This window comes from Nocardia sp. GTS18 (genome assembly GCF_013839555.1).
Taxonomy (GTDB): domain Bacteria; phylum Actinomycetota; class Actinomycetes; order Mycobacteriales; family Mycobacteriaceae; genus Nocardia; species Nocardia rosealba.
This window is the reverse complement of the sequence record NZ_JACBIU010000012.1, coordinates 55,849-105,501: the sequence shown is the minus strand read 5'-3', so window position 1 is coordinate 105,501 and position 49,653 is coordinate 55,849. Positions and strand designations below refer to the sequence as shown.

Sequence of the window (49,653 nt, the reverse complement as noted above, 5' to 3'; positions counted from 1 at the left end):
CCACCCGCCCGACCAGCGCCCGACTCCGCGCCCGCGCGGTCGGGTCGAAGGCGATGCCGTCGAAGTCGAGGGCTGTCATCGGGTCCACTTCCTCACCGAGGTCTGGAACTTGTCCGTCAGGTCGGGCGTCGTGAGGACGGTGACGTCCGAGAAGCGTTGCAGCACTGTGCCGTCGGTGGACAGTGCGGTGGCGTCGATGCGGGCTTCGAGCCTGCCCGCGCGTGGGTTGTCGACCACCAGGACGAACGGTTCGGCGGTCGGGAGCGGGTGGTGGTAGTCGATGCGACCGACGCCCAGGGGCAGGCAGGCCGTGCCGAGCAGCCGGTGGCCGAGGACGGGCGGGCCCTGCAGGATCAGGTCGGCGGCGACCGGGTCGTGCAGGTGGCCCGCGTAGGCGCCGACGGCGACGGGATCGGTGGGCAGGTGACAGTCCAGGACGATCGCGCTGTCACTCTCGGCCCGGATCGCGCGCAGGCCCTGGAGCGCCGGACCGTGGAACTGGATGGCGTCCCGGTAGATCCGGTCTGCGGGGATGCCCGGTCCGGCGGGAATCGTTTGCCTGGCACCGCCGTCCGGGTTCGCGGCCAGCAGTAGGGTCGCCCGGAAGTGGGCGAGCTTGCCGTCGAAGACGGTGGCGCGCACCGCCGTACGGCCGTCGAGGTCGTCGAGCGGGACGAGCTCGATCTCCAGCGCGGTGACCGGATGATCGAAGACGAGTCCCTTGAGCACCTGGTAGTCACGGACGCCGACCACGGTGCGGCCCGGCCTGGTTCGCTCCGCGAGATGGATCATCACGCCGAGGCCGAAGGTGGCGGGCAGCACGAGGTGGTCACCGATGCGGTGTGCCTCGATCACGGGTTCGTCGACCAAGCCCGCGGTGTCGCGACGGGCCCGCACCGTGGCAGGCACGTGTTCGCCGGTCGACAAGGCGGTGGCGGCGCCGACCAGCAGGATCGGCTCGGGCCGGCGGTCCGCGGTGAACTGGGTGGTGAAGGCGGCCGCACCCGCGGCCGGGGCCAGCAGCGGGATGCCTCGCGCCCGGAAGTGCTCGCGCAGGTCGGCGGTAACCATGCCGCCGTCCCAGGCGCCCCAGTCGATCGCGGTGACGCGGTGCCCCGGGTGCCTGCGCCGCCAGCTCACCGCGAACCGGCACAGTGCCTCGTTGGCAGCGGCGTAATCCGCTTGGCCCGCATTGCCGAACAGACCGGCCACCGAGGTGAACAAAACCAGGTCCTTCGGCTCGCCCACCGCGGCGAGGACGGCGGCCAGACCACCGAGCTTCGGACGCAACACGCGAGCGATCGAGTCGACGGTCTTGTCGGGGATCATCGAATCCGCCAGGACCCCGGCGCCGTGGACGACACCGGTGATCCGGTCACGCCACGGCGCGACGGCCTCGGCGAGTGCCGTCGCGTCGGTGGCGTCGACGGCGAGGTAGTCGGCGCGGTCGCCGAGCGTCGCCAGGGTCGAGCGGATCTCGCGGACGGCGCGGAGGTCGCCGCACGCCCGCTCGATGTCCTTGGGCCGCACACCGGTTCCCGCCAGCGCGCGCACCGCGGCGGGCTTGAGGTCGGTGTCGGGGACACCGGTCGCCCACGCGGGCTCCTCACCGAGCGTGGTGCGGCCGAGCAACAGGAAGCGCGCCGCACTGTGCCGGGCGAGCGCGAGGACGCAGGTGGCCGTCACTCCCCTGGCTCCGCCGGTCACCAGCAGCAGATCGTCCTCGGTGAGCAGTGTCGGCCCGAATCCCGTTGCGGTGCTGACGGTCTCGGCGACGACGGCGGGCTTGTGTCTGCTCGGCACCGGTGTGCGGCGCAGGCCCGAGGCGTCGACCCCGACCTCGATGGTGTCGATCGCGGCGTCGCACAGCTCCTCGAGCACGATCTGCGCCACCCGCGCCGGAGTCGCCGCCGGTGCGATGTCGAGCGCGCGGCAGAACAGTGTGGGTTCTTCGGCGGCAAGGGTTTTCACGACGCCGCCGAGCCCACCGAGCAGGGCGTGGACCGGGTCGGCGTCCCCGCGCAGGCCCAGATGGCCGTCGAGCCGGGTGACCGTGACGAAGCCGGCGCGTCCGGTCGCGCCGCGCAGGGCGGGCACCACGCGGCCGGTGACCAGGATCGTGTCGGTCAGGATCCGCTCCGCCTGCGCCCACTCCGTGGCGACACCCGCGACGACCACGCACAGGTCGGCGGCGCCGGTGTCGGCGCCCGGCTCGACCCGCCGCACCGTCCAACTGAGCGCGCGCAGCGCTTCCTCGATCGCCTCCACGTCGGTTTCCGCGGACTCGTCCAGGCACACCACCAGCGCCCGGCCCGCGGGCCGATACAGCTCGACCGCGAGGTCGACCGGGGCGAGCTCGACGAGTTCGACGACATGCCGCGACGTTTCGGCCGCGGCCTCACCTTTTGGGTGGACATCACCCCCGGCCAGCTCGGCCACGATCTGATCCAGCGAGCGCAACGTGCCGAGTTGCTCGGGCCCGAGACTGGGCAGGGTCGGGAACCGTTCCTGTAATGCACCGATCACCTGCACCCGCTTGATCGAATCGACCCCGAGATCCGCCTCCAAATCCATTGCCGGATCGACCATCTCGACGGGGTATCCGGTTTTGTCGGCAACCACTTCCCGCAGCACCTGCCGCAGGGTCTCGGCTGTGGGTGCGAGATCCGCGTCCACCGAGGCGACCTCGTCGGCGTCCGAGGCGGCGGCCGGGGCGGCGGAACCGCTCGCAGCGCCCGCCGCGGTCGGGCCGTCGTCGGCGAGCAGATCGGCGATCTGGTCGAGGGTGCGCAAGGTGCCCAACTGCTCGGGGCCCAGACTCGGCAGCGACGGGAATCGTTCCTGCAGGGCGCCGATCACCTGGACCCGCTTGATCGAATCGACACCGAGATCCGCCTCCAGATCCATTGCCGGATCGACCATCTCGACCGGGTACCCGGTTTTGTCGGCGACCACTTCCCGCAGCGCCTGCCGCAGGGTCTCGGCGGAGTGTGTGGGATCCGCGTCGGACGAGGCGACCTCGTCGGTGGCCACAGCCGAACCACCGGTCGGCGCGGCCGGGTCACCCGTCGCGGCGGAAGTGTCGGTCGCCGTGGTCGGCGAGTCGGTGGCGAGCAGATCGGCGATCTGGTCGAGGGTGCGTAACGTTCCGAGCTGCTCGGGGCCGAGGCTCGGCAGCGACGGGAACCGCTCCTGGAGCGCGCCGATCACCTGCACACGCTTGATCGAATCGACACCGAGATCGGCTTCCAGATCCATTGCCGGATCGACCATCTCGACCGGATAGCCGGTCTTGTCCGCGACAACTTCCCGCAGTGCCGCGCGGATCGCTTCGCCATCGAGCGCCTCCGCCCCCGCACCCTGCTCAGGACCGACGGCGGGGTGCTGAGCGTCGGAACCCGCTGTGCGAGCGGCTGTCTGCGCGGTTGCCGATGGCGTCGCCGCGTGTTCCCCCGGGGCCACCGATGCTGTTCCGGCTGCCTGCGGTGCGGTGTTGCTCGCACCGGTGACGCCCTGACCGGCCCGCGGACCTGTCGGGTAGGCGGTGCCGCTTTCGGCGGGAGTCACCGCCCCGGGCACGGTGTCCGTGGTGGCGGTACCGCTGGACAGCGGGGCCGGCTCGGGCAGGTGGCCGTTCGCCGGGGCCTGAGTGGACGCAGCGGTCAAGGCCTGAGTAGGCGCGGGGGCGTTCACCGCGTGCGGGGTGGTCCGGTAACTGGTCACCGAGTGCGAGCCTGCGGCTCCCCCTTCAATCTCGGCCAGCTGGGCGAGCACTTCGCTTGCCCGCGAGTGGCTTTCGCTGATAGCGACGCCGTGATCCTTTACGGCTTCGATGGCGCGCAGCAGGCGGTCGTCGATGGCGCCGGTATTCAGCGCACCCGCCAGCCCGCGGGCCAGGTCGAGCTGGCCGTCGAGGTACTGCCGGTGCGTGTCCAGATGCTGGACGAGTGCGGTATCGAGCGGGTCGACGGGGATGGTCACGAGCTGTTCCTCCACGAGCGGGGGCACCGAGGGACGGCGCGAAAGTTCGGATACGGCAGGTGATTCGGAGATCGGGTACGACGGCGCGCCGGTCCGGGCGCCGACCACGGCGTGCGAATCCGCCACGACCGAAGCGGGAACAGTCGCCGGCAGATCGGACAGGGTCGGGCCGCGACGCGGGGACGCGGTGGGTGAATCAACGAGTGCGGACACCGGTTCAGGGTCGGCGTGGGAGTGTGCTGCCGTATCGGCCGCGAGCTGGACGCGGTAGTCGCCCGACAACGCTTCGGCGTAGGCCGCGCGGCGGGCGGCCGGAACGTATTCAGGGGCTGAAAGGGTCACCGTCATCCGGCCGGCCGCCGGGCTGGTCGGCTCGGTGGCGGGGGCGGCGTAGCGGTTGATGCCCGCCATCTCGACACCGAGGACGGCCAGCCGGACGGCCGCCCGCTTGAGTGCCACGTCTCCGTTGCCGATAGGTCCGGAATCGGTGGCGAAGGCGATCACGTACTCGCCGAGGGTGCGCCGGACCAGCGAGGTCAGCACCTGTTTCGGACCGCACTCGACGAAGATCGTGCAGCCGTCGGCGTGCATGGCCCGCAGCGCGTCGACGAACTCGACCGGCCGGCTCAGCTGCGCGGTCAGGGTCGCCCGGTTGGCGGCGACATCGGCACCGTAGGACGCGCCCGCGGTGTCGGCGTACACCCGCGCGTCGGGCTCGACGATGTCGACTTCCTCCACGGCGGCACCGAATTCGGTGACCGCGTGCGCCACATACGGGGTATGGAAGGCAGCCGCCACCGGCAGATCCCGGGTCGCCCAGCCCTTCTCGGCGCTGCGCGCGGTGAAGGCGGCGATGCCGTCGGGTCCACCACCGACCACGATCTGGTCGGGCGCGTTGTGATTGCAGATCCACACGTCGTCGAGATCGGCGATCACCTCGGCGACCTCGTCACGGGCCGCGTTGACGGCCACCATCGTGCCTGCCTCCGCGTCGTCGGCGACCGTCATCGCCGCGCCACGCGCCCTGGCCAGACCGAAGAAGTCCTCGGTACTCAGCGCGCCGGAGGCCCACAGCGCGGTCAGCTCACCGAAGCTGTGGCCGAGATAACCGTGAGCCCTGAGCCCGAATTCGGTGAGCACCCGGAACTGCCCGGCCGCGAGCGCGCCGATGGCGGGTTGCGCGAATTCGGTACGGCGCAGGGCGGATTCCTGCTCAGTCCGGGTCTGCTCGGTGAACGCGGGCGGCGGGAACACCACCGCGCCGAGCCGCTGCTCGGCACCGACGAACGCGGCGTTGGCCTCGTCGAACGCCGCCCCGACGGGCGGGTTGTTCAGCACGGTGTCCAGGCCCATGTCCACGTACTGGCTGCCCTGCCCCGCGAACAGCACGCCGACCTTCGGGTCCTGTACGGCGGCTGCGCGGAAGTACACGCCTTCGGGGTGGTCCCAGTGCGCGGCATCGGGATTGCGCACCATTTCATCGACCGCCAGCGTCCGAAGATCGGCGGCGGTGTCGTCGTCGACCGAGACGAAGCCGATCCTGGCGTGCCCGGCCGGAATGTCACCGCCGTCGGTGCCGGGGGTACTGCGCACGACGTCGATCAGCGCGGCGACATCGGGGGCGTGCCACAGGTGCGCGCGCGGCACCCGGTGCAAGACCTGCCCGCGCGTCTGGTCGGCTTCCTCGAGGACGATGTGGAAGTTGGTGCCGCCGAAGCCCATCGCCGAGGCGGCCGCCCGGCGCACCGGGCGCTGCGGGTCGCGCACCCAGGGCCGGGTCATGGTGTTGACGTAGAAGGGCGTCCGGGTGGCGTCGATCTCGCTGTTGGGCGCGTCGACATTGATCGTCGAGGGCAGCACCTTCTGGTGCAGGGCCAGCGCCAGCTTCATCACCCCGGCCGTGCCCGCGGCGCCCTTGGTGTGCCCGATCTGGGATTTCACGCTGCCGAGCGCCGCGAAACCGGTCTCCGAACTCGCCTCGGCGAGCAGCCCTTTCAAGGCGGTCAGCTCGGTCTTGTCGCCGACGGCGGTGCCGGTCGCGTGCGCCTCGATCAGCTCGACATCGGCGGGTGAGCATTCCGCGTCGGCGTAGGCGCGGTCCAGCGCGACCCGCTGCCCCTCCGCGCGCGGCGCGTAGATGCTCTTGGAGCGACCGTCGCTGGAGGAGCCGAGACCGCGGATCACCGCGTAGATCCGGTTGCCGTCGCGGCGCGCGTCGGCGAGGCGGCGCAGGGCGAGCATCGTGATGCCCTCGCCGAGCAGGGTGCCGTCGGCCTCGGCGGAGAACGGGCTGATCCGGCCGGTCGGCGAGAGCGCGCCGACCTTGCTGAAGCACAGGTAGATGAAGATCGAGTTCTCGGTGTCGACGCCGCCGGTGATCATCATGTCGGCACGACCGTCCTGCAGTTCGGCGATCGCGGTCCGGATAGCGGCCAGCGAGGCCGCGCAGGCCGCGTCGACGGTGCAGTTCATGCCACCGAGCCCGAGCCGGTTGGCCACCCGGCCCGCCACCACATTGGCGAGCAGGCCGGGGAAGGAGTTCTCCTCCCAGGGCGCGAACGCGGCGACGAACCGGCGTGAGATCTCGCCGACGTCGCTCTCGGACAGTCCCATCGACCGCCCCGCCTCCGCAAGCACGGGCGTCGACAGGCGCGCGGCGAGCGGGTGCATCAGCGGCACCGGGCCGGTGGTGCCGAGCACCACGCCGGTGCGCGCGGGGTCGTACCACTGCGAACCGGTCGCGCCGGCATCGGCCAGCAGGTCACGGGCCACCCCGAGGCTCAGGGTCTGCATGGTGCTGGTGACCTCGAGCTGGTTCGGCGGCAGCCCGAACTCGAGCGGATCGAACGCGACATCGGGCAGGAAAGCGCCACGTCGCGAATAGGTCTTGTCCGGCGCCGAACGGTCGGCGTCGTAGTAGTCGTCCAAGCTCCAGCGCGACGCGGGCACCTCGGAGGTGCAGTCGACGCCGTCGATGATGTTCTGCCAGTACTCGCGGTGGGTGTGTGCCTTGGGCAGCAGACCCGACATCCCGACAATGGCGATCGGGTCGCGTGCCAGGCGTCGTTCGACGGTCACGAAAGGGTTCCTCTCAGGCGGCGACGGTGGTGGCGGTGGCCGAGGCGATCAGTTCGGCCGCGGCGGCGGCGAACAGGCGGTGGCCCACCGGACTCGGGTGCAGACCGTCGGCGGTCCACACCTCGGGCCGGGCCCATTCGGGCCTGGCGGCGATATCGAGAAGCAGGGTGCCGGTGTCGTCGGTGACCCGGGCGAGGGCATCGTTGGCGGCGGTGAAACGCTCGCGCAGCAGGGCGCGGAAACCGTCCGGCACGGGCAGGCGGGCGGGGATGTCGGGGTAACTCGCGGTGAACACGGTGGCATCTTCGGCCCGCAAGGTGGTGAAGATGGTGTGCAGGTTGTCGGCGAAACGAGCCTCGTCGTATGCGCTGACCAGGTCGTTCACGCCGACAACCACGCCGTAGAGGCCGGCCCGCGCCGCCGAGGTCGCCGGTGCGAGCTGGCTCGCGACGACATCGCCGGTGGTGGCGCCGTGCGTGCCGAAGTTGCGAATCGTGGTTGGCCGCAATCCGAGCTGACCGCCGAGGCGCGAGACCCAGCCGCGGTAGCCGCCCGCCGCGGCGGGGTCGCCACGGCCCTCCACGAAGCTGTCTCCGAGCGCCGTCAGGCCGGCCGCGATCACGCCGACACCCCGGTATTCACCACGTGCCGGTCGGCGACCGGGAAGTCCACTTCCTCGTAGAGTGCGGTGAGCTCGGCCTCACCGAAGAACTTGTCCGGCGGGTACAGCCCGGCGATCAGCCCGAAGAACTTCTTGGAGTAGTGCTCGCTGCGGCTGGCCGCGCGGAACACCGAGTCGTAGTAGGGGGTGAGGGTGAGCTCGGAGATCGACTGGGTGAGCTCGTAGGTGCTGGCGCTCTGGGCGTCGCGCTCACGCTGGTACTTTGGCAGTGTCTCCTCGAACGAGCGTGCGCCCGAGAGGCTTTCGTGCACCAGGTCGGCCAGCAGCTGGCCGTACTTGAAGGCGTCGGTGATGCCCCAGCCGGTGAACGGGTCCTTGTGGTATCCGGCGTCGCCGACCAGCGCCCAGCCGGGACCGAAGGACTGGCGACGGTAGTTGTCGGGGTAGAGCATCGGCCGGAACGGCTCGACGCGCTTGCCGGTCTCGCGCAACCGCGCGCCGATCTCCGGGTCGATCTGCTCGACGATCTCCTGCACCCCGGCATCGGGATCGGTACGGAAGTCACGGAAGCGGTCGCGCTTACGCATGACCGCCACCAGGGCCAGGCCGTCGTTGGTCGGCCAGGATGCGAACTGCTGCTCACCGAACCCGGTGCGATGGTGCATGCCCCAGTCCACGCCCTCGTAGTACGAGTAGTAGACGAAGCAGGCCGCGGGCGAACCCTCGTAGGTGGCCGCACCGACCTCTTTGGCGACGAGGGAGTTCGAACCATCCGCGCCGACGACCAGTTTCGCGCGGAACTCCTGCTCGGGACCCTCGCCGACGCGGCCGCGGATACCGGCGACCCGGTCACCATCGCGCACCAGACCGGTGACGGTGAAGCCCTCGATCACCTCGGCGCCGGACTCCCCCGCCGCGTCGACCAGGATCTTGTCGAGCACGGTGCGGCGCGGGCAGTACACGGCGTCGATGCCGTCGGCCGACGGATCGGCCATGCCCGGGATCTCGATGTCGGTGTAGGTGAAGTTCAGGTGCCGGATCGGCGGGCAGCCGGTGGCCACCACGGCGTCGAGCAGACCCCAGGACTTCAGAAAGCCGAGACCGGCCTGGTGGATGTAGTGCGTGGACGGGGTGTCGCTGGGAAAACTCGCGCGATCCACGGCGAGCACGCGGTGGCCCTGACGGGCCAGCAGCATGGCCAGGGGCGAACCCGCGACCCGGGTTCCGACGACGATGACGTCATACATGATGTGATCACTTTCGGTGGTCGAATTCCGATTTCGAGTCTGTCGCCGGTGGAATACGGAAACCACTGGGGGCACCGCAATTCATCGGCCGATCGGTCCCGGCTATCGTCGGCGGGACAGGTGGGAGAATTTCGTGTCGCGTTACCCGCGTGACACGTAGAGCTGATCTATTTCGGCGGAACAGGTTTCGGCGATCGCGGCCCGGCGCAATTTCAACGACGAGGTGAGCAGGCCGGCGTCGACGGTGAAATCGCCGTCGATGATGCGGAATGCGCGAATGGATTCCGGCCGCGACACCAGGGAATTCGCCTGGTCCACGGCGGCCTGGATCGTCTCGGCGGGATCGTCGCCGGGATGCTCGGCGCGCCACTTCGCGTACCGCTCGGCGTCGAGGGTGATCAGCGCCGTCACGAACGGGCGACCGTCACCGACGACCATGCAGTTGCTCACCAGTGGATGCAGCCGCACCCGGTCCTCGAGCGGGGTCGGGGCCACGTTCTTGCCGCCGGAGGTCACCAGGATCTCCTTCTTGCGCCCGGTGATCCGCAGGTGCCCGTCGTCGAGTTCGCCGATGTCGCCGGTGTGCAGCCAGCCGTCGGCGTCGACGGGCCGCTGGTCGGCGGCCGCGCCCCAGTAGCCGGGCGAGACGTGCGGGCCGCGGACGAGGACTTCGCCGTCGGCGCCGATGCCGACTTCGGTGCCCGGGATGGGACGGCCAACGGTGCCGAGCCGGTTGGTGGACGGTGCGCTCACGGTGACCGCGGTGGCCGCCTCGGTGAGGCCGTAGCAGTTCAGGATCACCACACCGAACCCGGCGTAGAAGCCGACGGTGGTGTCGTCGAGGGAGGCGCCACCGGAGATCACATAGCGCAGCCGCCCGCCGAACGCGGCCGTGACGGCGTCGTCGGTGGCGGTGGGCGCGGCGCCCTCGGCCAGGAGCCTCAGACCACGCTCGACAGCCTCGGCCTCCTGCCCTTCGGTGAGCAGCGCGCGGACGTGTTTGCGAATCTTCTCCAGCGCGTACGGAATCAGGGCGAGGAAGGTCGGGCGCAGCGTCACCAGCGCCGGGACCAGGTCGGGCACGCCGGGCAGCAGATGGGTCCGGCTGCCGCCGTACAGGCAGGCGAACAGGATCGTCTGGCCGAAGACGTGGGAGAGCGGCAGCGCAAGCACCGTCGTGCCGTCGAAGATGCCCTCGGTCTGGCGCGCGGTGTTCGCGGCGGTGACATACATGTTGCGGTGGCTGATCATGCAGCCCTTGGCCAGGCCGGTAGTGCCGCTGGTGTAAACGATCATCGCGAGATCGGCGGCGCCCACCGCGGCGATCCGCGAGTCGAGGTCGGCGTGCTCGGCGGACTCGGCCCACGACCCGATCTCGGCGAACGACCACACCGCGCCGCCCGCGCCGGCGTCGGTCAGACGGGTTGCGTCGTCAGCGGTCTCGGCCGCGTGGAACCGGCTTCCGCTGTCGCTCAGGATGTGTGCGATCTGCGCCGGCGAAGAGGTCGGATACACCGGCACGATCACCGCGCCGACAGCCATGGCCGCGCAGTCGAGCAGCGCCCATTCCAGGCTCGTGCGGCCGAGCACGGCCACCCGGTCCCCCGCCACGACCCCCCGGTCGAGCAGGGCCGAGGCGAGCCCGCGGACCCGGGTGTCGAGCTCGCCGGTGGTCAGCTGGGTGCCGTCGGCGGCACACAGTGACGGGCGGGCCGGATCACGCCGCGCCGCGTCGGAAACAATCGCGTACAGACTGGACGAATCGGCCGGAACGAATCCGTTCGAGGTAGCAGACACTGTGTTCACGAATCGAATTCTTCACGGCGTCAACCATTTCCGTCGCTGCCGTACTCGCTGTTCCTACCGCACGAAAGTCATGTCCTATCGAGGGGTTCAGGCCGACAATGCGCGGACATCATCGAGTTGTGCCGATTCCACGCATTCCAGGAACAACGCGACCGCGGGATTCGGTTCGTCGGCCCGCCAGACGGCGTGCAAATCAAGGGTCGGTACCGGATCGAACAATTTCACCGCCACCGAACTACTGCCCGGCACACCCATTCCCATCGAAATCGCGCGCGGCAACGAGGCGAATCCGACGAGTGGTCGCACCGAGACCATGTGCGCGGTCGCGCCGGGGTCGTCGGCCGAATGCGTGACATTGAGCGAGATCCTGGTTTCGGCCGCCGACCGCAGGATGGTGTCGTACATCGCCGGACACTGTTCGCGGGCGAACAGCACGCAATCCTGACTCTGTAGTTCCGCGAACGGGACACCGGGCCGGTCGGCCCACCGATGTCGGCGGCCGACTACCGCGACGAGCGGAACCCGGTGCAGCAGGCGGCGATAGCGGAAATCGGCGGTACTGGGATGCCCGTAGACCAGGGCCACATCGAGGGAACCGTCGGCGAGGGCGGCCAGCTGGGGGCCGGTCCGCTTCTCCCACAGCGACACCACGATGTCGGGGTGCCGTTCGGTCATCCTGGTGAGTGCCTCCGGCAGCACATGCCTGCTGGCGGGCAGGTTGTAGCCGATGCTGAGGCTGCCCGCCCTGCCCTCGGCGGTGGCCTTGGCCGCCTGGGCGGCGCGGTCGAGCTGAGCGACGATCAGGCGGGCCTGGCTTTCGAACTCGCGCCCAGCGGGGGTCAGCCGGACCTCGTGGGAGTTCCGGGCGACGAGCTGGACGCCGAGGGATTTCTCCAGCTTCTGCAGCTGGGCACTGAGACTTGGTTGGGTCAGATGGAGGCGCTGCGCTGCGCGACCGAAATGCAACTCTTCGGCGATGGTGATAAACGAAACGAGATGTCGGAATTCCATGACGCCGGCTCCTTCCGAGTACCACCACGCTATCGAGGCCGGATAACCGGTGATGAATAGCGGTCGCCGCGCGCATTGCCGGTCGGTGAACCTGGCCGCGCCTCTTCCTATGGCACCGCGTTCGCGGCGTTCATCACCGCCTCGAGCGACGCTGCGACGGGCGAGGCGCCGAGGCCGAATGCCCATCCGGTCCTGCCCCCGGCTCGATATTCGACGTAGCTCACAGCGGTGCCGTCAGCCGCGGCGTGCTGGGTGAGGCCGAGGATCTCGATGGAGTCGGCGGTCTCGCCGAGAGCAGTGGCCAGGGCATCGACCGGGCTCGCCTCGTGGGTCGAGTGGTGCTCGGTGCCGTGTGCGCCCAGGACGATTTCGGTGGTTCCGTCGACGAACTCCCACTGTACCAACGTGATTCGACGCTCGACGGCGGTGTAGCTCTGCTCGAACAGGGCGCGGAGTTCTTCGGCGCTGATCTCCGCGCCGGTGTCGTCGGTGTATTCCTGCACCCGCTGCGCGAAGTCGATCTGCAGGCGGCGCGGCAGCTCGAGACCGTATTCGGTGTGCAACAGGTAGGCGATACCGCCCTTGCCCGACTGTGAGTTGACCCGGATCACGGCATCGTAGGAGCGGCCGAGGTCGGTGGGGTCGATCGGCAGATACGGCACCCGCCATTCCGCTTCGCGCTCGTGCACGCCGAGGGACGCTGCCCGCTCACAATGCTCGGCCATGCCTTTGCCGATCGCATCCTGATGGGTACCGGAAAACGCCGTGTGTACAAGATCGCCCACGTACGGGTGCCGTTCGTGGACGGGCAGACGTGTGCAGTACTCGACGGTGCGGCGGATCTCGTCGATATCGGAGAAGTCGATCATCGGGTCGACCCCTTGTGCGTGCAGGTTCAGCGCCAGGGTGGCGATATCGACATTCCCGGTGCGCTCACCATTGCCGAAGACGCAGCCCTCCACCCGTTGGGCACCGGCCAGGACGGCCAGCTCGGCGCAGGCGACACCGGTCCCCCGATCGTTGTGCGGGTGCACCGACAGGATCACCGCGTCCCGCCGGGCGAGATTGCGGTGCATGTATTCGATCTGGTCGGCGTAGACGTTCGGCGTGGCCACCTCCACGGTCGCGGGCAGATTCAGTGTGACCGGGCGGCGCGAGGTCGCCTCCCACAACTCGGTGACGGCGTCGCAGATCTCGAGGGCGAAATCCGGTTCGGTCAGGTTGAACACTTCCGGCGAGAACTGGAACCGGACATTCGGCAGCTCGCCTGCCAGTTCCAGGACATCGCGGGCGCCGGTGACGATCAATTCGCGCAGCTGCTTCCTGTCCTTGCCGAGAACCATTTCGCGCCAGGCCGGCGCCGTGGCCGTGTACAGGTGGATGATCACGTCGTTGGTGATGCCGCGGACCGACTCGACGGTCCGTGCGATCAGGTCGCGACGAGCCGGAGTGAACACGACCAGTGCCACATCCGGCGGCGCGATGGGGTACTCGGCAAGCAGACGAACGAAGTCGAAGTCGGTTCGCGACGCGGACGGGTAGCCGACCTCGATCTCCTTGTAGCCCATGGTGACCAGGAGTTCGAAGAACCGGCGTTTGCGCGCTGGATCCATCGGTTCGGCCAGTGCCTGGTTGCCGTCGCGCAGGTCGACCGGGACCCAGAGTGGCGCGGTGGTGATCCGCGCGCTCGGCCAGTCGCGATGCCCGGCAGGCACTTTCACGCGACGGTGGACATCTCGATATCGATACGACGGCATCGCCGAGTGACGTTGCCGGTTCCATGCGGGCGCACCATCGGCGAGAGAACCCGAAGGTGTTGTCAGGGTGGGGAATTCAGTCATGACTTGCTCTACTTCCCGGCCATCCAGGGCCGAAGACGACGGAGACCGGCCACGACGGAGCCCCACGGCGGGGCGGCCGGTCGTCAGGCCCCGCCGTGGCGGCCGAGGAGGAGCGCGGTGTAGGTCATGATGGGTACACTTCTACCACAACTCCTCAGACAAGTAGAGAGGTCCTCGGGTGATACCGCAGGTAAGGCGCCAGCCACTGGCGGCACAAGCGGCCGAACTGCTGCTCGCACGGATCCGGGCGGGCGAGTGGCCCTTGGGGCATCGATTACCGGGCGAGACCTTGCTCGCCGCGCAATTGGGGGTCGGGCGGTCGACCGTGCGTGAGGCGATCCGGGAACTCGCGGGCAAAGGGGTGCTCGACAGCAGGCAGGGCGCCGGTGTGTTCGTCACCGCGCTCGACGTCACCGAGGACTGGGATGTGGTGCTGCGTGGCGCCACCATCGTCGCGGTGATCGAGGCCCGCATCGCCATCGAGGCGGAGGCCGCGGCCCTCGCCGCCCAACGACGGACACCCGCCGACCTGCGAGCAATCCGGCGAACCCTGGCGCAACGCCGCGTCGAAGGTCGGCCCGTCGCCGATCACGTCGATGCCGACATGGCCTTCCACCGTGCGGTCGTCGTCGCCGCGCACAACGATGTCCTCACACAGCTTTTCGACAGCCTTCTTCCGCGTCTACGTCTGGCCATGATCGACATGCTCGAGCTTCGCCCGGTCCGCTCCGAGCAGGACGACCAGCACGCACACGAGCAACTCGCGCAGGCGATCGCGGATCGAACACCAACTGCCGCAGCGGAATTCAGCCGCACTCACCTTTCCGCCCTGAAGGAGGCCTTCACATGACCGCCAGCCCCGTGATCGAACTGGACGATGTGACCTTCCGCCGGGACGGCAAGAAGATCATCAACGGGATCTCGCTGACGGTGCGTGCCGGACAGCACTGGGCGCTTCTGGGGCCCAACGGGGCGGGCAAGAGCACACTGCTGGGATTCTGCGGTGCTGTCACATTTCCGACGACGGGGATCGTGCGGGTGCTCGGGGAGCAGTTCGGGCGGGTCGAGTTGGCTCGGCTGCGGCGCTCGATCGGGCATGTGAACCCGCGGCATCGGCTGCCGCACGCCCTCTCGGTGCGTGAGGTCGTGCTCACCGGCGTCACGGGCACGATCGACACACCGATGCGCTGGTCACCGAGTTCCGGCGACCTGACCCGAGCCGAGCGGATCATCGACACTCTCGGCCTGTCCGGCAAGGCCGACGACCTCTGGCCCACCCTTTCCCAGGGTGAGCGCGGCCGCACTCTCATCGCCCGGGCCCTGATCAGCGACCCCCGGGTCCTGCTCCTGGACGAACCGTCCACCGGCCTCGACCTGGCCGCCCGCGAACAACTGCTCACCACCCTGGACAGCCTCGATCGAACCCACCCCGAAGTCGCCTCGATCCTGGTCACCCATCACCTCGAGGAACTGCCGAGCACCACCACCCACGCCTTGCTCATCGCCGACGGCCACACCGTCGCCGCGGGCCCGGTGACCGAGGTCATCACCACCGCCCACGTCTCCACGGCCTTCGCCCACCCGATCGAAGTCCGCTACGACGGACGCTGGAGCGCCCGCGCCCGCTGACCGCCGCCGACGGTCTTTCCGTGATCGGATACCGCGCCGGCATCGGCAGGCCAATCGCAGTATTGCCCTTTGTGATTCCAGTTCAGGCCATTCGGACAGGTCTGCACGGTCGGCACGTTGTTCGAGCATTCGACGTACTTCGTGACGTCTCCGGGATAAGGGAAGAGTCCGTCGGGTTCGGGGCAGCTGAAGGCGGCGATCTCGAATCCGGTGTCCTCCGCGAGAGCAGGCGACGCGGCAACGAGTGTGAGGGCGGTACCGAGAACAAGTCCGGCTGTGGGCACAGCGAGAACACGGGCGAATCGCACGGTCGTCTCCTTCAGGTTCTTTTCGAGGCGATCAGGACGTCGTCGGCTACCTGTGGCTGTGCTATCGCATCCCGCTGCCGACAGGGTCAATGCGCATTCGAGACACGCGAGCAGGGCGAACCTAACCGAGTGACCGTGAAACCAGAACACGACACGCGACGCCGAGACGGGCCCGAGATCGGCCATGCGCGTTCGGTTTCTGCCAGGTCGTGCTGATCAACGCCCGTGGCCCGGCTCGCGGCTCGCGGACCCGAGCGAGCATAAGGACCCACCCGGCGGCCGGTCATAGACTGATCGCATAACTCTCGTCGAAGTGCGATCCCCACCTACACCACCCCTCGTATCGACAGGAGCAGCCCATGATGTCTGTCCGGAGAATCCTCGCCGCCCTCACAGTCGCCGCGGCGGCCGCCACCACCGGTACGGTCCTTTACGCGGCACCGGCCGCCGCTCAACCTTGTCCTGAGGGCAAGCTCTGCCTGTGGGTCGATCCTGACGCCGGAGGCCGAGCGCTGACCCTGGGTGCGGGGCAGAACATCGCCGGGCTGGAGCAGCCGTACTTCCAGAACGTCAACAGCCTGTTCAACAACACCGATCAGAACGTCTGCTTCTACACCGACCCAGACTTCACCGGGGACTCCGTAGGCGTAGCCGGACACCAATTCATCGGCGACACGGAGACCGAGCTCCCCATCGGCAGCAACATCTCGTCGGTGCGCTGGGAAACCTGCTAGGACACCGCGCTGTCGAGGATCGAGCGGGCGAGGGCGTCGGGGGCCTCGAGCATCGCGAGATGCCCGACTCCGCGAAGGTATTTCAGCTCGGCACCCGGCACCGCCTCGTAGTGGTGCGCCGACGCCGGGTCCCAGCGAGGATCGGAATCCCCGAAGATCACGAGGAGGGGCTTTCCGGCGTCGATGAGGCGCTGGGGTACGGGCCGCGCCGCGAGGTAGTCGACGTTGGCGGAAAGAATCGCACGGAAAGTTCGATACGACATCGCGCGCAAGTCGGCCACGGCCCCGTCGGGCACCGTGATCGTCGTCGCCGCAGTCGCTTCCAGTCCGCGACGGATCATCGAATCGGTGCGCACCGCCCATACGAACGGACCGAACGGCGGCGAGGTGAGTGCCCGGACGATCGCGGGCTCAGGGAGCAGCGCTGCCGGATTCGGCCCCGTGCTGACCAGGACCAGCTCGCCGACCAGATCGGGACGACTCTCGACGAGGGCAGTCGCGACATACCCGCCGCTGGAGTGACCGACCACCCTCAGATTTCGGACGCCGAGCTCGTCCAAGACCTTCGCCACCCGATCCGCTTGTTGCGCAACGGCGTACGTCGACGCCGCTTCGGACCGGCCACATCCCGGCAGGTCGATCGTGATCACCCGATATTTCGTGGCGAGCGACGGCACCACCGGTGCCCACATCGAACCGGTTGCGCCCGAGCCGTGAACGAGCAGCAGGGGCGGTGCGGCCGGGCTCCCGTCGACGACGACGTGCAACCCGCGGATTGTCGTGTCCTCGCGTGGCTTGGTGGGACTCGATTCGCTCATACCACCAGCTTTGCCGTCGACCTGTTACGCCGTATTGGACAAATGTCAGACCATTTCACTCCGGTTAGCCTGGGATGCATGAGCGCAGCGAGCCGATGGGACTGGAGTCGGGTCGATGTCGCTGTGCCGGGCCGAGTGCCGATGCCGGGAATCCAGATGGCGGGATTCCGGTACCACGGGGATGCCGCCGTGGAAATCACCATGATCCCGCATCCCTCGGTCACGCTCCTGCTCGACCTCAGCGAACACGGAGTCGGGTACGACGTTCTCGGACGCCGGGTCGTCGGGAACGTGATCATCGGCCTCCACGCAGGCCCGCTACGCATCACCAGCACAGGCGTCGGTGACGTCCTGCAGATCCGCATGTCCCCCGTCGTTGCCGCAGCGATTCTTCACGACACCGGCATCATCGGCGGCACTGTGACACCGCTGCCGGACCTGTGGGGCAGCGAAACTGCCATTTTTACCGAGCGGCTCCGTGCGACGCCGTCGTGGAACGAGCGGTTCGCCATCGTGGCCGCATTCCTGCGAAACCGGGTGCGTCGCGGTTTCGGTGTAGCACCCGAGATCACGTACGCCTGGGACCGGATCGTCCGCAGCCGAGGCCGGATCCGCATCGAGACCCTTGCCGCGGAGACCGGCTGGACCCGCCAGCGACTCTGGTCCCGCTTCCGGACCTGTATCGGGGTCTCGCCCAAGCACGCGTCCGACCTGGTCCGCTTCGACCATGCCGCCCACCTCCTGGTGGCAGGGCGCTCGCCCGCGGACGCCGCCGTCGAGGCAGGCTATGTCGACCAATCGCATTTTCATCGTCGCACCAAGGCGATCACCGACATGACCCCGACCGTCGTCGCGAAGGCTCCGTGGCTCGCGATCGACGAAGTGGCCTGGCCGACAACCTGATTCCTGTCCCGGCCAGGGCAGCCTGCGGTCTCCGTTCGGGCGCGACACGATCCCGTCCGCCGTGGGCGGTGTCGCGGAGTACCGGTATCGACGGCAGCTACCGCGCGCACATGACTCGCGAATCGCGCTGCTGCGTGGGTCTGGGTCAGCGCAGGGTCAAGGGCGTCTCCGATTCGATCCGGGTCAGTTTGTGTGGGTTGCGGACGAAATAGAGGCCGGTGATGCGGTCGTTGTCGACCCGGAACGCCATGACTCCATCGATCTCGCCGTCCAATCGGAAGACCAGGGCCGGGCTGCCGTTGAGCAGAGTGAGATCGATGACGATCGAGGCCTGGGTCCTGCCGATTCCGCCGAGGATGTAGCGGACCACGTTCTCCGCGCCTGTGACGGGCCGCAATGCCGCGCGCTTGACCCCACCACCGTCGCTGACGAGGACGACCTCGGGGGCGAGGACGTCCAGCATGGCTTGCGGGTCACCGGAGTTGAGGGCACTGCGGAACGACTCGAGTGCGGCCCGGGTTTCGGCGGCCGAGACCGTCATTCGGGGGCGGCGGGCATCGACGTGTCTGCGGGCGCGGTGCGCGATCTGGCGGACGGCGGTGGGCGTTTTGCCCACCGCGACGGCGATATCGTCGTAGCCGATCTCGAATACCTCGCGAAGCACGAAGACCGCGCGTTCGGTCGGTGACAGCGTTTCGAGGATGAGCATCGTCGCCATCGACAAACTCTCGGCGAGTTCGAGGTCGGCAGCCGCGTCCGGCGCGGTCAGCAGCGGCTCGGGCAGCCACGGACCCACATAGGATTCCTTGCGACGGCTGATCGTGCGCAGCCGATTGAGTGACTGCCGGGTCGTGATCCGCACCAGATAGGCCCGCTGGTCGCTCACCTGCCCCAGATCGACCTTGCTCCAGCGCAGCCACGTCTCCTGCAGAACGTCTTCGGCGTCGGCGGCCGATCCGAGCATCTCGTAGGCAACGGTGAACAGCAGATTGCGGTGCGCGACAAAGGCTGCGGTCGCCGGTTCCGGTGACCCGTCGTTCGGTGGAGTGTGCGCTGCGTTGTCCTCTTCCTCGGTCCCTCAGGGAATCAGGATGACCTGCCGACCATCTCTCCCCGGCGGTGTGGACACGAGACACCGCATAACCGCGCGCTGTGACACCGCAGTGAGGCAGGTCACGTCACGCCGCAGCGGTGTCACGCCACCGGTGCCGGCGGTGTCTGATGCGCGACGGGCTCGCCTCGACCCTCATCCGAAGGAGAACTCCATGAACCTCACACTCTGGATCACCACCGGGCTGCTCGCCGCACTCGCCTTGCTGGGCGGCATCACGAAAACATTCATGCCCAAGGACAAACTCGATGAACTCGGCAGAAAATCCGGCGGCGGATGGACCGAACACGCAGGCAGCGGTTTCGTCAGGACCCTCGGAGTCCTCGAGATCCTCGCAGCGGCCGGACTGATTCTGCCCGCCGTGCTCGATATCGCACCGGTGATGGTGCCCGTCACCGCCGCATGCTGGGTGCTGTTGATGATCGGGGCGATGATCACCCACGCCCGCTATGGGCAATACAAATACGTCGCCCTGAATTTCGTCTACCTCGCGGCGGCCGCGTTCGTGGCCTGGGGTCGCTTCGGCCCCGAATCCTTCACTGCCTGAGACACGCGCCGCCCGACCCGAGCAATAGTTCGGGTCGGCGTCGTGCAGTCGATCAGCCCGGCGCCATTCGGCTCAGATGTTCCCACTCCTGGTACAAACCGGCCCGGGTTCGGTCCAGTTCTCGGACCTGGTCGAAGGAGCGGCTGCCGACGATCAGGCGCCGGGGCGGGTCCGGCAGTGCTGCCAATTCCAGGATCACCGGGGCGGCGGTGCTCGGATCCGGACCTGATTCCTCGCCCCACATCTCTTCGAGTTCGGTACGCAGGTCACCATAGTGCGGCAGAGGTTCGGTCAGAGTCATGCCTGTGGTGAACAAATCGGTTGCGTAACCACCCATTTCGACGATGGTGACCTTGATACCGTGCCGGTCGACCTCCATGGCCAGCGCTTCGCTCAGCGAGTCCAATGCCACCTTGCCCGCACCGTAGAAGCCGACCGTTGCCATGCCACCGGCGCTACCCATCGACGTGACCTGCAAGATGCGGCCGCCACCCTGCGCGCGCAGATAAGGAAGAAACGCCTGGGACACCCAGACGGCGCCGAAGAAATTCACGTCGAGATGAGCTCTGATCTGCTCTTCTGTCGCTTCCTCGACCATGCCGTAAAGCATCCCGCCCGCGTTGTTGACCACCACGTCGAGCCTTCCGAAGGCATCGAACGCCTGGCGCGCGCCGTCGAATACCGCCGCACGGTCGGCGACGTCGAGTGGGAATCGCACCAGCGTTTGCGGATAGCTGGCAGCCAGATCGTCGAGCGGATCGATGTTGCGGGCGACGGCAATCACGCGATCCCCCGCACTCAGTGCTGCCTCAGCGAATGCGCGGCCAAGACCCCGAGATGCACCAGTGATGAACCAAACCTTGCCGGTGGTCATGTCGACCCCTTTCCTCACATGAGACGGACCGTCTCGGTTCGGTTATCTTGACTCGGGGCGCCTTCGTTGTCAACCGAACCGTCTCGTCTCGGTTGATTGATAAGCTGCCCCCATGACCGATGCTCAGGGAAGTTCGCGGCGCAGCGAGCGTTCGCGCCAAGCCATCCTCGCGGCCACCCGCGCATTGATCTCCGAGGTCGGCTACACGAAGGTCTCCATCGAAGCGATCGCGGCACGCGCCGGGGTGGGCAAGCAGACGATCTACCGGTGGTGGCCGTCCAAGGGAGCTGTCATCTTCGACTCGTTCCTGGATCTGAGCACAACAGGGGACGGGCCACAGATGGAGCTACCCGACACCGGGGACATCGAGGCCGACCTGAAGCTGGTCATGCGTGCCACCGCCGCGGAGTTCGCAGACCCGGATTTCGAGCGTCCGATTCGCGCCCTCGAGGTCGAGATCGTCAACGACCCCGAGCTCGCTGCCCAGTTCCGCGAGAAGCTCGCGCGTCCGGTGGACGAAGCGAAGAAGGCCCGCTTGCGCAGCGCACAGCGGGCCGGCCAACTCGACCCCGGCGCTGATCTCGACCTGGTCCTGGAGGTGCTCTACGCCCCGTTGTTCCAACGGTGGCTCCACAGGTCCGGGCCGCTCACCGCCGAATACGCCGATTCCCTTGTCGATGTCACGCTGCGCGCATTTCGGGCTCCAGCAGCGTGACCGCCGCCCGCTGCACCTGCCCGACGATCTAACGAGCAGGCAGCTGCACCGACACGCGCAACCCACCGCCCGGGCGCGGGGTGAGAGTGAGAGTGCCCGCGTGGGCTCGGGTGATGCTGTCGACGATGGCCAGTCCCAGGCCGACGCCGGAATCGTGGGTGCGAATGCGTTCGGACCCACGCTGGAACGGTTCGACGAGTGTGGAAACCGTTCGTGGAGTGAGGTTTTCGCCCGTGTTCTCGACGGTGAGGAGCACCGAATCAGGCTGGTGCCGAGTGGTTGTCCACGCGGTGCCGCCGGGCAGGTTGTGGACTATCGCGTTGTGAACGAGGTTCGTCGTCAGCTGCAGGAGCAGGGCGTGCGAGCCGACGGTGGGGGTCGGCTCGCCTGCGGTTTCGAGGGTGACGCCGTGCTTTTCGGCGAAGGGGATCAGCGTCTCGGTGGCTTCTTCGGCGAGCAGGGACAGGTCGACGGGCTCGGGTGTGAACGACCGCTGGTCGGCTCTACTGAGCACGAGCAGGGCTTCGGTGAGATCGATGGCCCGGCTGTTGACGGTGTGGAGGCGTTCGATCAGATCACCCGGGTCGTCGGGGGGATCGTCACGAGCCACCTCGAGCATGGTTCGGGTGATCGCCAAGGGGGTGCGTAGTTCGTGGGATGCGTTGGCGGCGAACCGCTGGTTCTCGGTGACGTGGGCTTCCAGCCGGGCGAGCATGGCGTCGAAAGTGTCGGCCAGTTCACGGAATTCGTCGGCGGTGCCGGCGAGCTGGATGCGGTGCGACAGGGAGCCGTTGGCGGCCAGGCGGGCAGCGGCGGTGATCCGGGTGAGTGGGGCGAGCATTCGTCCGGCCAGGAACCAGCCGCCGACGAGGCCGAAGACCATCAGGAAAAGCAAGACGGCGGCCATGAACGGCGCGAACGAGCGGAGCAGCAGCCCCCGGTTGATCCAGAAGTTGCCGGAGGTGTCGATCCATCCGGCAGGCAGGTAGTACAGATAGAAGACCAGGACGGCGACGAGTAACAAAGTGCCCGCGAGCATGACGAAACCCGCGTAACTGAGGGTGAGCTTGAGGCGGACACTCAGCCCGGGTGCCCTATCCACCGTCACCCCCCGTACTGATGCGGTAGCCGACGCCGGGAACGGTCGCGATGATCCATGGTTCGCCGAGACGTTTGCGCAGAGCCGAGACGGTGATGCGGACGGCATTGGTGAACGGGTCCGCGTTCTCGTCCCAGGCGCGCTCCAGGAGCTCCTCGGCGCTCACGACACCGCCGTCGGCCGCGACGAGCACCTCGAGCACCGCGAACTGTTTGCGCGTCAGCGCGACGTAGCGGCCGTCGCGATAGACCTCGCGACGGAACGGGTCGAGACGCAGGCCGGCGATTTCGCGGACGGGTGGCCGGCTGTGGGCGCGCCGGCGGTCGAGGGCGCGCAGGCGCAGGATCAGTTCGCGCAGATCGAACGGTTTGGTGAGGTAGTCGTCGGCGCCGAGCTCGAAACCGGTTGCCTTGTCGTCGAGGCGATCGGCGGCCGTGAGCATCAGGATCGGCAGCCCGCTGCCGGCGGCGACGATGTGTTCGGCGATCTCGTCGCCGGACGGGCCGGGGATGTCACGGTCGAGGACGGCGATGTCGTAGGTGTTGAGATCGAGCAGCATCAGTGCCGTGTCGCCGTCGCCCGCGATGTCGGCGGCGATGGCTTCCAGGCGCAGGCCGTCGCGGATGGCCTCGGCCAGATAGGGTTCGTCCTCGACGATCAGTACACGCATCGCTCTCGATTCTTCCAGCGGGAACATATCGTCGGCGTATCGAAAATCGCATACGTGCGTGCAACGCCGCATTGTCTTGACTGACTGCATGAATCAGAGAAATATGCGGGGAATTCTAGCGACTGCTGTCGCCGCTCTTGTCGCGGCAGGCGCTGTGGTGTTCTTTGTCCACCAATCGCCGGAGCGGTTCTCCGCCGTCGCGTTGTCGATCGATATTCCACGTGGCGACCCTGGTTCGCCCGGTGCCGGGGTCTTCGACGACCAGTCCCCCTCCGTGGCCAATCTCGATCCCGAATTGCTCGATGCGCTCCGTCGCGCCGCCGTCGACGCGGGTAGCGAGGGGGTGGAATTCGTGGTCACCAGCGGCTGGCGGTCCGCGGAACACCAGACACGGCTGCTGCACGAGGCGGTCGGCAAGTACGGGTCCGAGGCCGAGGCCGCCCGATGGGTGGCCACCGCGGAAACCTCCGCGCATGTGTCGGGTGACGCGATCGACATCGGACACAGTGCGGCGACGGCGTGGTTGTCCGCCCACGGCGCCGCCTACGGGCTGTGCCAGATCTACGACAACGAGCCCTGGCACTACGAACTGCGCCGCGACGCCGCGGAAAACGGGTGCCCGGCACGGTTTGCCGATCCCACCGAGGACCCGAGGATGCAGCGGTGACCCGCGCCGCCACGCTCGTGGCGTTTCGGTTCTGCGTGGTCTATTTCGTTCTGTTCTGCTTACTGAACACCTATATCCCCTTCGCGTTGCTCGGAATACTCGGGCGATGGGTGCGCCGTTATGTGAGCCCGTGGGATATGGCGTTGACCGACCCCGTCACCGGGTGGGTGGGCCGGACGTTCTTCGGCGTCGATGCGGTGCAGCACAAGGATTCCGGTGCCGGTGATCAGGCGGCGGTGTGGGTGCTGGTGCTGTGTCTTCTGGTCCTCGCGGTGGTTGTCGCCGCAGTGTGGACGGCATTCGATCGCCGCACGGCCTACCCCCGGCTCACCGCCTGGTTTTCCCTCTTCCTGAGGTTGTGCCTCGGTGCGCAGATGGTGGGGTTCGGGTTCGCGAAGCTGATCCCGACCCAGATGCCCGGGCCGTCGTTGGCGCAGCTGCTGCAGCCGTACGGCGATCTCAGTCCGGCCTCGGTGCTGTGGTTGCAGGTGGGCAGTTCCCCCGCATACGAGATGTCGCTCGGTGCTGTGGAAGTGGTGGCGGGTCTGCTGCTGTTCTTCTCCCGAACGATGGTGCTCGGTGCCCTGTTGTGCTTGCTCAGCACGGCTCAAATCCTGCTGCTGAACATGACGTTCGACATCCCGGAGAAGTTGCTCGCCGCGCATTTGCTGTTGATCAGCGTGGTGCTGCTCGCACCCTATCTGCGGCGGCTGTTCGATGTCTTCGTACTGCAGGGTGGTTGCGCGCCGCTGTCGCTACCGTCGCTCTTCGCCGAAGAACGGAAGAACCGCATCGCGAAGTGGGTGGTGGCGGGCCTGGGACTCTGGGTCGCGCTGGCCGGCGGGTACGACCGGTGGGTGGTGTGGCAGGAACAGCACGGGGCGGGTAGCCCCAAGTCCGAGCTGTACGGGATCTGGGACGTGCGGGAATTCACCGTCGACGGCCAGGTCGCGCTGCCGCTCACCACCGACGGAACCCGTTGGCAACGACTGATTTTCGAACGTCCCGGGTCGGCAACCATTCAGCGGATGGATGGTGAATTCGTTCCGGTGGAGGCCGAGCTCTCCCCCGGCGGCCAGCTCGAACTCGCCCGACCGACAGGACCACTCGCGACTGTATCCACCCAGAGACCCACCCCCGACCTGCTGATATTGCGCGGGGAACTGCACGATCGCCCGCTCGTCGTCACCTTGGAACGCCTGGACCTCGACAGCTTCACCTTGCGCAGTCGCGGGTTCCACTGGGTGCAGAACTATCCGTACTTCCGCTAGCTGATGTGTCCATTCAAAACCGGCCCCAGCCGACGTTGGCCCAACCCGACCGACTGAAGATGCGGTAGTTGTTCGCCCTGGCCCACTGCTCGGCTGCGTCGTGCAGGAATCGCGAACCGCAGTTGAGGTAGTCCTCGGCCATGTGCTTGTCGCCGAAGGCTTGCAGCGCTTGGGCCAGCTTCGCCTCGGAGCCCGTCCGGCCGAGCTTGATAGCCAGGATCAGCAGTTCCCTGCGCTGTTCGCGCCGCAATACCTGACGCACGACTGCCGGGTTGTAGATCCGTTCCGGAAACTGGCCGAGCCGGGTGTACACCCGAAACCCCCGCTCACTATCGCGCCAGCTGCCGTCGCGGTTGAGATACCAGACGCCTTCGCGCAGCAGGTTCTCTACCTGAGCCAGTGAGCTCATCTCGGCAGGAGTGAGTCCCTCGTTATTGCGCAGATTCGCGTCGGCGCCGTAGGCCCGCAGATTCTCGATCGCTTCCTGCTGGCCGGTGTAGTACGCCAGATGCAGCGCGCTGTTTCCCTGCGCTGCCACCGTATTGATGGACGCACCGGTTTCGACGATTTCGCGCAGCCGCGCGGTATCCCCCGACGCCGCCACCGACAGCAGCTGATCGACCACGCGCTGACGGCGCCGCTCTCGGCTGCTGCGGACGATCAGCCAGACCAGCCACACCACCAGCGCCGAGCCGAGGAGCCCGATCACCAGCACTACGGGGCTGCTCACGCCACACCAGGGTGCCAGCGAATCCCGGTTTCCCGGCCCCACCGCTCGACGCGCGCGTGCAGCGGCTGCAGGCGGCCGGTGTAGATGGTGTGCAGATGCTCGCGGGCGGCGGGGCGGGACAGGTCGACATCCCGCACGGTCGCGGCGATCAGCTGCAGCTCACCGAGGAAGAGGTCGCGCTCCGTGGGCAGCTTCGACTTCTCCGCCGACGCCAGACGTGGATCGTTCAGCAGGGTGTCGTACTTGCGGCGGATCAGTTGATCGGCTGTCTCGATCTCACCCGTCAGCCAGGCGCGGTATTCCGTCGGCGACGCACCGACGGCCAGGATTTCCCGGATGAGCGGGGTCCGCACGACCTCGCGGACCAGATCGTCGAGCTTCTCGTTCGCCCTGCGCCACGCGGTGAAATCACCGGCCTCGTAGGCGGCCCGTGCCTCGGCCGCCACCCCGTCCTGACGGTACCGGAACGGCTGCGCCTCGCCGGGAAGGTCACGTTCGAGCCAGACCACCAGATTGGTGAGCGTGCCCATTCTGTCCTCGAAATCGGCCAGCGGCGGCTCCAGATACGCCTCGGGGCCATCGCTCTCCTGCAAGGTCTGCAAGATCGTCTCGGCTTCGAGCAGCATGTGGTGCGCTTTCGCCTGGTCCTTCGCGCCGACGATCAGCCCTTCCACAGCGACCAACCGCTGTTCGAGATCCGGTCCCGCCTTCGCCGACTCGGCCTGATGCACCTCGGGACGCACCTGGCGCCACGCGGCGTGCGCCCGTGCGGTCCTCGACCGGATCTCTGTCCACGACGCGACCTGACGGACCGGGATGTCGATGACGGCGGTGGCCGCCCGGTCCAGCTGCGGCAGCCGCACCGACGCGTGAATGGTCCACCCGACCGCGAATTCCAGGGACAGTTCGACAGCGGTTCCCGGAGCTACATCCTCGGGCAGGTCGTGGATCTGCACCGAACCGATCGGTATGCGGCCCTCGTAGAGCCGTACCCGCAAAGCGGTTCCCGCTCGCGCGGTCTCCAGATGCTGGCTGACGCGGTGTGGGATCTTGGTGCCCGCCTTCACGATTCGCGCCAGCCGACCGTCCACCAGCTCCACTGAGAAGTCGTGTGCGAGCACATCTCCCGCCAGGTCGAGTGCCGGCGTCTCGTCGTGTGCTGTCACGGTGAGGTGTCCAGTGTCGACTTGTTGCCCGGCGGCAAGCACTCGCACGGTGAAGGAGCTTTCGCCCTCGGCGACCAGCGGAACGTCGATGAACAGGAAAGCACCGTCACCGTTGACCCGCTGTTCGAGCGGTGCGCCGTCGGCGGTCTCCACCAGCACGAGCACCGGTTGACCCAGCTCGTCGGGACACCGCACCCGGCCGGCGATATCCACCGAATCGCCTTGCGGCACCAGCGGTTCCAATTCCAGGACCGAGCTACGGGTAGCGCGGCTCGCCGCCTTGAGAGCCGCACCGACCGCGACGACCAGTTCCGGATGGAACAGGCGCGGTGGGATACCGAAGCGTTGTTCCAGCAACGTCGCGACCAGCGGGATTCTCGACGAGCCGCCGACGAGCACGATTTCGTCGAGCGCGGCGTCACTCAACCGGGCCTTGGCCAATGCTTCGGCGCAATGGTCGAGGGTCGCGCGGAGATGATCTTCGATCATCCGATCGAATTCGGGCCTGCTGATGGGCAGGTTGATGGTCATCGGATTTCCGGACCGATCTTCCAGGTCCTGGCTGATGATTTCGGTCTCCGTCTCGCGGCTCAGTTCGTGCTTCGCCGCCTCGGCCAGACTCAGCAATCGCGCGAGCAATTCGGCGTCGCGTGGTTGGTCCGGCCGGAAACCGAGGTCGTAGCCGGGCAGTTGGGCGATCATCCAGTCGACGATGGCCTGATCGAAATCGTACCCACCGAGGTAACGGTTGCCGTCGAAGGAACGACTGCTGAATCCGCCGTCCGGGTCCCAGCTCACCACCGAGGTGTCGAAGGTGCCACCGCCGAGGTCGTAGATGAGAAACCGGCGTCCCTCGGAGTCCTTCATGCGGTACTCGTGCATGTGCGCCAACGCTGCCGCGACCGGTTCCATCAGCGTCTCGACCACCTCCAGCCCGGCCTCGGCGCCCGCCAGTGCGGTCTGTGTCTTCGCGCTGGTCTCGAAGTATGCGGGCACCGTGATCACGGCACGGTCGATCGGCACACCGAGCACGTCCTGCGCCATTGTTTTGAGATGACGCAGCAGGTGCACCGAGGCCTGCAGCGGTGTGATGGTCGCATGCCCCGCGGTGACCGGCTGATCGGTGCCCATATTGCGCTTGAAGAACATCGCGGGCGGTGAACCGGGATGGCGCGCTTTGCGTTTCGCGAGCGCACCGACCAGCGCGGTGCCGTCCGGTGAGATCCAGATCGCCGACGGTGTGGTCAGCGACAGGTCGGGATTGGCGAGGATCAGCGCTGACCCGAACTGCCGCAACCGGCGGCGGTCGATCAGCGCTTGTTTGTTCGGGATGTCGGCGTCGGCCGGAATGGCCACGCAGCAGTTCGTCGTGCCGAGGTCGATTCCGGCGACCAGCGTCATTCGGTGTTCTCCTGTTTCAGCGCAGTGCGTGCAGTTCGGGGCCGAGAGCGGGTGGCAGCAGCTTGGGCAGGACCTGGTAGTTCAGCCCCGGCACGGCGCCGGGTACCGCCTCGGCTGCGGCCTCGGCCTCACGGGCGACCGCTGCGTCCAGTTCGTCCGCGAGCTGCTGTAGTTCGGCGAGCTCGGCCACCTCGGATTCGGCGGGCACGGGCCGGTGGGTGAGCAATTCCGCCGCCAGCCGGGTTTCCGGCAACCCCAGTTGCTCATCGGCGGCATTGACCTGCGCCACGGTGAGCACCGTGCCGAACAGGGGAAACCTGCCCGCGTCGAAGGCGATCCGCTTGCGCCGCGCCGCGATACGGGCACGGGCCGCCGACGGGCCCGCTGTGGGGTCGAGATCCAGGATCTGAAAAGCCGTGGAGTAGTAGGGGTTCGACCCGGTCCATTGCCATGGATTCGTCATTGCCGTCGCTCTCCGGTGAGTTCCATCGTCAACGCTCCCCGATCGACGCGGTCGCCAGCAGTTCACGCACCGAGTCGTAGGGCGGTAGGTCGGGCAGCCCGAGGCCGATAGCCCACCGGAAGTGCCCGGCCGCTTCACCGCACAGCCGAAGCGCCGACATCTGGTGGCGCTGGTCGAAGGCGATGAACATCAGGCAAGTGCCGAACCAGAATTCGTGTCGAGCCAGTTTCGCCGCGTAGGCCGAGCGGTCCGCCGCCGATACCGTCCCCGACCACTGCTGGGTGGTGGGGGTGGTCCGGGAACGGGTGAGTCCGAGCGTGTCGTTGATCGGGGCGGTCATCTCCGTGATCCGGTCCAGCAACAACCGAGCCGGGTACAGCTGCGACGACATGTTCTGTCTGGCTTGAATATGGTCGATACCGATATCGAGGGCGGCTTCGGCCAATTGGACGCTGTCCGGATCGACGCGCAACCACGCGGCGACCAGATCCAGGGCTTGCCCTTCACTTCCCGCCTTGGCCAGGCGCCGCACCGCCACCTCGGCCTCGTAGCCCACTCTCGATCGCGTGGCCGACTTGACCGTCTCCGGGAACGGCGCCGTGCGGATCGTCTGCATATGCGCTCGCGCCCGCGCAGGCTGCTTCTGCCACAGCGTTCGGATCCGGGTGGCGTGCGGTTCGAGCAGCTGTTCGGGCAGGTCCGCGCGGACTCGATCGATTGCCCGCTCCAGTTCCTGCGGTGTCACATCCGACATCACCTCGCCGAGATGTCGGCGCATCGATTCCCAGAACTCGGCGCTGTCGTACAGCGTCGCCCAGTGCCGCAGCGCGGCGTCCCAATGGAGGAAGGCGGTGTGATCGCCCTCGAGTTCGAGGGAGTAGGCCTTGGCGTGCTCGGCGATCGCGCGATGATGGACCGATACCAGATCGCCGGGATCGTATTTCTCCCACAGTCGCATGGCAGGCTGCGTCCACGGCAGGATCCCGCCGTCCCCCCGTAAGGCGGTCAGCGCCAGCCGGACCGACGGCGGCGGTGCGGACGGGTCGCTGCCTGTCGCGATGTCGCCGATCCGGTCGGCGACGCGCGCCAACTCCGCGGCCTGCCCACCGCGGGCGACCCCGATGACCCGGCGGACCCGCTCGAGCGAAGCGTCTACTTCCTCCGCTCGCGAAATCAGTGCCGCCCGTGCGGCTTCGGCGAGATTCACGCAGGCGTGCCGGAGCTGGACAGGATCGAGGTCGGCGGCTTCGGGCGCGATCGTCTCCGCGGCCTCCCTCGCGGCGGCTCGGGCGCGCACGGTCGATATCGCCTCCTGATCGACCATCGACACGCTCACCCATCGGTCGCCGTGCCGATCGCGAAGCTGTCGTACCCCCGCCGCCAACAGCCGCGAATCCTGCAAGAGGAGCCCGAGTACGAGATGGGCGTTCGCGTGCATGTCCTCGTCGGTCGGTAATTCGGCGGGTTCGCGGATGATTTCGCGCAATTCGGCCTCGGCGGCGGCCTGGTCGCCCTCGCGCAGCCGGGACAACGCGGTGACGAACCGAACCGCCATCCGCAGCGGCCGCTCGACCGACTGCGGCGGGCTGTCAGCCAATTGTGGTGCGCCCGAACGGCCGTGCATGACATCCGACGCCGCCAGCAGGAGTTTCCTGCTCACGTCGACAGGGGTCTGGCGCGAGGGTGTCGGCGAAGCCGCGGGCTCAGGGGCGGGCGGTCGCGCGGGAGTCGGCGGTTTCTTGCGCGGCGGCGAGACCGTCACCGGAGCGGAACCCATCTCGAATCCGAGCCGCGCCGGTGTTGCCTGCGGCGGCTGGTGATCCACCCGCCGGGTCGGTGTCGAGTGCCCCGGACGGGTCTGCGACCGCGACGGCTGCGCAGCGCTGTCGCCACCGAACCGTTCCGCGAGCGCGTAGCGTCGTCGGGCACCTGACTTGTCGCCACGCGCGGTGGCGCGATCACCGAATCGGCGATACCACTCCGCGCGCGTGCCCGGGCCGAGCGCGTACATCACCTGCCACTCCACGCTGGAACCACCGCTGAATGCGTACTTCTCGAACTGCGCGTCGACCAGTTCGGTCAGGTGCGCGGTGGCAAGGGCACGAAACTCCGGTGACACGTCGGGATCTTCGGCCCGCACAGCGTTTCCGAACCACACGCACAGCGACGACGGTTGCGACACTCCGGTGACTGCCTTCATCAATCCGGCGGCAACGGACCAGGTTTCGGCGAAGGCATCGGCATCAGGGCGACGTAGCCAGGCACGGAATATCAGTTGCACCGTGTCGTCGGTGAGCCCGCAACGCTTCTCGACGGTAGGCAGCAGGCGGATCGTCGCATCGGGCAAGGTCGAGGCGGCTTCGACGAGGTCGTCATGCAGTCGCTGCCGCAGCTCCGGAGTGATGGGCGTGCCGGGGCGACCGAGGAATGTTTCGATCATCGTCAGCCGGGCTCGCGCCTGATCGGCGATGCTCAGTGGCTCGCCGACGGGCGGTTGTGCGGGGCCGGCCGGCGCGTGCTTGTCCGCGTTGCCGCGCTCCTTGTCACCCGACGACCAGGGCCATTTCACCGCGAAGCACTCCGGTCGGCCGCCCCTGATCGATCCGCAGCCACGGCGATCCCCTCTCCCGAACGAGCCCCGGCATCCTCCCGATACCGGGCAACTCGGAAGACAATGCTCAACCATGTTGCGGCCGAACAGCCTTCAGCTTTCACGATCGACGACGCGAGGAACTTCGTCAAGTCCGAGCCGGGCGCTGCCTCCGAAGAAAGAACGAAAGCCCCGGACGACGCGGTCTGACTCAGTGGGCGAGGTTGAGCCCGACGACACCCGTCACGATCATCGTGAGAAACACGAGCTTGAATATCGTCACCGGCTCTTCACCGGTGGCCATGGCGAAGGCGACAGTGAGAACGGCGCCGATACCCACCCATACCGCGTAGGCGGTACCTACGGGAAGTTCGCGCATCGCGATCGCCAATCCGGCCATACTCGCCAGCAGGGCGGTGAAGAACAGTAGCGACGGCACGAGCCGGGTGAAGCCTTCGGATTTGCCCAGTGCGGTCGCCCACACAGCTTCCAGGAATCCCGACACGACAAGCAGAATCCACGACATCGCAGCCCTCCTCGGGCCGTCTTGTCGCACTCCGGGTACGGCACCCCTCGTCCGGAAGCCCGATCGCCGGGCTCACTTCCACCATGGCACGCCGGCTATCGGCCGGCAAGCGATGGTGGTTCGCCTCACCAGCAATGATGTCGGTGGGTAGCCGTAAAGTTCGGCAGGTGGGGAGGATTCGGGAAACGGCCGGTGGACTCGCGCTGACGCTGCCGAGCGTGGGGCTCAACGTTGCCCTGGTCTACGTCGTGATCGTCGGCTTCGACCTTTGGGCGGCGATCATCGTGCTCGTATTGTGGGCCGGGACCGGGTGCGCCCTGGCCAGTGCGTTGTGGTTCCATCCGAATCGGGGCAAAGCGGCGGCGGCCTACGGATTCCGCAAGCCCGTCGGAGCGGAACCCGATCTGCTCGCGACCGCCTGGGCCGACGTCACCCGGACGTCGGGGGTGGACGGTTGGCCCTACTCGCTGTGGGTGCAGCAGTCGGCCGCGCTCAACGCGTTCGCGGCGCCCGCCCGCATGGTCGCGGTGACGAGCTGGGCGATCGAATCGCTGCGCCCACGGCAGCTGGCCGCGGTGCTCGCCCACGAACTCGGCCACCACCTCATGCTCGATCCGCGTGTGCGATTGCTCGACGCCTGGTTCTCGATCCCGGCCCGCATGGTCCGGGGTATCGGCAAGGTCCCGGCCCGCCTGGCACGTGGTCCCGGCACTCTCCGATGTCTCGTGCGAGCGGCGATCGCGGCCGCACTCCTGGTGGCCGTGGCGTTCTTCCTGACACCACGAATCGGCGAGCCCGCTGTCGCGGTCTTGATCGCACTACTCGTCCTGGAACCCCTGACCGTAGCGGCGCGCGCACGGCACGGAGAGTTCGCCGCGGACCGAATGGCTGTTCACCTCGGGTACGGCCGCGATCTCCACGGCGCGCTACGCAGGTGGCTTCCACACGAAACAGCTCACACATCCGCACTGCTCGCGGCACGCGCCCGATGGCTCGACACGCATCCGCCGATCAGGCAACGGCTGCAAGCGATTCGACGAACCGCCGCGACCTGATCGCTTCGACCGCCGGGTCGCGTTCACCAGAGGTATTCATCGCCGTGCCGCGATGCGGGCCCATACCTGCGGGTCGGCGCGGAGACCGCCCGGTGTGTCGGCGCCGTACCGCGCGATTTGGGCGTCGAGGTCCAAGGGTGCGGTCAGCGAGGTTCCGGGGGCGAGAGCGTCCTCGACGTGTTCGTCGGGGACCAGCCAGCACACCTCGAACTCGATGCCGTCGGGGTCGCGCGCGTAGAGCGCTTTGGTCGACCCGTGGTCGCTCGCACCGGTCAGTGCGTCCGCCGCGAGCAGGCGACCGCGGATATCGGCGAGCTCGCGCAACGTGTCGACTTCCCAGGCGACGTGGTAGAGCCCGACCGATCCCGGCGGTCCCGCCGCGGGCCGCCGGGCCTGGAACAGCCCGAGGTCGTGATCGTTGGCCGAGCCGGGGTGACGCAGGAAGGCGCCGCCCGGAAATCCCTCGGCGAGTCGCTCGAAGCCGAGGACGTCTTCGTAGAAGGCGATGCTGCGTTCCAGCTGCGCGACGAACAAGACGATGTGGTTGATTCCCCGCATGGCGATGACCTCCTGGCCTACGACTGTGGGCGGTCATCGGCGTCGACACGCAGATCCCGGCCCGTGACCTCCACCGTAGCGACCAGGGCGGCCAGACTGAGGGCGGCGGTGACCACGATGATCCCGCTCAGCGCGACGCTCGACCCGTCGAAGGCGACCAGCAGGCTGCTCGCGATCAGCGGGGTGAAGCCCGCGCCGACCAGCGCCGCGGTCTGATAGGCGATGGACACACCGGTGTATCGCACACCGGTGGGGAACATTTCCGACAGCATCGGGGTCAGCGGCGCGTACATCAGGTTCTGCAGCAGCTGCGCGAACATCAGTGCGCCCGTCATGATCCACCACGAATCGCTGTTGATCAGGCTGTACAGGGGGAAGGCGTAGATGATGGCGCCGATCGCGCCCGTCATCATCGTTCGCCGCCTGCCCAACCGATCCGACAGGGCCGCACTCGCGGGAATGGCGACGATCGAGACGACAACCACCAGCAGCAGCGATCGCATCACCTCGCCGACCGCGTAACCGATGCCGGTCGCGTAGGCGATGATGTGCGAACTCGTCAGGGCGGTCAGCGCGAACGGCGCGAGACCGGCGAACACGGCGGGGACGAGCAGGCGTGGGCGGCGCAGCACCTGCGCCGCGGGAATCGAGTCCCGCAGTGGCGCGGCGGCGGCGAAAACCGGACTCTCGGCGACCCGCAGCCGCACATACATCCCGAGCACCAGCAGGGCCGCGCTCAGCAGGAACGGCACCCGCCACCCCCAGGTCGAGAACTGTGGTTCGGGGAGCTGGGTCACCGCGGCGACCGCCCCGGTGGACAGGAGGAAACCGAGAGGTGTTCCCAGCTGCATGATTCCGGCCCAGCGACCGCGATTGCCCGCGTCGGCGTGCTCGACGACCATCAGCGCGGCGCCACCCCATTCCCCGCCGACGGCCACCCCTTGCACCACCCGCAGCAGCACCAGCAGGATCGGCGCCGCGACGCCGATGGTGTGATAGGTCGGCAGCAGGCCGATCGCCGCGCTGGCGATACCCATCATCAGCATGGTGATCAGCAACATCGACTTGCGGCCCACACGGTCACCGAAATGGCCGAAGATCACGCCACCGAGCGGGCGTGCGACATACCCGGCGGCGAGGGTGCCGAACGAGGCGATCGTGCTCAACGCCGGATTCGAGCCGGGAAAGAACAGCGGCCCGAACACCACCGCGGCCATCGTCCCGTACAGCAAGAAGTCGTAGTACTCGATCGTCGTACCGAGCAGGCTCGACAACGCCGCACGGCGGCGAGCCCTCGCGTCGGTCGGGGCGAACGCCTGTGGCGCAGACGGATTCGCCTTCTCGGGTGGCAGCGTGGTCACCGCGACTCCTTCGGTTCGGCCGCGAGATCATCGTTCGACATCGCGGTCGCCGCGACGTTTCCAGCGCGACCCGACCCCGGCAATACCACCGACCGCTGAGCGGAATCTTCAACGACTCCGATGGCGCAAAGGTATTGCGCGCGTTATCGTTCGTCGCGCCCCTGCGGGAATTGTGCGACAGCCTCTTCGATCAATCCGCCGAGCTGGTCGGCCGTGATCATGCCGCAGTTGACCAGCCCCGCCAGCCCTTGCAGGGTGGCGAAGAAGATCAGTGCGGTCCGCTGCAGGCTCGTGTCCTCCAGTTCGTCGGCCAGGCCGCGTTCGAAAACCAGCAACATCGGCGCGAAGGCCGCCTCCGCAGCCGCACTTACGGCCTCGCCACCTTCGCCGTGTTTGTGGGCGAACATCAGCTCGGCCAGGTTCGCCTCGGACGTCACGAAGTCGAGGTAGGCCCGGGCGAGCGAGTGGATCTGCGCGCGGTAGTCGGGCGCGGCATCGACCGCGTCCCGCAGTCGTGTGCCGAGCAGCGCGAACCCTTCGACAGCCAGTGCGTCGTGAAGCTGCCGGCGGTCGGGGAAGTGCCGGCGCACAGCGGCGTGCGAAACGCCGACGGCGGTGGCGAGCTCGCGCAGCGACAGCTCCGAGGCTCCCCGATCACGCACCACCGGCGTGGCTTGTTCCAGTACGGCCTGGCGCAGGTTGCCGTGGTGGTAGGGGCGGTCGGGCGTCATTCGGGCAGCCTATCAAGGATGTTTCCGTTGACTAGATTGTTTCCAGTGGATACATTCGCTTCATGATCACACTTTCCTCTCCTTCCCAGATTCCGGATCAGACCGGCCGCACTGTCGTAGTCACCGGCGCCACCAGCGGGATCGGCCGTGCCGCGGCGGCTGTCCTGGCCGCCAATGGCGCACGGCTCGTACTCGCTGTCCGCGACCAGGAAAAGGGCCGTGCCGTCGCCGCCGAGATGAGTGGCACGGTCGAAGTTCGTCCGCTCGACTTCACCTCGCTGGCTTCAGTCCGGCAGTTCGCGGACGGCATCGACAGCACAGTGGACGTGCTCATCAACAACGCCGGGACGATGACCGACTCGCTACAGCACACCGCCGACGGTTTCGAACTCCAGTTCGGGGTCAACCATCTGGCGCCCTTCGCGTTGACGAACCTGTTGCTCGACCGGATCACCGACCGCATCGTGTCCACCTCGTCGACCGCCTACCGCTCCGCACAGCTCGATTTCGACGACTTGCAGTGGGCACAACGCCCCTACAAGCCGTTCGGCGCCTACGGTGCGTCGAAGTTGTCGGTCCTGCTGTTCACCGCCGAACTACAACGCCGCCTGAGTGCGGCCGGATCGCCGGTCGTCGCGACCACCGCGCACCCCGGCTGGGCTTCCACCGGCTTCCGGATCACCAGCGGCAGCAAGCTCCTGGACGCCCTGTCTGCAGTGTTCACGCCCCTGCTCGCCCAAAGCCCCGATGCCGGTGCGCTGCCCACCCTGCTGGCTGCCGTCGGTGACATCCCAGGTGGCAGTTTCGTCGGCCCGAGCCGCTTCGGCGGTGTTCGCGGTCCGGCAACAGTGGGCGAAATATCCCCCGTGGCCAAGGATCCGGACTCCGCCGCGCGGCTCTGGCGTGTCTCCGAACACCTCACCGGCACGCGCTTCCCCTTCACCTCCGCGTCGCCGTCACCCGCCCCGATCACAGACGTCTCTAAAGCATGACGATGGACAGTGCCCGCACGACGGTGTCTCGTGCCGGACGGGGGTGTCGGTGGGGCGGCGCTGTTGCGAGCTCAGCGCCGCCGCAGGGGCATGAGGTTGCCGCGCTTGTGAGCGGCGATGAGCATAGGCACGGCGAGTAGCAGGCTCACGACGACGGGAATGATCGATCCCTCGATGCCGAACTGGCCGCCGGTCAGCAACTCCGGGCCGGTCGGTTCGGCAATCAGCAAACCCGGGGACGCATGCCCCGATACCGGGATGCCGAGCAGCCCGACGGTGGTGTTCCAGGCGAAGTGCAGGCCAACCGCCACCCAGATACTGCGCAGCCACAGGAAAGCGGCGCCCAACAGCACGCCGGCCTCGACGGCGATCGCGAATCCGGTCCACAGCGTGGCGCCGGGGTTGGCCATGTGGATGGCACCGAACAGCGCGGCGGTGATCGCCAGCGCCGCCCAACTGCCACACAGCCGTTCCAGTCCTTGCAACAACAAGCCGCGGAAGAGTAGTTCTTCGGTCACCGCCGCACCGAGTTGCACGGCAACGATGCTCACGACCGTCGCGACGGCGCTACCGGGCACCCGAGTGAACGAGAACTCGGTGATCACCATGAGCATCGACACGGCGATGAACGTGAAGCCGAGCCCGATGCCGAGCAACACCCGGATCCCGGCCCGTGCCCTCGCTATCTCCGGCGTGCTTCGCCGCGCAACGTAGCGCATGACCGCCCAGTAGACGGCAACCGCGGCAACCGCGGCAACCGCGCCAACGACCGCAGGCACCGGCGACCCACCCGAGGACAGCGCAGACACCCCACCGACACCGACTGTCCCGACCGACATCCAGACGATCGGCGACCGCAAGATGCGGCCCGCTCGCCCGGATTCGTGATCCGTAGGTGCGATCGACCTTGTGTGCACTGCGACCTCCAGTTGACCACGGCCGCACGGCGGCCCGCTGGAACACACCAGCGAATTCACCAACGAGCGGGCGGTCCGATTAGTTCTCGGAGCACACTCGTAGTGCCGAGCATGCCGCAGGCATCACGAGGCAATCCATCCGGGCTCGGGCAGCGTGAGGGCTGTGTGGGCCGGTCGACCGGTAGTCGGGGGTGTCATGGTGAGGTCGCGGAGTCGATGGTTGCGGGCTTGCAGCGCTTCGTCCGTGGTGGGAAAGAGTGCCGCTTCGCCGGTGGAGATCTGCGATTGGTTGAGTTCGATGAATGGGCGGCTGGCACGTCCGTAGGCGGTGAAGGCGGTGGTGGTGTGGTCCTCGTGTGCGGCCAGGGATTCGGCGAGCATGTAGGCGCCGACGAGCGCGAGGCTCGACCCCTGCCCGGTCAGGAACGACGGTGCGTAGGCGGCATCGCCGACGAGTGCCACGCGCCCGGTGGACCATTGCGGCATGTGGACCTGACTTACCGTGTCGAAGAAGGGATCTGGGGAATCGCACATGGCCTCGACGATTTCCGGCACCTTCCATCCGTCGTCGCCGAAGAGCGTGGATATCAGTGCACGTCGAGTCTCGCTGTCGCGGAGGGCTTCATGGGATGGTTCGGGGTGGGCGAAGGTCAGGAGGGCGTGTACGTCGTTGCTGTTTCCCACGGCGTAGAGAGCGGCGGCTCGTCCCGGGGTGTTCCAGATGAGCGCTTCGTGTGAGAGCCCGAATGTATTGGGCATGGTGCAGATCGAGAAGCAATACCCGAGGTAGCGCAGGTAGTTCTGTTCGGGGCCGAAGGCGAGAGTCCTGGTGCGTGAGTGCAATCCGTCGGCGCCGACGACAAGACCGAAACTGCGTTGGGCGCCGCTGTGGAAGGTGACGTCCACACCGTGCTCGTGTTCGGCGAGCGCGTCGACGGAATCGTCGAAGACGAACTCCACGTCGTCACGGACTGCCGTGTACAGGACGTTCGTCAGCGTCTCCCTGGGGACTTCGAGGTCATGTCCGTCGACTCCCCCGACCACCGCCTGCGGATGAACGACAGCGGCCCGACTGCCGTCGGCTTCGAGGAAAGTGACCCGCTGTGTGTCGATATGGGCTCGCTGTAGCTGCGGCAGAATGCCCATCCGGTGCGCGACCTCGACGGCGGTGCCACGCAGGTCGATCGGGTAACCGCCGCCGCGCACACCGGCGGACTTCTCGACCACCGTCACCTCGAATCCATACTTGTGCAACCAGAACGCCAACGCGGGACCCGCGATACTCGCGCCGGAAATCAGCACAGTTCCTCTGGATTTCATGTCGACTCCTCTGTTTCCGATGGAAGGCTCACGCGTGCGTTTCGACAGCCTGGCGCTCGGGTTTCGGCGCGGGCATCCGACGCTGCGGGCGCGTGGTTCGAACAAGAACGACGACCACGACGGCGGCGATCGCGAAGGCCGCGGTGGCAATCGCGATATAGCTGAATACGCCGGTAGCCGAGTTCACCGTTTCGCCGTCCGCGACGACAGTGGTCGATGCGAGAACGGCCGCGCCGACGAAGTCGAACACCACGGCCCCGGTCGAGACCATCACCATGACCAGGCTGGACACGACGCCCTGCCGTTGCGCCGATGCCAGGTCGCCCGCCATGTTGAAGCCCGACGCACCCAACGCCGCGACCGTGACCCCGAGCAGGAATGCGAAGCACAGCGCCGCCACCGACTGGGACGCACCGAGGAACATTCCGATGGTGGCAACGGTTCCGAGCATGACCGCCCCGGCCAGAGTTCGGGCAGGCCCGATTCGCGTACCCAACCAGCCGGCCACCGGCCCGCCGAGCATGACGCCGACAGCGGGTGCCGCGAGAAGCAACGCCACCGACCCGCGACCGCCGAGTCCGTAGCCCAAGTTCTGGTCCGCCGGGATATCACTGATGAGCGGGATGAGTTGAAGCATGCTCTGGTAGGAACCCGCACCGAGGAAGACCACCAGAAGTGTGAGAAGCAGTGGCTTGCCGAGGTTTGCGACGTCGATCAGCGGATCAGCCTTTCGACTGGAGACTGTGAACCATCTGACCAACGCCACGACCCCGCCGAGGAGTAGGGCAAGCGGTCCGACAGCGGACCACCCGAGATCGGGACCCATGCTGATGTAACCGAGCACTCCGAGCAGACCGCCGCCGAGCAGCAACGCACCCGAGATGTCGAGCCTGCCCGGGGTCTTCACGAGCGATTCGGGAACCAGGAAACGCACGCAGACAGCCATCGCCACCGCGACAGCGGCCGAGATGAGAAACAGGATCTGAAAGCCGAACTCCGTCGCCAGCTTCTCGACGAGAAAACGGGAGGCGACATTGAGGATCGCGGTGCCGGTGGTCACGATGCCGACGATGATCATGGCCAGGCGTGGCGTGCAGACGGTTCGCACGATCGCGACCGAAAGGAACATGGCGGCCAACGCGGCTCCCTGCAGCATGCGACCGATCACGAATATCCACATCGTCGGGGCAACCGCGCAGATCAGCGCACCGACACAACTGATGAGCAAAGTCAGCACGAGGACTCGGCGTTTTCCGTATATGTCCGCGCTCTTACCGAGCAGTGGGGCCCACATCACGCCCGCCAGCATCGCGGTGGCATTGAGCCACGCCGCCTGGTCGGTGCCGAAATGATCGAGCATCTCGGGCAGGACGATCAGCGGTGCGCCGATCGCCGAATCCACCACGAAGTTCACCAGGGCCAGGATCGCCACGAGGCCGAGTAGTCGCCGACTCCACCTCGTGTGTAGACCGACGTTCGCACCGTCGGTTGTGTTCTGCTGCATCGACTTCGGCTCCTCACCAGACTGTGATTCCCCGACTCGGCGGGATTCGTGCCGGCCAGGGGCCTTCTGGTTACAACCGTTCCAGCGGAGCCGTCGGCGGGCATCGTCCCTCGTCACCGATTGCCGCTGGTGCTGTCGCACCAGACGACCGCGCACTCCCTGGTGCGTAGGAACCGGGTCGAGCGCCTTGCGGTCGCGGGACGCTCGCCACGCGTATCTTGGGCGAGGTGTTGCCGAACCAGCAGCGTCCCCCGATCCGGTGATGGTCACCCAGCAGGTGGCACGACGACCGGTGTGGTGGCGCGAGGCGCTCGTCCTCGCGACGGCGTTCCTGCTGTGCCTGTCCGGCGGGATCTTTCACCCCGACAACACCTTCGGATGGCCGCCGATCGCCACCTATGTCGTCGCGGGTGTCTCGTGCGCGGCGCTGGTCGTGCGGCATCGGGCGCCCGTAGCCGTGGTCGCGGTAACCACCGCGTGCGGGATGCTGGTCGCCCCGTTGGGCCTGCTGTCGACCCCGCTGATCGTGGTGCCCGTCGCGATCGCCGCCTACGCGCTGGCGCTGCACACCGAGCTGAGGGTGACGATCGCGGTCCTGCTTCCCGCCGTGGCATTGCTGGTCGCGGCTACCCCGCTTCTCGACGGGCTGTCCTGGCAGGACGCCGGCAGGCTGCTGTCGGTGGCGGCGCTCCCGCTGATCGCCGGGGCGCTCGGCACTGCGACGCAGAGCAGGCGCGCCTACCTGGCCGCCATGGAAGAGCGGGCACTGCGCGCCGAGGAGAGCCGGGAGAGCGAAGCGCGGCGCAGCGTCGCCGAGGAACGGGTGCGCATCGCCCGCGAACTCCACGATGTCGTCGCACACCAGATCACCCTCGCCAATGCCCAGGCTGTTGTTGCCGCGCACGTGTTCGACTCCCAGCCGGAACAGACCCGCTCCAACCTGAACAACATCATCGAGACCACGAGAAACGCCCTCGACGACCTGCGCGCCACGGTCGGACTGCTGCGCCAGGCCGGGGACGCGAACACTCCCGCCGAACCGTCACCCGGCCTGGCCCAGCTCCCCCGGCTGCTCGAATCGTTCGACCGTGCGGGGCTGCGAGTGACGATGGACAACGACGGCACGCCCAAACCGCTACCGCCAGGCGTGGATCTCACTGCCTTCCGGATCATCCAGGAGGCCCTGACCAACGTAGGCAAACACGCCGGAACCGGCCACGCTCGAATCCGCCTGTCCTGGAGCCACGACCTGCTCGGCATCACCGTCGCCGACGACGGACCCGACTCGCGAACAGCGAAAAGTCCGAGCTTCACGAGGTCGGACCGGCCATCGGGCTACGGGCTCATCGGTATGCGAGAACGCGCCAAGGCGGTCGGGGGTCAACTCTCCACCGAAAACAGCCCGGCGGGTGGCTTCATCGTCGCCGCCCACCTACCAATCACATCGGCGAACCCAACCGGCGACACGGAGAACGGTGGTCCCCCATGACAATTCGAGTGCTGCTCGCGGACGACCAGGCCCTGCTCCGCCAGGCGTTCCGTACGCTGCTCGACACCGCCGACGACATCAGCGTGGTCGGCGAGGCCGCCGACGGCGCACAAGCGGTGCGGCTCACCCATGAACTGCACCCCGATGTGATCATCATGGACATCCGGATGCCCGAGACCGACGGCATCACCGCCACCACACAGATCTGCGCGGACCCGCACTTGCGCGACAGCCGAGTCCTCGTCCTCACCACCTATGAGACCGACGAATATGTCGCGCAGGCACTACGCGCGGGCGCGAGCGGCTTCATCGGAAAGGGCATCGGCGCAGCGGAACTGCTCGCTGCCGTGCGCACCGTCGCAGACGGCGAAACCCTCCTCTCCCCCGCCGCGACGCGAGCCTTGATCGCCCGTTTCCTCGCAACCCCATCCGGCGACGGTCCTACGCACGCCTCCGAGAAACTCGACGTACTCACCCCGCGCGAACGCGAAATGACGATGCTTGTCGCACAAGGACTTTCCAACAAAGAGATCGCCGAACAACTGTTCGTCAGCCCGTTCACCGTCCGCGCCCACGTACAGCGCGCCATGAACAAACTGCACGCTCGCGATCGTGCACAACTCGTCGTCATAGCCCACCAGACCGGGCTGGTCAACCACGCCGACGACGGCACCCGCCCACCGTGACCTCCCGGTTGCCGGGAGCTTCGAAGGATGGGTCGGGGGCGTCAGCACCGATCATCATCGCCAGCGCGGTCGGGGAAACGCTGCTATACGGTTCGACGGCCCAGCCCGAGTGTGCGGGTGATCCGTGCCATGAGCTGAGACATCTTGGACGGGAACGAATTCGGTTCCGGCACCGTGACCGGGCGGACCCGGGCATTGTGAATTGCTGTTATTTTCCAGCCGTTTTCGGTGCGCAGCAGCACGATGGTCTGCCGGGAGAGCCGCCGCTTCGGCAGGCGTGAGCGCCACGGCATCAGTACCGAGGCGGTGCCGTACACGATCGCCACATCCGAGGTGATGTAGCGGATGGACTCCAGTTCACCGGTCAGGGCTGATCCGGCCAGGACTCCCCGGAACAGTCGGTCGTGGTTGCGCTGATGCTGTTCCCGGCCGATGGCACGGGTGCCGTCGTAGGAGACGTAATCGGAGTCCTCGGTGAAGAGTGCGCCGAAGGCTTCGGCGTCATTGGCGGTCCAGGTCCGCTGGAGTTGCTGGAACACCTCCCCGATGGCGATGTCGTCGGTGGTGTGTCGGGTCTGGTTCATGGATCGAGCCCCTCGGTGCTATCGTTTCAATCGTCGAAATAAACGATAACAGGAAGTTTCGAATGTCGAAAGATGCTGAATTCATCGCCGAGATCGGACAGCAGCTGCGGCTGCTACAGCGCAGCTTCGACACCTTCGACGAGGCGGTGGCCGCGCACTTGCGGCTCAATCGCACCGACATGCGGTGCCTCGACATCGTGTTGGGACGCGGCCCCCTCTCTGCGGGTGAGCTGAGTACCGCGCTGCGGCTCAGCCCGGCCGCCACCACCACGGTCATCGACCGGCTCGAACGGGCCGGATACGTCTCGCGCGCACAGGATCCGGACAATCGGCGGCGCGTGCTCATCGAGCCGACCGCGGACGCGCAGCGCATGGCGGAGCTCCTCTTCGAACCCGTAGGCCGGGCCGGGGCAGCGGCGCTCCGACGCTACGACAGCGACCAACTGCGTCTCATTCTCGACTTTCTCGCAACGACCCTGCGCGTTCACCAGGAGCAGACCGACCTGGTTGCCGAACGCACCCGGAACGACGGATCCGCATCGAGTTAGTGGCTGAAACCCTGAGTCTGTGGATCCTCGGGCTGCGGATGGCCGACCGTGGTGGCGAGGATGGTTCGCGCGACCAGTTCGGGATCGTCGATCATGGGGACGTGACCGACGCCTCGGAGGACCCGGAAGTGAGTTTGTTCGGGGAGGCGTAGCCGGGCGATGGGGGTGTTCACCGCGAGCGGCAGGAGGCGATCGTCCTCGGCCCAGGCCACCGTCATGGGGCACGGAAGATCCGGCAGAGGTGCGATGTACTCGTCGGTGCTGAGCAGGTCGGTGGTGACCGGGCATTCGGTCAGGTCATGGACGATATCGAGAGCTTGCGCACTGCTGATGCGGTCGCCACGAGTCGCGATGTTGCGCAGTGCGAGCCGCCGGATCAGGGGTGATCGCAAGCCGAGCGGCGCCAGGGGCCTGCCGAGACGAGCGGTTGCCGCCTCGCGAGCGATGATCGAGGTCCCGTGAGTTTGACTGGCGCGGCGCGGTTCCCAGAACCCGGCCGGAGACAGGGCACATACACTGCGGGCCCGGCCTCGGCGTGCCAGTTCGATCGCGATCCATCCGCCGAGGGAGTTCCCGGCCAGATGCACCTGGTGAAGGCCGAGGGTATCCAGCAGCGCTTCGATGTCATCCACCAGATGACTCACCCGGGTCGGCCGCTGTGTCGGCTTCGGTCCGTCGCGATGGCCCAGCAGCGTAGGGGCGATGACGTGGTGGTGCGGCGCCAACAGCGGAACAACGTCGGCCCAGGCGCGTTCCGACATCGTGAGGCCGTGCAGCAAGACCAGCGGTGGTCGGTTTGCGTTCATGATCGTCCTTCGGGAAGCGCCGACCCGTATCCGGCTGGTGCGGAATGTGGAGCGCGGCGAGCTGATTCAGCTGAGGATGAGGCAGGTCGTGGTGGCGTGCGCGACCAGATGCCCCTTGTCGTCGTGGACGCGTCCTTCGGCGGTTGCGGTCGTGCGTCCGGCGTGGATCACCGAACCGGTGGCGGTGAGGGGACCTGCGTCGGTGGACACGGTCCGCAGGTAGTTGACCTTGAGTTCGAGGGTTGTGTAGCCGACTCCGGGAGCCAGCATGGTGTGCACCGCGCATCCCATGACAGCGTCGAGAAGTGTCGCGCAGATCCCGCCGTGCACGGTTCCGAGGGCGTTGGCGAAATCCGGTTGGGGAGTGACCGATCCGGTGACTTCGCCACTGTCGACGGTATGGATCGTGATGCCCATCAACCGGGCGATCGAGGGGCGTTCGTCGGTGACGGCAGCCAAGGCACGCACGACCTCGAGGCCGGTCATGGTGGACAGGTCGGTTGGGTGGCTCATCAGGTTCGATCCTTCATCGCGGCGGGACGTGTGTCGATCAGCGGGCTCGGTCAGCGGCGTCGGTCGGAGTATTCGAGGTAGGCGAGGCCGTCCACGCGGTGGTCGGTGATGTGGTCGTGGTAGCGGAATCCGCCGATATAGCCCATGCCCGCGTAGAGCCATCCGGTGTCGACGGTGCCGGTGATCTCGACGGCGGTGTTCCCTTTGCCGTCGGTGGCGGTCCAGCGGAACGTGTCGGGCATGGTCATGGCCGGGGTGGCGTTGGCGACCTGCGGAACCGGTTGTGTCGACAAGACTTCGAATGTCACTTGATTGCCCAGTGCGCAGACCCCGCCCGCTTCGCTGCGCCAATAGGCGGCCAGCCACCCCGGTCGACCGGCTACGCCGGTGGCAACCAGGATCAGCCGAGTGTCTTCGTCTACGGGAATGATGTGGTAGGTGAAGAAGTCGAGGGGAATCTTGCGCGACGTCGGAATCGGCTGGGCGCGCAGCATCTGGGGTGAGCGGATCACCGCGTACTCGTAGGTGCAGAGTCCGGAGACTCGCGTGGTTTGCCCGGCGTGCGTGATTGTGCCCGCGTAGTGGGCGAACAGGGCCACATGCCGGTAGAGCGGATTGTCGATGAACCAGAGCGTCTCGCCGGTGGCCGTCAGCTCCAGATCCACGGCCAGGTCATCGAACCGGGACCGCAGACGAAAGTTCGGGAAGGTTCCCGACAGCGTCAACTCGTCGCCGAATCGCAGGTGTCCGCCGTCGTCGCGGAGATCGCAGTCGTCGCGCGCCGAATAGATCCGGAACGGATCGTGCCCGGTGGCGGCGGTGCCATGGGCGACGGTGACGGTGTCGCGGGCGGTATGAACCACGGCATTGTCGTCGTCCCACGCCCGTGTTCCGGACTTGCCGATGACGATCATGGTGGCCAGGAAACGGTGCGGCGCAGGGAGATCCGGGATCATCACCCCGTAGTGCACGCACGCCGCTCGCCACGAGCGTGACGGCGAGAGCGTCAGACGCCTCGGGTCGGCGCGGGCCAAGGTGATCCGTCGTCCGCCCACGGCCGCGGCCACTGCCGACAGGACACCTCGGTTTCGCTGCATCGAATCCAGCGCGACTACCGGGACAGTTCGGGCCATCTCTTACTCCTTCGTGGCGACTCCGGCGCATCACCCCGGTCATGGTGGTTCGATTTTCAAACCACACTAGGGTCTTGTGGATGAGTGACGCAAGAGTCCCCCGCCCCGGAGTCGCGGTTCGGGGTTCTGCTACGGGCCAGCCCCTCATGGCCGCGTTCGATCTTCTCGGCCGCCGCTGGGTGATCCTGGTGCTGTGGCAACTGCGAACCGAGCCGCTCGGATTTCGCGACCTCCGCCGCGCGCTGCCCGACATTTCCTCGAGCGTGCTGAGCACAAGGCTGCGCGAACTCGTCACCGTCGAAGTCGTGTACACCACCGAAGCGGGCAAATACGCTCTCACCCCGATCGGCGTGGAACTGCTCTACGCGCTCGCCCCACTGAAGGCATGGTCACACAGCTGGGCCCGTCGGCTCGGTGCCGAGGAATTCGAATTGGGCCAACCACCCAGCCACGACGGGTTGCTCTGATCGCCGTCGGTGGTGGCAACCGGCCGGGTCGAGCCCGGCGGTCAGGGGCGTGGTCGAGTGCGGCGCATCGCTTCGAGGCGGTCGAGTAGCGCCTCGAGAGATTCTTCGAACTCGTCGGCCGCGCGGTCGGCCGCCAGGTGACTCTGTAGACGATGCACGTTCGGGTAGTCGGCCAGATCCGAGGATTCGTGCTGCCCGGGCTCGGCGGTGGTGACCGGGCTCAGCTCGACTCCCCTGGTCGCCACCTCTAGCAGGAGGTGGCCAAGCAGGAATGTGGCGAAGGAACGGTAGGCCTGAACCGCCTGACGGTCGTCGAACCCATAGCGGAGCATGGTGCCGAGGAAGGACTCCATCCAGTTCAGGCTGCGCAACGGCGGGCACAGCCAGGGCGCCTGCGGCGGGCTGGATGCCATCAACGGGAACACCTCGGGGTGCTCGATGGCGACGCGGCGCACGCCGTGCGCGAGGCGCTGCAGATAACCCTGCCAGCTGCCGCCCGCACCGTCGGGCTCCATCAGGTTCTGCTCGTAGAGCTGGTCGACGAGGTGATCGACCACCCCGGCCAGCAGATCGTCACGCCCGGACACGTATCGGTACAGGGCCATCGCTTCCACGCCGAGCCAAGAACCGAGGCGGCGCATTGTGAGGTGCCCCAGGCCTTCCTCGTCGATCAGCGCGATCGCGGATTCCAGGATCAGCACCCGATCCAGGCGCGGGACGCGCCGGGTACCTCCGTCGCGTGGACTGCTGTCGCGCAGCTCGGCGCCCGAGTCGATCGTGTCCTCGCTCAGGGCGGAGCTCCTGTCAAAATCCTCGGGCCCTGGTCTTCCAGCACGCCACCATAACCCCAGGATACCGGCATGTTCCGGCTGGACTCAACATACCCCGTCACACGGTCGTCAACACACAGGTTTACAAGATAAACGGCCATATGTTTATCTTGTAAACGGCAGCCGCCGAGCCCGGCCGATGCCGAGCAGGCACGGCTCGCGGCCTCGGCAGGCGAAACTCGCGCAGAGGTCGTGGTCACGGGCCACTCGGTTCGGCAATTGAGGAGTGACGTGATGGACAAGCCCGTGATGCTGCGGATGGACAGTACTGCGCGGACGACGCCCGGTTACTCCGATCGGCAGTGGGCGGTGCGCGAGGCGGTGCTGAAATGGGCGCACAACGAAGAACTTTCCGACAACGCCGGCCGAGTCCTCGGCGCCTTCGCCGTCGGGGCGTCGGTCGGTTGGCCGGGCGAATCCCTCACCGAGAACGAAGTAGTCCGCGCGTCGCAGTGGTTGACGAGGATGGGACTGTTCGACTCCGTCGATCTCGACCCGGCATTCGGTCACCGGACAACCATCTATCGCCCTCGGATCACCACCGAAGGAATCCGCGTCGCACGCGGCCCGGGTGGGGTTCGCGGAATTTCCTGGCCGGGCATGGCAATTCGACCATCCACTCCACCGAGCGACCTCGCTCCTCCGCCGCAGCAGACCGGGTAGTCGAACCGGTTGTCAGGTCGGCGAGAGTCGGACCTTCGCCGTTGCTCGGCCGAAGATCTTCCGACCCCGACAGGTGGCGACGATTGCCACGACCGCTGTCCGCTGCTGCGGATCGACCGACCTCACGGTCCCCGAGAACTCGACACTCGCGCCGGCGCTGGTGACATAGACCGGGCTGGTGAACCGGACCGCATACTCGAGGACAGCGCCGGGATCGCCCAGCCACGAGGTGAGATAACCCGCGCCCAGGCCCACGGTCAGCATGCCGTGAGCAACCGGAGCGTCCAGGTTCACCGCTTGCGCGGCTTGCGGGTGCCAGTGGATCGGATTCGGGTCACCGGCCACACCGGCATAGTTGACCAGGTCCCCCAGGGTGAGAGAGAAGACCCGCGGGGGTAGTTGCTCGCCCTCCGTGACGGACTCGAAGCGACGCGTATGGCCACCGTGTGCGCCCGGCTCCGATCTCGGACGTGGATCTGATCCATTGCGAGCCCGTGGGCGGAGTCCAGCACCCGACGGCCAGTCGTGAAAACCGCGCATCACAAGGTGATCGGCCGAGTGAGACCTGGTGGCGCCGCCCTCCGCTCGACCGACGAAACTAGTCCGCGAAGTGATCAGCGGGCAATCGTGCTGGTCTGTGATCTCTGTTTTGAATTCGAAGAGCTCGCTCCCGAAAGCACCGCGAAACGACTCGAAGCCGACATCGCAGGTCAGTGCGTCACCAGGACGAATCGGCTTGTGGTAGTTGACAACCTGATCGGTTTGCATGATCCGACTCAGATCGTATCCACCGGCCACGGTGTCGAACATCGCCCTTTGCGCCCGAAACGCGGGAATCGCGAAGAAGGTGAGCGGCGCGATCAGCCCTCCGTAGCCGAACTCCACACCGGCCGATTCCGACCGGTGCACCGGATGACTGTCCTGGACCGCCCGGGCGAACTGACGGATCTCCTCTCGCCCCACGACATACCGGTCATCGCAGCGATAGGTGCACCCCACCATGGTCGACGGGTGGAGGGCAACGACCGCCGCTCCCCCGATCTTCGTGCTGGTCATCGCCATAGCGAGCAAGAGTAGTGTCCGTTGCCGTGTCGACGGTGTCACCGGAGCCCGGAGTGTCGAGAGCGAATGTCCAGTCCCGCTCACAGTCCGGCTTCGAGCTCCGCGATCCGTCGACGCGCATCACCGAGCTCCGCCCCATCGGTCCCGACTCCTCTGGCGCGAGCCAGCAGTTCCCGCGCCAGAGCCGGATCGTCTTGGCGCACAGCTACATCCGCCCGAACCACCAACAGCTTGATCAACTGGACCGCCGTCGGCTCCTCATCGGTGCGACTGAGGGACCGATCCAGGACCTTGACCGCCAGCTCCAGATCCTGCTTGGAATCGGCGAAGAGCGACCCCATGTGGACAGCCCGATCGAATGTCTCCTTCGGCAACGGCCGGTGCCGCTGATCCGGGCTGATCGGCTGCGCGACCTGGATCGTGTTCCCACCCGGATCGGTCACCAGGAACTCACGCACCCCGTAGCTCCTGTCCGTCAACGCACCGACCCGCGGCACACCGTGTACGGGCACCGACCCGTACACCGCGCGCAGCCCCTCTGTGAAAATCTCGTACAGGTAATCGACGTCGTCGGTGTCGACCAGGCAACCGTGCGTCGAGGAAGTCGGATCGAAATCCTTGTCTCC

At 67.2% G+C, this 49,653-nt stretch carries 45 protein-coding genes and 1 riboswitch (1 of these 46 only partly in view); of the genes, 15 read left to right on the top strand and 30 right to left on the bottom strand.

Annotation, left to right across the window (positions count from 1 at the left end):
* Positions 1-75: 75 nt before the first annotated feature.
* From HYG95_RS13590 to HYG95_RS13565, 6 genes are all read right to left on the bottom strand, one after another.
* A complete protein-coding gene (locus HYG95_RS13590) occupies positions 76-7,059 on the bottom strand; it encodes a type I polyketide synthase (RefSeq protein WP_181698313.1) in 6,984 nt (2,327 codons plus the stop codon).
* 13 nt (positions 7,060-7,072) lie between these two features.
* The gene (locus tag HYG95_RS13585) at positions 7,073-7,681 is read right to left on the bottom strand and encodes an SGNH/GDSL hydrolase family protein (protein WP_181698312.1); all 609 of its coding nucleotides are present in this window, start codon (positions 7,679-7,681) and stop codon (positions 7,073-7,075) included.
* Positions 7,678-8,928 (bottom strand): NAD(P)/FAD-dependent oxidoreductase, encoded by a 1,251-nt coding sequence (locus HYG95_RS13580; protein ID WP_181698311.1) that lies wholly within the window; start codon positions 8,926-8,928, stop codon positions 7,678-7,680. Before HYG95_RS13580 ends, HYG95_RS13585 begins: the two co-directional genes overlap by 4 nt.
* A gap of 141 nt (positions 8,929-9,069) precedes the next feature.
* Positions 9,070-10,734, bottom strand: coding sequence for a long-chain fatty acid--CoA ligase (locus tag HYG95_RS13575; RefSeq protein WP_370465785.1), 1,665 nt, complete (start codon positions 10,732-10,734; stop codon positions 9,070-9,072).
* A gap of 87 nt (positions 10,735-10,821) precedes the next feature.
* A complete protein-coding gene (locus tag HYG95_RS13570) occupies positions 10,822-11,745 on the bottom strand; it encodes a LysR family transcriptional regulator (protein ID WP_067498605.1) in 924 nt (307 codons plus the stop codon).
* Between the two features lie 107 nt (positions 11,746-11,852).
* Positions 11,853-13,502, bottom strand: a complete 1,650-nt coding sequence (locus HYG95_RS13565) for a 2-isopropylmalate synthase (RefSeq protein ID WP_181698330.1) — start codon at positions 13,500-13,502, stop codon at positions 11,853-11,855.
* 262 nt (positions 13,503-13,764) lie between these two features.
* Between HYG95_RS13565 and HYG95_RS13560 the strand changes: the two genes are divergently transcribed.
* Entirely contained in the window at positions 13,765-14,436 is a 672-nt protein-coding gene (locus HYG95_RS13560; RefSeq protein WP_181698310.1) for an FCD domain-containing protein, read from the top strand.
* Positions 14,433-15,215, top strand: a complete 783-nt coding sequence (locus tag HYG95_RS13555) for an ABC transporter ATP-binding protein (protein ID WP_181698309.1) — start codon at positions 14,433-14,435, stop codon at positions 15,213-15,215. The genes HYG95_RS13560 and HYG95_RS13555 overlap by 4 nt, the downstream gene beginning before the upstream one ends.
* Here HYG95_RS13555 and HYG95_RS13550 read toward each other — a convergent pair.
* Positions 15,182-15,709, bottom strand: coding sequence for a carbohydrate-binding module family 14 protein (locus tag HYG95_RS13550; RefSeq protein ID WP_181698308.1), 528 nt, complete (start codon positions 15,707-15,709; stop codon positions 15,182-15,184). The two genes, HYG95_RS13555 and HYG95_RS13550, sit on opposite strands and share 34 nt — an antisense overlap.
* 173 nt (positions 15,710-15,882) lie before the next feature.
* Here HYG95_RS13550 and HYG95_RS13545 point away from each other — a divergent pair, with 173 nt between their 5' ends.
* Entirely contained in the window at positions 15,883-16,257 is a 375-nt protein-coding gene (locus HYG95_RS13545; RefSeq protein ID WP_181698307.1) for a peptidase inhibitor family I36 protein, read from the top strand.
* On the opposite strand, the gene HYG95_RS13540 is transcribed toward HYG95_RS13545, so the two are convergent.
* Complete coding sequence (locus HYG95_RS13540) at positions 16,254-17,075, bottom strand: alpha/beta fold hydrolase (protein WP_181698306.1); 822 nt, start codon at positions 17,073-17,075, stop codon at positions 16,254-16,256. The two genes, HYG95_RS13545 and HYG95_RS13540, sit on opposite strands and share 4 nt — an antisense overlap.
* Before the next feature lie 78 nt (positions 17,076-17,153).
* On the opposite strand from HYG95_RS13540, the gene HYG95_RS13535 reads away from it, so the two are divergent.
* A complete protein-coding gene (locus HYG95_RS13535) occupies positions 17,154-17,978 on the top strand; it encodes an AraC family transcriptional regulator (protein WP_255495302.1) in 825 nt (274 codons plus the stop codon).
* Between the two features lie 145 nt (positions 17,979-18,123).
* On the opposite strand, the gene HYG95_RS13530 is transcribed toward HYG95_RS13535, so the two are convergent.
* Positions 18,124-18,942, bottom strand: a complete 819-nt coding sequence (locus HYG95_RS13530; protein ID WP_255495301.1) for an RNA polymerase sigma-70 factor — start codon at positions 18,940-18,942, stop codon at positions 18,124-18,126.
* Positions 18,943-19,243: 301 nt separating this feature from the next.
* On the opposite strand from HYG95_RS13530, the gene HYG95_RS13525 reads away from it, so the two are divergent.
* Positions 19,244-19,636: a DoxX family protein gene (locus tag HYG95_RS13525; protein WP_181698305.1), complete on the top strand. Its 393-nt coding sequence runs from the start codon at positions 19,244-19,246 to the stop codon at positions 19,634-19,636.
* A gap of 52 nt (positions 19,637-19,688) precedes the next feature.
* Here HYG95_RS13525 and HYG95_RS13520 read toward each other — a convergent pair whose 3' ends face one another.
* Positions 19,689-20,510, bottom strand: coding sequence for an SDR family NAD(P)-dependent oxidoreductase (locus tag HYG95_RS13520; protein WP_181698304.1), 822 nt, complete (start codon positions 20,508-20,510; stop codon positions 19,689-19,691).
* A 112-nt stretch (positions 20,511-20,622) separates the two neighbouring features.
* On the opposite strand from HYG95_RS13520, the gene HYG95_RS13515 reads away from it, so the two are divergent.
* Positions 20,623-21,225, top strand: a complete 603-nt coding sequence (locus tag HYG95_RS13515; RefSeq protein WP_181698303.1) for a TetR/AcrR family transcriptional regulator — start codon at positions 20,623-20,625, stop codon at positions 21,223-21,225.
* A gap of 28 nt (positions 21,226-21,253) precedes the next feature.
* Here the strand turns inward: HYG95_RS13515 and HYG95_RS13510 are convergent, their stop codons facing one another.
* Together HYG95_RS13510 and HYG95_RS13505 are read right to left on the bottom strand one after the other, a co-directional pair.
* Entirely contained in the window at positions 21,254-22,327 is a 1,074-nt protein-coding gene (locus tag HYG95_RS13510) for a HAMP domain-containing sensor histidine kinase (protein ID WP_181698302.1), read from the bottom strand.
* Entirely contained in the window at positions 22,320-22,994 is a 675-nt protein-coding gene (locus HYG95_RS13505; protein ID WP_181698301.1) for a response regulator transcription factor, read from the bottom strand. Before HYG95_RS13505 ends, HYG95_RS13510 begins: the two co-directional genes overlap by 8 nt.
* Positions 22,995-23,082: 88 nt before the next feature.
* On the opposite strand from HYG95_RS13505, the gene HYG95_RS13500 reads away from it, so the two are divergent.
* Both HYG95_RS13500 and HYG95_RS13495 read left to right on the top strand, forming a co-directional pair.
* Positions 23,083-23,661, top strand: a complete 579-nt coding sequence (locus tag HYG95_RS13500) for a M15 family metallopeptidase (RefSeq protein WP_220139401.1) — start codon at positions 23,083-23,085, stop codon at positions 23,659-23,661.
* Positions 23,658-24,932 (top strand): DoxX family protein, encoded by a 1,275-nt coding sequence (locus HYG95_RS13495; RefSeq protein WP_181698300.1) that lies wholly within the window; start codon positions 23,658-23,660, stop codon positions 24,930-24,932. Before HYG95_RS13500 ends, HYG95_RS13495 begins: the two co-directional genes overlap by 4 nt.
* Positions 24,933-24,945: 13 nt before the next feature.
* Here HYG95_RS13495 and HYG95_RS13490 read toward each other — a convergent pair whose 3' ends face one another.
* From HYG95_RS13490 to HYG95_RS13470, 5 genes are all read right to left on the bottom strand, one after another.
* Positions 24,946-25,647: an ankyrin repeat domain-containing protein gene (locus HYG95_RS13490; protein WP_181698299.1), complete on the bottom strand. Its 702-nt coding sequence runs from the start codon at positions 25,645-25,647 to the stop codon at positions 24,946-24,948.
* An 11-nt stretch (positions 25,648-25,658) separates the two neighbouring features.
* The gene (locus HYG95_RS13485; RefSeq protein ID WP_181698298.1) at positions 25,659-28,229 is read right to left on the bottom strand and encodes an Hsp70 family protein; all 2,571 of its coding nucleotides are present in this window, start codon (positions 28,227-28,229) and stop codon (positions 25,659-25,661) included.
* A gap of 16 nt (positions 28,230-28,245) precedes the next feature.
* A complete protein-coding gene (locus HYG95_RS13480; RefSeq protein ID WP_181698297.1) occupies positions 28,246-28,692 on the bottom strand; it encodes a hypothetical protein in 447 nt (148 codons plus the stop codon).
* A gap of 28 nt (positions 28,693-28,720) precedes the next feature.
* Entirely contained in the window at positions 28,721-31,261 is a 2,541-nt protein-coding gene (locus tag HYG95_RS13475; RefSeq protein ID WP_181698296.1) for a hypothetical protein, read from the bottom strand.
* A gap of 232 nt (positions 31,262-31,493) precedes the next feature.
* A complete protein-coding gene (locus tag HYG95_RS13470; RefSeq protein WP_181698295.1) occupies positions 31,494-31,808 on the bottom strand; it encodes a multidrug efflux SMR transporter in 315 nt (104 codons plus the stop codon).
* Between the two features lie 10 nt (positions 31,809-31,818).
* Positions 31,819-31,885: riboswitch (guanidine-III (ykkC-III) riboswitch) on the bottom strand.
* Between the two features lie 90 nt (positions 31,886-31,975).
* On the opposite strand from HYG95_RS13470, the gene HYG95_RS13465 reads away from it, so the two are divergent.
* Entirely contained in the window at positions 31,976-32,863 is an 888-nt protein-coding gene (locus HYG95_RS13465) for a M48 family metalloprotease (protein ID WP_181698294.1), read from the top strand.
* Between the two features lie 36 nt (positions 32,864-32,899).
* On the opposite strand, the gene HYG95_RS13460 is transcribed toward HYG95_RS13465, so the two are convergent.
* The 3 genes from HYG95_RS13460 to HYG95_RS13450 form a co-directional block, all read right to left on the bottom strand.
* On the bottom strand, positions 32,900-33,421 hold the full coding sequence (locus HYG95_RS13460) for a VOC family protein (RefSeq protein WP_181698293.1): 522 nt from the start codon (positions 33,419-33,421) through the stop codon (positions 32,900-32,902).
* A 17-nt stretch (positions 33,422-33,438) separates the two neighbouring features.
* Positions 33,439-34,782 carry an MFS transporter gene (locus tag HYG95_RS13455; protein WP_370465784.1) on the bottom strand — a complete coding sequence of 448 codons (1,344 nt, stop codon included), beginning with the start codon at positions 34,780-34,782 and terminating at the stop codon, positions 33,439-33,441.
* Positions 34,783-34,925: 143 nt separating this feature from the next.
* Positions 34,926-35,513, bottom strand: a complete 588-nt coding sequence (locus HYG95_RS13450) for a TetR/AcrR family transcriptional regulator (protein WP_181698292.1) — start codon at positions 35,511-35,513, stop codon at positions 34,926-34,928.
* A gap of 65 nt (positions 35,514-35,578) precedes the next feature.
* On the opposite strand from HYG95_RS13450, the gene HYG95_RS13445 reads away from it, so the two are divergent.
* The gene (locus tag HYG95_RS13445) at positions 35,579-36,505 is read left to right on the top strand and encodes an oxidoreductase (RefSeq protein ID WP_370465786.1); all 927 of its coding nucleotides are present in this window, start codon (positions 35,579-35,581) and stop codon (positions 36,503-36,505) included.
* A gap of 71 nt (positions 36,506-36,576) precedes the next feature.
* Here HYG95_RS13445 and HYG95_RS13440 read toward each other — a convergent pair whose 3' ends face one another.
* The 3 genes from HYG95_RS13440 to HYG95_RS13430 form a co-directional block, all read right to left on the bottom strand.
* Entirely contained in the window at positions 36,577-37,161 is a 585-nt protein-coding gene (locus tag HYG95_RS13440) for a CPBP family intramembrane glutamic endopeptidase (protein ID WP_220139400.1), read from the bottom strand.
* A 384-nt stretch (positions 37,162-37,545) separates the two neighbouring features.
* Positions 37,546-38,742, bottom strand: coding sequence for an FAD-dependent monooxygenase (locus tag HYG95_RS13435; RefSeq protein ID WP_181698289.1), 1,197 nt, complete (start codon positions 38,740-38,742; stop codon positions 37,546-37,548).
* Between the two features lie 28 nt (positions 38,743-38,770).
* Positions 38,771-40,246 (bottom strand): MFS transporter, encoded by a 1,476-nt coding sequence (locus HYG95_RS13430; protein WP_181698288.1) that lies wholly within the window; start codon positions 40,244-40,246, stop codon positions 38,771-38,773.
* A gap of 262 nt (positions 40,247-40,508) precedes the next feature.
* On the opposite strand from HYG95_RS13430, the gene HYG95_RS13425 reads away from it, so the two are divergent.
* On the top strand, positions 40,509-41,735 hold the full coding sequence (locus tag HYG95_RS13425; protein ID WP_181698287.1) for a sensor histidine kinase: 1,227 nt from the start codon (positions 40,509-40,511) through the stop codon (positions 41,733-41,735).
* Complete coding sequence (locus HYG95_RS13420; RefSeq protein ID WP_181698286.1) at positions 41,732-42,421, top strand: response regulator transcription factor; 690 nt, start codon at positions 41,732-41,734, stop codon at positions 42,419-42,421. Before HYG95_RS13425 ends, HYG95_RS13420 begins: the two co-directional genes overlap by 4 nt.
* An 83-nt stretch (positions 42,422-42,504) precedes the next feature.
* Here the strand turns inward: HYG95_RS13420 and HYG95_RS13415 are convergent, their stop codons facing one another.
* Positions 42,505-43,005, bottom strand: a complete 501-nt coding sequence (locus tag HYG95_RS13415; RefSeq protein WP_181698285.1) for an SgcJ/EcaC family oxidoreductase — start codon at positions 43,003-43,005, stop codon at positions 42,505-42,507.
* 62 nt (positions 43,006-43,067) lie between these two features.
* Here HYG95_RS13415 and HYG95_RS13410 point away from each other — a divergent pair, with 62 nt between their 5' ends.
* Positions 43,068-43,553 carry a MarR family winged helix-turn-helix transcriptional regulator gene (locus HYG95_RS13410; protein ID WP_181698284.1) on the top strand — a complete coding sequence of 162 codons (486 nt, stop codon included), beginning with the start codon at positions 43,068-43,070 and terminating at the stop codon, positions 43,551-43,553.
* On the opposite strand, the gene HYG95_RS13405 is transcribed toward HYG95_RS13410, so the two are convergent.
* The 3 genes from HYG95_RS13405 to HYG95_RS13395 all read right to left on the bottom strand — a co-directional run bounded on the left by HYG95_RS13405 (position 43,550) and on the right by HYG95_RS13395 (position 46,005).
* A complete protein-coding gene (locus HYG95_RS13405; RefSeq protein ID WP_181698283.1) occupies positions 43,550-44,359 on the bottom strand; it encodes an alpha/beta fold hydrolase in 810 nt (269 codons plus the stop codon). The genes HYG95_RS13410 and HYG95_RS13405 overlap by 4 nt on opposite strands.
* A 66-nt stretch (positions 44,360-44,425) precedes the next feature.
* Positions 44,426-44,872, bottom strand: coding sequence for a PaaI family thioesterase (locus HYG95_RS13400; protein ID WP_181698282.1), 447 nt, complete (start codon positions 44,870-44,872; stop codon positions 44,426-44,428).
* Positions 44,873-44,922: 50 nt separating this feature from the next.
* The gene (locus HYG95_RS13395) at positions 44,923-46,005 is read right to left on the bottom strand and encodes a DUF6670 family protein (RefSeq protein ID WP_181698281.1); all 1,083 of its coding nucleotides are present in this window, start codon (positions 46,003-46,005) and stop codon (positions 44,923-44,925) included.
* Between the two features lie 80 nt (positions 46,006-46,085).
* Here HYG95_RS13395 and HYG95_RS13390 point away from each other — a divergent pair, with 80 nt between their 5' ends.
* Positions 46,086-46,472, top strand: coding sequence for a helix-turn-helix domain-containing protein (locus HYG95_RS13390; protein ID WP_181698280.1), 387 nt, complete (start codon positions 46,086-46,088; stop codon positions 46,470-46,472).
* Positions 46,473-46,513: 41 nt separating this feature from the next.
* Here the strand turns inward: HYG95_RS13390 and HYG95_RS13385 are convergent, their stop codons facing one another.
* Positions 46,514-47,248: a TetR/AcrR family transcriptional regulator C-terminal domain-containing protein gene (locus HYG95_RS13385; RefSeq protein WP_181698325.1), complete on the bottom strand. Its 735-nt coding sequence runs from the start codon at positions 47,246-47,248 to the stop codon at positions 46,514-46,516.
* A 288-nt stretch (positions 47,249-47,536) separates the two neighbouring features.
* Between HYG95_RS13385 and HYG95_RS13380 the strand changes: the two genes are divergently transcribed.
* The gene (locus HYG95_RS13380) at positions 47,537-47,965 is read left to right on the top strand and encodes a hypothetical protein (RefSeq protein ID WP_181698279.1); all 429 of its coding nucleotides are present in this window, start codon (positions 47,537-47,539) and stop codon (positions 47,963-47,965) included.
* 12 nt (positions 47,966-47,977) lie between these two features.
* Here the strand turns inward: HYG95_RS13380 and HYG95_RS13375 are convergent, their stop codons facing one another.
* On the bottom strand, positions 47,978-49,027 hold the full coding sequence (locus tag HYG95_RS13375; protein WP_255495294.1) for a fused (3R)-hydroxyacyl-ACP dehydratase subunits HadA/HadB: 1,050 nt from the start codon (positions 49,025-49,027) through the stop codon (positions 47,978-47,980).
* A gap of 80 nt (positions 49,028-49,107) precedes the next feature.
* Positions 49,108-49,653, bottom strand: partial view of a VOC family protein gene (locus tag HYG95_RS13370; RefSeq protein ID WP_255495292.1) — the 3' portion only. It continues 192 nt past the right edge of the window; only the last 546 of its 738 coding nucleotides appear in the window; its start codon lies off the right edge, out of view; it ends in the stop codon at positions 49,108-49,110.

Bases quoted from the DNA above. Each gene is read 5' to 3' on its own strand.
- HYG95_RS13580 (WP_181698311.1), bottom strand. From the start codon at position 8,928: ATGTATGACGTCATCGTCGTCGGAACCCGGGTCGCGGGTTCGCCCCTG.
- HYG95_RS13570 (WP_067498605.1), bottom strand. From the start codon at position 11,745: ATGGAATTCCGACATCTCGTTTCGTTTATCACCATCGCCGAAGAGTTG.
- HYG95_RS13565 (WP_181698330.1), bottom strand. From the start codon at position 13,502: ATGCCGTCGTATCGATATCGAGATGTCCACCGTCGCGTGAAAGTGCCT.
- HYG95_RS13555 (WP_181698309.1), top strand. From the start codon at position 14,433: ATGACCGCCAGCCCCGTGATCGAACTGGACGATGTGACCTTCCGCCGG.
- HYG95_RS13550 (WP_181698308.1), bottom strand. From the start codon at position 15,709: ATGGCCGATCTCGGGCCCGTCTCGGCGTCGCGTGTCGTGTTCTGGTTT.
- HYG95_RS13545 (WP_181698307.1), top strand. From the start codon at position 15,883: ATGATGTCTGTCCGGAGAATCCTCGCCGCCCTCACAGTCGCCGCGGCG.
- HYG95_RS13540 (WP_181698306.1), bottom strand. From the start codon at position 17,075: ATGAGCGAATCGAGTCCCACCAAGCCACGCGAGGACACGACAATCCGC.
- HYG95_RS13535 (WP_255495302.1), top strand. From the start codon at position 17,154: ATGAGCGCAGCGAGCCGATGGGACTGGAGTCGGGTCGATGTCGCTGTG.
- HYG95_RS13530 (WP_255495301.1), bottom strand. From the start codon at position 18,942: ATGCTCGGATCGGCCGCCGACGCCGAAGACGTTCTGCAGGAGACGTGG.
- HYG95_RS13525 (WP_181698305.1), top strand. From the start codon at position 19,244: ATGAACCTCACACTCTGGATCACCACCGGGCTGCTCGCCGCACTCGCC.
- HYG95_RS13520 (WP_181698304.1), bottom strand. From the start codon at position 20,510: ATGACCACCGGCAAGGTTTGGTTCATCACTGGTGCATCTCGGGGTCTT.
- HYG95_RS13515 (WP_181698303.1), top strand. From the start codon at position 20,623: ATGACCGATGCTCAGGGAAGTTCGCGGCGCAGCGAGCGTTCGCGCCAA.
- HYG95_RS13505 (WP_181698301.1), bottom strand. From the start codon at position 22,994: ATGCGTGTACTGATCGTCGAGGACGAACCCTATCTGGCCGAGGCCATC.
- HYG95_RS13500 (WP_220139401.1), top strand. From the start codon at position 23,083: ATGAATCAGAGAAATATGCGGGGAATTCTAGCGACTGCTGTCGCCGCT.
- HYG95_RS13485 (WP_181698298.1), bottom strand. From the start codon at position 28,229: ATGACGCTGGTCGCCGGAATCGACCTCGGCACGACGAACTGCTGCGTG.
- HYG95_RS13480 (WP_181698297.1), bottom strand. From the start codon at position 28,692: ATGACGAATCCATGGCAATGGACCGGGTCGAACCCCTACTACTCCACG.
- HYG95_RS13470 (WP_181698295.1), bottom strand. From the start codon at position 31,808: ATGTCGTGGATTCTGCTTGTCGTGTCGGGATTCCTGGAAGCTGTGTGG.
- HYG95_RS13460 (WP_181698293.1), bottom strand. From the start codon at position 33,421: ATGCGGGGAATCAACCACATCGTCTTGTTCGTCGCGCAGCTGGAACGC.
- HYG95_RS13450 (WP_181698292.1), bottom strand. From the start codon at position 35,513: ATGACGCCCGACCGCCCCTACCACCACGGCAACCTGCGCCAGGCCGTA.
- HYG95_RS13435 (WP_181698289.1), bottom strand. From the start codon at position 38,742: ATGAAATCCAGAGGAACTGTGCTGATTTCCGGCGCGAGTATCGCGGGT.
- HYG95_RS13430 (WP_181698288.1), bottom strand. From the start codon at position 40,246: ATGCAGCAGAACACAACCGACGGTGCGAACGTCGGTCTACACACGAGG.
- HYG95_RS13425 (WP_181698287.1), top strand. From the start codon at position 40,509: ATGGTCACCCAGCAGGTGGCACGACGACCGGTGTGGTGGCGCGAGGCG.
- HYG95_RS13420 (WP_181698286.1), top strand. From the start codon at position 41,732: ATGACAATTCGAGTGCTGCTCGCGGACGACCAGGCCCTGCTCCGCCAG.
- HYG95_RS13415 (WP_181698285.1), bottom strand. From the start codon at position 43,005: ATGAACCAGACCCGACACACCACCGACGACATCGCCATCGGGGAGGTG.
- HYG95_RS13410 (WP_181698284.1), top strand. From the start codon at position 43,068: ATGTCGAAAGATGCTGAATTCATCGCCGAGATCGGACAGCAGCTGCGG.
- HYG95_RS13405 (WP_181698283.1), bottom strand. From the start codon at position 44,359: ATGAACGCAAACCGACCACCGCTGGTCTTGCTGCACGGCCTCACGATG.
- HYG95_RS13400 (WP_181698282.1), bottom strand. From the start codon at position 44,872: ATGAGCCACCCAACCGACCTGTCCACCATGACCGGCCTCGAGGTCGTG.
- HYG95_RS13395 (WP_181698281.1), bottom strand. From the start codon at position 46,005: ATGGCCCGAACTGTCCCGGTAGTCGCGCTGGATTCGATGCAGCGAAAC.
- HYG95_RS13390 (WP_181698280.1), top strand. From the start codon at position 46,086: ATGAGTGACGCAAGAGTCCCCCGCCCCGGAGTCGCGGTTCGGGGTTCT.
- HYG95_RS13380 (WP_181698279.1), top strand. From the start codon at position 47,537: ATGGACAAGCCCGTGATGCTGCGGATGGACAGTACTGCGCGGACGACG.
- HYG95_RS13375 (WP_255495294.1), bottom strand. From the start codon at position 49,027: ATGGCGATGACCAGCACGAAGATCGGGGGAGCGGCGGTCGTTGCCCTC.